Source organism: Pseudaestuariivita atlantica (assembly GCF_001205715.1).
GTDB lineage: Bacteria > Pseudomonadota > Alphaproteobacteria > Rhodobacterales > Rhodobacteraceae > Pseudaestuariivita > Pseudaestuariivita atlantica.
The window spans coordinates 284,720-339,499 of the sequence record NZ_AQQZ01000002.1 but is presented as its reverse complement, the minus strand read 5'-3'; the positions used below and the strand labels follow the sequence as shown (position 1 = coordinate 339,499).

Below are 54,780 nucleotides of genomic sequence, written 5' to 3'. Positions count from 1 at the left end.
CTGCGCCCCGCGGGCGTCGGCCCGATCTGGTCGAACAGGCCGTCAAGCGGCTCCCCCGACCAGAAGGCGCGGTCGAACCGGCCTGCTTCGCGCCGTGCCGCCCGGAACACGATCAGTTTCTGGATGATGATCGACCACGACCAGAACGAGGCCACGATCAGCATCAGCATCACGATCTTCACCGTGATCGTCGCGCGCGCGAAGAGCGCCCACATCGAGAAGTCCTGCCCTCCCGCCGCGTTGAGGAGTTCTGTTTCCATGAACCTGCCGCCTGCTCCCAATTTTACCCTTTGGGTTTTCGCGCAAGACTACCGCAGGCGCGGCGAAAATGCCAACACAAGCGCGTGTGGCTCGGCTGAAAGCCGCACGTTTGTCGGGGCGCCGGGGCGGGGCGGCAACGTCATTTTACCAAGTTGGCACCCCGTCCACGCGTTTCCCGCGCGGAATCAAGCCCGCAGGGCGCCGCGCGATCGCCGACGCGCCCCTACGCGGCGGCGATTTGGTGACCACCTGCGCGTCGCTTGGACCTCTTTCGGAACGGAACGATAAAGCGCGCCGTGCAGCCGTTGGATCGCCACCGCGCGCGTCGGCAATCGCGCGGCTCGGCGCTATCCTACCGCATTCCGCACCCCCTCGGGCAAGCGCACCGGTGCCCCCGCCTCAGACAGGCAGACCAGCGTGACAACCGAAGCGAACAGAACCTCGTCCCCCCGGCTCACATCCTGCTCCAGCTCGATCCGCGCCGCGGTAACCTTCCGAACACGCGTTGCCACCTCAAGCACGTCGTCGAACCGCGCGGGTGACAGGTAGTCCGCCTCCACCCGCCGGACGGCGAACACCACGCCCTCGGCCTTCAGCGCCGTCTGGTCGACGCCCAATTCCCGCACCCACTCGCTGCGGGCGCGTTCGATGAACTTCAGGTAGTTGGCGTAATAGACGATCCCAGCGAGGTCGGTGTCCTCGTAATAGACACGGCATTGAAAGCTGTGGGCCATGGTCAGGCGTCCTTCATCGCCTCGATCCGGGCCGCCAGCCGTAAGGCATGGCTTGGATCCTGCGCGACCGACGGCAGGACCGGATCATAGGCCACCCGGATCAGCATCGCGATATCGGGGCGCAACAGCACCGTGCCATCCTCGGCCCGCGCCAGCGCCGCGCGGTCTGTGAACGCGGTGTCGGACCACAACAGCACCGACTGCACCACCTGCGTCAGCGCCAGCGTGTCCGCGGGCACCGCGCCCAGATGCGCATCCATCCGCAGGAACACGAAACAGGCCCGGATCGCACCCGCCTCGTCAAAACGGAAAATGCGGTACTGGTTCGCCCCCGCCTTGGTCAGCCGCGCCACCAGCGGGTGCAGGTCCGGCACGAGGCGGTCAAGGTCCGGCACCTCCAGCAACTCGGCCCAGTCGCTGAAGAAGAACCACATCGTGTTCGAGCCAAGCTCGGGATCCGTCTGCGCGACGCCCATGCCGGTCAGAGCGCCCACGGCCTCGATCGCGCCTTTCACGACGTCCAGCGTTTGCGGCGCGACGCCGAACACCACGGGCGCCATGGGCCGCCCCCAACGGGCGAACAGGTAAGTGCCGTCGCTGCGGGTGAACAGCGCGGCGATGTCGTCATGGGTAAAGAGCGTATCGGCCATGCCGCCCCTTACCAGCGCCCGACGGCGCCCGCCAGAGACGCCTGGTATGTTTGCTTGCGCGCGGTTGACCAGAATCGGAGGGCGAAAGTACGCTGGGAGAACTTTTAGCGATTTGTTTCTGATCCATTTGGAGAACTGTCATGTTTCGATTTGTAAGCAGTATTTCCGATCAACCATCGCGCAGCATCGCGCTGTCCCCCTTCCGGCCCGGCGATACACTGGGCACGCAGGGTTCTGATTTCCTCGTCGGCACGTCCAACGCTGACCGCGCGTTCGGGCTGGGCGGCAATGACAGGATGATCGGCATCGACGGCAACGACACGCTCTACGGCGGCGCGAATGACGACCTGATAATCGGCGGATCCGGCGACGATGAGCTGTACGGCGGCTCAGACGATGCCGCCGATACCTTGATTGGCGGGATGGGCCACGACCGATTGTCCGCCGGCGCCGGCCAAGACATTCTGCACGGAGGGGCGGGCGACGACACGCTGGAGGCAGGCCCCGGCGACGATAGGCTGCGCGGCGGAGGGGGCGATGACCATCTCCTGGGCCGGGGCGGGAATGACGAATTGTGGGGCGGGGAAGGGAACGACACGCATTTCGTCGGGGCTGGCAACGCGACAATCCGCGACGGAGCGGGCGACAACTTGGTCATTGTCCGGAACGCGCTCGCAGAAGTCACAACCGGTTCAGGCGACGATGTAATATCCTTGAGTGGGGCTACTGGCTCCAGCCGGATCTCCTCAGGTGCCGGAGACGACTGGATCTCTGCAACCTACGGCAATACGGTCATCGAGGCCGGAGCCGGCAACGACGTGATCCAGACCTACTTTGGAGGCTGGCTCGGGAACGGCCGCAGCGGATACAGCTCGTCCACGGTTTTTGCTGGACCGGGCAACGATGTGATCGAAACCGGCAGGGGCCAGCATGTACTTCATGGAGGGCCGGGAAATGATACCCTGCACTCCTATATTGGTAGCGATCTGTTGCAAGGCGGCCCCGACGATGACGTTCTGCGTGGCCAGACCGAGGACACGGTACACGGCGGCCCGGGAAACGACCGGCTTGTCGGCGGATTGTTGCATGGCGGGGAAGGCGACGATCTCCTGCAGGTCCGCTATTTTGACGGCGATCCCGGTCAAAGGCTGTTAGGCAATGGCGGGTCGGGCGACGACACGCTGATCGCGCTCTTCGATGACAGGCATTTGCGTGCCGGGGAAGGGGCCGACACGCATTTGCGTGGTGGCGAAGGGGCCGACACGTTTCTTTTCAGACCATTGACTTTTGCCGCACAAGGTTCCGGCTTCAATCATACCATTCTCGATTTCGAAATCGGGACCGACAGGCTCGACTTGCGCAACTACGGCTTCGCCGACATCGACGCGCTGCGCGCGCTCGTTGTCTCGGAGGGCCGCAATGGCGTCGTGCTCGATTTGCAGGACGGAACAACCGTCAGCCTGCGCGGCGTGTCCTTCGACATGCTGGCGGACGACGTGCTGCTGTAGCGCGTCAGCTGTCGAACAGGTCGCCCCCCGCCTTGGGCGCGTCCAGCCCAAGGTGCCGCCAGCCCTTGTGCGCCAGCATCCGCCCGCGCGGGGTGCGCTGGATCAGGCCCTGCTGCAGCAGGTAGGGCTCGATCACGTCCTCCAGCGCGTCGCGGCTTTCGCTCAGCGCCGCGCCGATCGTCTCAATCCCCACCGGGCCGCCCGCGTAATTCTCGGCGATCAGCCGCAGGTAGCGCCGGTCGGCGCCATCAAGGCCCAGCTGGTCCACACCCAGCCGCGTCAACGCGTGATCGGCGAGGGTGCGCGTGACCTGCCCGTCGCCCTCGACCACGGCGAAATCCACAACCCGCCGCAACAGCCGCCCGGCGATCCGGGGCGTGCCCCGCGCCCGGCGCGCGATCTCTTCCGCGCCGCCCTCGTCGGCGGGGACACCCAGAAGCTGGGCGTTGCGGGTGACGATCTGGTGCAATTCGCCCACCGTGTAGAACTGCAACCGTGTCGGAATGCCGAACCGGTCCCGCAGGGGCGTCGTCAAAAGCCCCAGCCGCGTCGTCGCGCCCACCAGCGTGAAGGGCTGCAATTCGATCCGCACGGTCCGCGCCGCCGGTCCCTCCCCGATCACGAGGTCCAGCTCGTGGTCTTCCATCGCGGGGTACAGCACCTCTTCGACCGCCGGGTTCAGCCGGTGGATTTCGTCAATAAACAGCACGTCCCGCGCTTCGAGGTTCGTGAGGATCGCCGCCAGATCACCCGCCTTGGCCAGAACCGGCCCCGAGGTCATGCGAAACCCGACCCCAAGCTCCCGCGCGATGATCTGCGCCAGCGTCGTCTTGCCCAGACCGGGCGGCCCGTGGAACAGCGTATGATCCATCGCCTCGCCCCGCGTGCGGGCGGACTGGATGAAGACGCGCAGGTTCGCCCGCGCCTCCGCCTGACCGATGAACTGGTCCAGCGCCTGCGGCCTCAGCGCCCGGTCCTGGTCTTCGGGCTGCGCGTCCGGGCGGAGGGTGGGATCGGGCTCAGCCACCGCGCTACCCCTTCGGCGCCAGAAGCTTCAGCGCGGCGCGGATCAAATCCTCGGCACTCGCGTCACCTGCACCCGCCGCCTCGGCAACCGCTGCCGCGGCGTCGCTGGGCCCATAGCCGAGGTTCTGCAGCGCCGACAACGCATCCGCCTGCGCGGCCCCGCTTGCCCCTTGCGCCGGGGTGGACGCGGTTGGGCGGGCGGTCACGCCGGTGCCGCCTTGCGCATCGGCGGGGTCTATCACGTCGTCCGCCGCGGCTGCCGTGCCGTCCGCCCGGCCCGCCATCGCCATCACGGCGGGGGCCTTGTCCTTCAACTCGACCAGCACGCGCTGCGCGGTCTTGGGTCCGATTCCCTTGGCGGCGCGGATCGCGGCCTGATCGCCCAGCGCAATCGCACGGCCCACGCCCTCGGCCCCGAGCGCACCAAGGATCGACAGCGACGCCTTCGCGCCGATCCCCTGCACGCTCATCAAAAGGCGGTGCCACTCCTTCTCGACCAGTGACAGGAAGCCGTAAAGCTGCAGCAGGTCCTCGCGCACCAGCAGATCGGTATACAGCGCAACCGCCTCGCCGTCGGGCGGCAGCGCGGCCAGCGTCGTTTGCGAGCAATGTACGAGGTAGCCCACCCCGCGCACATCGATCAGCACGTGTTCGTCGGTGCGATACAGCACCCGCCCCGCGATCCGCCCAATCACGCGCTTGCCCTCGCCTGCGCGGCGCGGGAGCCCGCGTGGAAGGCATGGCACAGCGCGATGGCCAGCGCATCCGCCGCGTCCGGCCCCGCGATGACCACGCCGGGCAATTGCAGACGCACCATGTGGTCGATCTGGCGTTTGTCGGCATGGCCGACGCCGACGACGGACTTCTTGACGGCATTGGGCGCGTATTCCCCGACCCGCAGGCCCGACCGCGCCGCGACCAGCATCGCGATGCCACGCGCCTGGCCCAGCTTCAGCGTGCCCGCGCCGTCCTTGTTCACGAAGGTCTGCTCGACCGCGACCGCTTCGGGTGCATGGGCGGCCATCACGGCCTCCAACTGGTCGAACAGCGACACGAGCCGCGTCCCCAGGTCATCGGCCGCCGGTGTCTTGCAAACCCCGTTCGCCACGTGACTGACGCGATTCCCGACACAGGCGATCACGCCCCAACCGGTCTGTCGCAACCCCGGATCGATCCCCAGTACCCGCATCATCCCTGCCCGTCTGCCCGGCTTTGTTGCCGTTGCGCGACAGATAGCACGAAACGCGAACACCCGCCAAGGGGGCGCGCGCCTGTTCCGTTCGCGACAGAACCTGCCCACGGGCGACACGCCGGCACCACGCGGCGTTCGTTTGCGGCAGAAACCGTCCGAAAGCGACATCTCGCGACGCCCGATTATCGACACATTCTCAATGGGTTAACCAAGGCCAAAGCCATGCGGAAATTGCATGTCACCCATGCAGGAATTGCTCTTGTGGCAGGGTCGCCCGGCTTCTAGGTGAGCACGGACTTTGAACAGCTTCTCTCAGGAAAGGACGAAGGACATGGCTGCTCTTGATTTTCACCGTGGCACGACTGCCGGCTCGCTTGGCCAGGTCTTCGCCAATGCAATCGCAACCCTGAAGGCATGGAACGACGACCGCGCAACCCGTCGCGCGCTGTCGAAACTGTCGGACCACGAACTGGAAGACATCGGCCTGATCCGTGGCGATATCGACCAGCTGCGGTATTCCGGCCTGATCCGCTAACCCTCCCTCCCATGGGCCTGTCGGAGCGGCTCCCTCCCCGCCGCATCCGTGCCCATCAAAAAGCCCCGCGCGCCATCAGGCCGCGGGGCTTTTTCGTGCACCCTGCAATGATGAAGGATCGGGTTAACCAACCACGCCCATGAACCGGGCGATATAGGCCGTGACCGGATCCACCTGCATCATCCACGCGCCGCCCTGCTCGACAGCCGTGCCTTCACCCAGAACCGCGAGGCGGTCTTCGTAGGTTACCGGACCGACCGAGGCGAGCATGAAGGCCTTGAAAATGAAAAAACCTGCCACCAGCAGCAGGAAACCTTTCAGCGGGAAATGGAAACGGCGGACCGCCTTGGGCTGGATCAATCCGTTCGGCATGATCTTGTTGCGATAGCCGCGCGCCAGTTTGCGGTTCTTGCGATCGATCTGGCGCAGGCGCTTATCGAAAGAGGCAAAGGTATTTGCCATTGTTGGCTCCACATCTGGCCCCCACCGGATGTCTCCTAAAAGATGACAAAAGATTGTGGCGAAATGTTGGCAATTGGGGCGAAATTGCAGAAAAAGCCGTGAGAATTCAGGTGGTTTTGCGCAACGTTAGTGTCGTCCAGTCACCAATCTCCAGCGTCGAGACGGGATTGTATCCGACCCGTTGATAATGGCTGCGCACCTCGTCCGCCTGCTCGTTCAGAAGGCCCGACAGAATCACGTGGCCTTCCGGGGCCGTGTGGCCAAACATGGGCGCCGCGAGGTCAATCAGCGGGCCTTTCAGGATATTTGCAAAGATCAGGTCATAGGGCGCGCCGGCCGCAAGGTCGGGGTGATCGAACCCCGCCGCCTCCACGCACCGCACCCGGCCTTCCAGCCCGTTGGCGCGCACGTTGGTCTCTGCCACCTCGACCGCGACCTCGTCGATATCGCTGGCGATCACCGGGTCGGGCCAGATGCGCGCGGCGGCCATGCCCAGCACGGCGGTGCCGCAACCGATATCCGCCACCCGCCGCTTGACCTCTCCCGCCGTGACCAGCGCGTCGAGCGCCTGAAGGCAGCCCTGCGTCGTCCCGTGATGGCCGGTGCCAAAGGCCATCGCGGCCTCCACCAGCAGGGGCTCCACCCCGTCGGGCACGGAATCGGCGTCGTGACTGCCATAGACATAGAACCGCCCGGCCCGTACCGGCACCAGTTCGCGGCGCACATGCGCGACCCAGTCGACATCCGGAACCTCGGACACCGCGAAATCGCGGGCGCCATGCACGGCGGCGAGTAGCGCCAGCGCGATCTCGTCGGGCCGGTCGATGAAATAGGCACCGACTTCCCACAGGCCGCTGCCATCCTCGACCTCGAAGACGCCCACGCCGGTCGGTGCCGGGTCGAGCGCTTCGAGCGCCGCGCCCAGCGCCTCGGCAGAGGGCTTCTCGGGCAGGGTCGTCAGCGCGGTAAAGGTCGTCATCGTCAGCGTCTCCGGTAGCGGTTCACGTCCCGGTATCCGCGGCGCGGGCGGGCGTCAATCTGGGCCGCGTCGGCAGGCGTCAGGCGCGACACGAAAACCCAGCCCCAAAGCGCCGCGCCGATGCCCGCGATCACGGTCACCGCCGCCTGCGCGTAGATGACGCCGACAGCACCGAACGCCCCGGCCAGCGCGATGCCCGCGGGCCATGTCAGCGCCCCGTCCCGCGCCCATGCCACGGCGGTGGCGCGCGTGGGGCGGCCCATCGTGTTGAAGGCGGCATTGGCCACGAACAGTGCGCCCGCGAAGACGAAGGACCCCGCGCCGACGGTGACGAAGGCCCACAGGATGTCCCGCCCCGCCTCGTCAAGCGCGAAGGCGCGGGCCACCGGCCCGAAGGCACCTGTCAGCACCGCCCAGACCAGCAGGGTATAGCCGATGCAGAACAGGACCGCGTCGCGGTAGGTCTGGCGCACGCGGTCAAGCCGGACCGCGCCGAAATTCTGCCCGAAGATGCCGCCGATCGCCCCGGCCAGCGCGAAGATGCCGCCAAAGGCCACGACGGTCAGGCGGTTCACCACCGCCCATGCCGCCACCGCCGCGTCGCCGAACCCCGCCATGATCGTGGTCAGCAGGTAATTCGCCACCGGCGGCGACATCTGGGTCAGGATCGCCGGGCCCGAGATCGCGGCATAAGGCGCGGCAACGGCCAGCAACTGCGCGCGGCTGGGCCGGGCCAGCGCGTCATGCACGCGCACCGCGAACCACAGGCCGGTCAGGCACATCACCAGCCGGAACACCGTCAGGCCCATCGCGGCACCGTCCAGCCCAAGCCCGAGGCCATAGATCAGGACCGGATCCAGCACCATTGCGACCACGCCGCCCGACAGCGTCACGTACATAGCGCGCTTGCCGTCTCCGGCCGCGCGCAGCACGGCGGCCCCGATCAGCCCCACCGCCATCAGGCCGAGCGAGGGTACGGTCAAGGCGAGGTATCGCGCCGCCAGCGCGGCGGCCTCACCTTCGGCACCCGACAGCGCGACAAGGTCATGGCGGAAGGCCACGACCATCGCGGCCATGCCGGACTGGACGGCCACCGCCCAGATCATCGTTGCCGTCGCCTGCTCCCGCGCCAGGGCCGCCTGCCCCTGCCCGATCGCGCGCGATACCAGCGCCGTCGCCCCCACCATCAACCCGATTCCGGACGAGACAGAGAAGAACTGGATCGCGAAGGCATAGCCGATGGCGGCGACGAGGGCCGGGTCTCCAAGCCGGGCAATCCAGAAGAGGTTCGCCGCGTCGACCACGAAGACGAAGGTGATGCCCGCCGCTCCGGTCAACGTCATGCGCACGACATGGCCCATGGTCGAGCCGGACAGGAACCGCCCCTCGGCCACGGCTTATTCCGCCGGGGCGGGCACGGGCCGGGCCAATCGTGTTTCAGCCCCCCGCGCCGGGTGGCGCGGGATCAGCAGCGCCGCAAGGAACGAGGCGACCGCCAGCCCCGTCGCAAGCACGAACACGCCGGCCGGCGAATAAAGCCAGAGATAGCCCAGCGCCGCGGGCAGAAAGACCGCCGCGATGTGATTGATCGTGAACGCCACCGCCGCGGTGGGCGCGATATCCTCGGGGTCGGCGATCTTCTGGAAATAGGTCTTCTTGGCAAAGGCCAATGAGAATAGCAGGTGATCGATGACATAAAGCGACGCCGCCACGACCACGCCCCACCCGAACCAGTAGATACCGCCGTAAGCAAGGAACACGATCGCAAGGCCCGCATATTCGAACAACAGCGTCCGCTGCTCGCCGAACCGCGCAACCGCGTGACCCATCACGGGCGCAATGGCCATGTTGGCGACGAGGTTGATGAGGAACAGCGCCGTCACCTGGTGCACCTCGAACCCGAACCGTTCGACCATCATGAACCCGGCGAATACGATGAAGATCTGCCGCCGCGCGCCCGCGAGGAATTCAAGCACGTAATACAGCCAGTACCGCCGGCGCAGGACCATCTCCTTGCGCTGCGGATTGGGGGCCTCGAATTGCGGAAAGGCCAGCATGCAATAAAGCGCGATCAGCAGGCAGGCACCGCCCGACACCATGAAGACGATGTTGTAGCTGAGGTCGAGCGTCTCCCACAGCGCGACGATCAGCATGTAGGCCACGAGCGTCGCGCCCGACGCGACGGCCACGAGATAGCCCAGAACCTTGGGCGCGCGCTCCTTCGGCAGCCATTGCAGCTGTAGCGACTGGTTGACCGTCTCGTAATAGTGGAAGCCGATCGAGGACAGCATGGTGATCGTCAGGATCCCGCCAAGCGACGGGAACCACGCCGTGACCGCCGACGCGGCCCCCAGCAGCGCGAGTGACACAAGGCCGAGCGTCTGTTCGCGGAACAGCATCAGCAGCGCAATCACCGCGATGGCGAAGAACCCCGGTATCTCGCGCACCGTGTGCAGCCAGCCGATGTCCGACCCGTCGAAATTGGCGACCTCGATGACGAAGTTGTTGAGCAGCGCCGACCACGTCGCGAAGGCCAGCGGCATGGCGCAGGCGGTCAGAACCAGAAGGGCAACGGGGCGACGCCAGACCGGCAGGCGGCCCGCATCCGCAAGGGAAACGTTTCGAGGCATGATCCCCGCCTACGCCTGTTGCACAGGATTGGAAAGGTCGCGTGTCAGGCCACGGACCGGGCGGGTACGTCGTCCACGGCTTCGAAACAGCGGTGGATCCAGTCGGCGGTCAACCGCACCACCGGGTCCATCTTGCGCGTCTCGTGGTAGATCACCCAGATTTCCCGCATCACCGACGGCTGGTCGGGCATCATGCGCGTGAGGCCCAGGTCGGGCGTCGCCATGCTGTCGGGGATCACGCATGCCAGCCCCGATGTGGACGCACCCCGGCGCATCGCGTCGAAACTCTGCACGCGCAGGATCGGCGGCCGTCCGAACAGGTCGCGTGCCATGCGCATCTCGGGCGTCCAGTCCAGCTCTTCTCCCAGCCCGATCCAGTCGCCGGAATGATCGCCCGCACCCTTGTAGGGGGACAGGCTGATCTCCGCCGTCTTGCGGCCCACCAGCCGTCCTTCCTGCGGACGCGACAGGCGCACCGACACATCGGCCTCGCCATAGGCAAGGCTGACGCGGGTGTCGCTGCACACGAATTCGACGCCGAGGCCGGGATTGTCGGCCACGAATTCACCAAGGTGAGGCATCATGTGCGTCACGCACAGGAAATCCACCGTCGCGATCTTCACGGTGCGGCCCGAAGTCAGCGCAAGGCCGTTGTTGCGGTCGAGATCGTGAAGGCCCTTTTCGAACGCCTCGATCACGCGCACCAGCGCCTCACCTTCCTTGGTCAATTCCCATCGCGTCTTCTTCTTGACGAAAAGAACCGTCCCGTAAATTTCCGTCATCCTGTGAATGTGGCGCGACACCGTGGCGGTATTCGTATCGAGGCTCTTGGCAGCGGCTGTCATGGACCCGCAGCGCGCCAAGGCGATCACGTAACGATACCCGTCCCATTTTTGCACGGCATTTCCCCCTAAATATACCGGACAGTACACCTGCTCGCCTTGGTCCCTACGAGCTTAGCCCACCATTGAAAAAGTTCAAACCTAACGTCCGGATCCGCTCCCAACAACGAATATTCACCATGTACGCGACTGCCCGCCATTCGAAAAACTGAACGCGCAGTCAATAAATGCCCACTTACGGCTACTACAGAAAGCTTTGGGGATCAACATCGACCGCCACGCGCAAACTGCCGCGCAGGCGTAATTGCGCGACCCATTGCGCAAGCGCCGGTTGCAGGGGCGCGCGTTTCTCGGCCTTCACTAGCAACCTGATGCGGTGCCGTCCCCGCACGCGGGCAATGGGCGCCGGGGCCGGCCCGAACACCTGCGCACCGATCCGGCGCAGCGGCATGTCGTTGCGCGCAAGGAATGCGCCGGCATCATGCGCCTCGGCCAGTTCGGTCGAGGACAGGATGATCCCGGCAAGGCGGCCATAGGGCGGCACCGCCGCCGCGCGCCGCTCATCCGCCTCGGCCGCCCAGAACGCCTCCTGGTCACCGCCAAGGATCGCGCGGATCACCGCGTGTTCGGGCTGGTAGGTCTGCAGCATCGCGACACCGGGCGCCTCGCTGCGACCGGCGCGTCCCGCGACCTGCTGCATCAGCTGGAAGGTCCGCTCGGCGGCGCGCGGATCGGAGCCGTGCAGGCTCAGATCCGCGTCGATCACGCCCACAAGCGTCAGCTTGGGAAAGTTGTGCCCCTTGGCGACAAGCTGGGTACCCACGATAATGTCGGCGCCGCCATCCGCGATCATCTCGATCTCGGCCTTCAGCGCGCGCGCCGATCCGAAAAGGTCCGATGACAGTGTCGCGATCCGCGCCTCGGGAAACAGCGCCGCCGCCTCCTCGGTCAACCGCTCCACCCCCGGCCCGACCGCCGAAAGGCGCCCCTCCGCCTCGCAATGCGGGCAGGCATCGGGCATCGGGCGGCTTTCGCCGCACTGGTGGCACATCAGGCGCTTGAGGAACCTGTGTTCGACCATGCGCGCGTCGCAATGGTCGCACCCGATCTGCTGTCCGCAGGCCCGGCACAGGGTCACCGGCGCGTAGCCGCGCCTGTTGATGAACAAAAGCGCCTGTTCACCCCGCTCCAGCCGCTCGGCGACCGCCGCCTTCAGCGCGGGAGACACCCAGCGCCCGGCCTCCATCCGCTCGCCCCGCATGTCGATGGCGCGCATCTCGGGCAGGACCGCGTCGCCGAACCGCGAGGTGAGTTTCAGATGCGCATACTTGCCGTCCTGCGCATTGGCCCAGCTTTCAAGGCTGGGCGTGGCCGAGGCCAGCACGACCCGCGCCCCGCAGATCGACGCCCGCAGGACGGCCATGTCCCGCGCGTTGTAAAGCACCCCGTCTTCCTGCTTGTACGAGGTGTCATGCTCCTCATCGACCACGATCAGCCCCAGCCGCTGGTAGGGCAGGAACAGCGCCGAACGCGCGCCCACCACGACCTGCGCCTGCCCCTCGGCCACCATGCGCCAGACGCGGCGGCGTTCGGTCATGGTCACGCCGGAATGCCACTCGGCGGGCTTCGCGCCGAACCTCTCGTCAATCCGCGTCAGGAACTGCTCGGTCAGGGCGATCTCGGGCAAAAGCACCAGCGCCTGACCGCCCGCGCGCACCGCCGCCGCGACCGCTTCGAGGTAGACCTCGGTCTTGCCCGACCCGGTCACGCCCTGCAACAGCGTGGTGCCATAGCCCCCGGCCCCGATCCCGTCGGCCAGCGCCTGCGCCGCCGCTGCCTGGTCCTCGGTCAGGGTGTGGCCCGCGCGGTCAAGGTCGAGCGGGGCAAAGGGCGTGTCCCGCGGGCTGTCCTCCTCGGCCACGACGCCCTGCGCCACCAGCCCCTTCACGACCGAGGTCGACACGCCCGCCATCTCGGCCACTTCCTTGAGCGTGAAGGCCAGCCCGCCATATTCGGTCAGCGTCTCGACCACGCGGGTCCGGGCCGCCGTGACCCGGTCGGGCGTGCCGTGGCCCAGCCGGTAGACCTTGCGCATCGACGGCGGATCGCCCAGCCCCGGAGACCGCGTCGCCAGCCGCAGCATCGCGGGCAAAGGCGTCAGCGTGTAATCGGCCGCCCGCGAAAGGAAGGCCTGCATCTCTTCCCGCATGGCCGGCGCGTCCAGCACCCGGATCACGCTGCGCACCTTGGACGCGTCGTAATCGCCCGCGCCCGGCCCCCAGACCACGCCCAGCACCTTGCGCGGCCCCAGCGGCACCTCGACGAAGGCGCCCGCGAAACAGCCACCCTCCGGCGCGCGGTAATCCAGCGTCCGGTCCAGCGGCTGGGTGGTCAGCACCGCCACCAGCGTTCCTTCGTCGAAGAATTCGGTCACCCGCGCGATCGCTCCAGGAATGTTAGCGCCAACATTTTCAACCCTTCGGGGTTCACGCGCCGCGCCCAATCCGTTAGGTCTGCGCGTGAACAGGGCCACCAGATGGGAGGAATGCCTGACATGAAATTCTTTGTCGATACCGCCGAAATCGATGCCATCGCCGAACTGAACGACCTTGGCATGGTCGACGGGGTCACCACCAACCCCTCGCTGATCCTGAAATCGGGCCGCGACATCATCGAAGTGACCAAGGAAATCTGCGCCCTTGTCGACGGCCCCGTCTCGGCCGAGGTTGTGGCGACCGATGCCGACACCATGCTGGAAGAAGGCAAGAAGCTGGCCGGTCTGGCGGAAAACATTGCCGTGAAAGTACCGCTGACATGGGCGGGCCTGAAAACCTGCAAGGCGCTCAGCGATCAGGGCACGATGGTCAACGTCACGCTCTGCTTTTCGGCCAATCAGGCACTGCTGGCGGCCAAGGCGGGCGCGACGTTCATCTCCCCCTTCATCGGGCGTCTCGATGACCTGAACCTCGACGGGCTGGACCTGATCGCGGACATCCGCACGATCTATGACAACTACGGGTTCGACACCAACATCCTCGCCGCCTCGATCCGGTCGGCGAACCACATGTCGGAATGTGCCAAGATCGGCGCCGACGTGGCGACCGCGCCGCCCAAGGTGATCCACGCGATGGCAAACCACGTGCTGACGGACAAGGGGCTGGACCAGTTCGTCAAGGACGCCAAGGAAGCCGGTATCAAGATCGTCTGATCCCGCCATGCCCCACGCCCGCCCGCATGTCATCCGGGCCCTGCCAGACGATGTGCGGCGGGGTCCGACGGGTCGGCGCGGGTGAGCTATTGCCGCCATGATACCATCGCGGGGCTGATGAGCCTGTGCGCCGACCACGCGCAAAATGCCCGCGTCTTTTTCTCGCATGATGCCGGCAGCGATTGGGTCATCGACGACGACCGGCTGATCCACCGGCAGACGCAGTTCTTTTCCATCGCGGGCTATGCCGCACCGGACGGGCGGCACGTTCTGTTGTTGGAACAGCCTGAAACCGCCCTTGTCATGCTGCTTCTGACCCGAGACCCGGACGGCACGCGCTCCTTCGTTCTGATCACCCGGAACGAGCCCGGTCTTATCGGCGGAACGAACCTGTCGACCACGATCCAAAGCACCCCGGCCAATTACCAGCAGAGGCACGGGGGCGGAGCGACCCCTTTCATCGACCTCGCACTCGCCCCGACCGATGGCTGTCATGTTCTCTATGATGCGCTGCAACCGGATTGGGGCGAATTCTATCGCGGCAAGACCAAGCGCTTCATGATCGTTGAAACGGACGCGCCACTTGCCTTGCCCGACGGCCTGATCTCCGTCCCCGTCAGCCTCAGTCCCCAGATCCTCATGCAGGACCATCTTGGCACGAACGACCTGCGCTCCGCACTCGTCCTTCTTCACTCGCTCAAGCCCGGTGAACCCGTCATCACGGACATAGCACCCCCGCCAGCGCCCGATCTGGGCAAGCGCATCCCGCTTGGCTCCTTCGCCGAACGCGCGGCGCGCGACGGACGCGGGTTGGCATTTCTGGACGAACGCGGCGTCGGCGTTCGCCATTTCGAGACCACCAGCCCCTCGCGCGAGGTCCACCGCTGGCAACAACCGCTTCTTTGTCCGGGCACGGAAACGCACATTTCCCTGGTCATGCGCATGCGCGGCGGCACCCCGGAATACGCGATCCGGCAAATGGCACAGACCGGAACCGGCGGCATCCGTCACTGGCATCCCGCCGCGCCCCTCTCGCCGCCTGCCAACATACAGGCACAGGTGCGCACTTCGTCCGAAGGCGGGCGTTTCTGGCAGCACCAGATCACGCTGACCCTTGCCATGTCAGACGGCGCGAGCCTGCCGGAGGATGTGACTTGGGTCTCGCAGGACGCCTTGAAGACCTACATCCGCACCCCGAATGCAACCTCGGTCGACCTGCGCATGGTGGCCAGCCTCGCATTGACCCATGAGTGACGGCGCCACGCCCGACCGCATCTGTTTTTCCCGGCAGGACGGTCATCTTGCGCCCGTTCCAAGGGACGATCCGAAACCCTTCAAGGGGTCGGTGCACCATTACTTTCACTTCCTGCTCGGCTACCTGCTGCCCGTCGTGCACCGCGCCTCGGCGCGGAGCGCGCCCTTCGACGTGATCGATTGCGGGCCGGTCATGACGCCGATGCTGACCCGGACGCTCGACGCGATGGGCCGTGATTACCGCGTCGTCCCCCCGGACGCGGCGACCAACATGCGCTTCGTCCAGATGTGGGACCAGGCACCCGACCGCCGCCTGATGACCCCCGCGATCCGCACGATGCGCGAGATCTGGGACACCGCGCCGTGCCACGGCACCGGCTGCGATACCGGCGAGACGCTGATCCTCCGCCGCTCGCCCCCGCCCGCGTTCTACGCAAGCGGGCAGGCGCATGGAGAGGGATACGGCACGACCCGCCGCGCTATCCTCAACATCGACGCGATCTCAGATCACCTGTCCCGCCTTGGCGACGATCACAGCATCTATGAGCCCGGCCAGCATGCGCTTGGCTGCCAGATGCGCGCCTTCCGCCGGGCGCGCCGGGTGTTCGGGATCCGCGGCGCGGAATGGGCCAACGCGGTCTGGTGCGATCCCGGAACGCTGCGCGCCCGCGTGCTGTTTCCGGGCCGCAACAACCACACGATCGAACGGGTGATGACGGCGTTCGCGCGCGATTTCACGCTGTGGATGACGGATGACACGCATCCCGAAATCTCTCCCGGCCTCGTCCGCCGCCTCCTTTATCAACCCGGCACCGGCCCCACCCCGGCTGCGTAGGGTGCGTGATTTCACGCACCTTTGCCCTGCGCCCATTGCCATTGACGGGCTCACCCCGGCACCCCACCCTTCCCGGTGTAGGGCGCGTGATCTCACGCGCCGCCCCTGCGAGGCCCCATGACCGACACCGCCACCGAAGAAGACCAGTCAGACGCGCAATCCCGCCGTGCGAAGGGAGAGTTCGTGCGCGGCGTCAGCGGCTTCCGCCATGCCATCGGCGACGCCGACTTCGCTCCCGAACCGGGCCGCTACCACCTGTTCGTCGCGCTCAACTGCCCGTGGTGCCACCGCGCGACGCTGGCCCGCGCGGTCCTTGGCCTCGACGACGCGATCACGATGGACGTGGCCTTCCCGAACCGCACGTCCGAGGACGACCCGGCGGGCCCGAACCTGTGGGAATTCGCCCCCGACCGCATCGCCACCCTGACCGGCGCGACCCTGCCCGAATGCACGCCAGAAACCGGCACCGGCGCGGGTCACCGGCTTGCCCGCGACATCTACCGTGCCGAGGGATCGGACGAACAATCGCTCCCCGTTCTCTACGACAAACGCACGCACCGCATCGTCAACAACGAAAGCGCCGAGATCCTGCGCATGTTCGACACCAATGCCGAGGCCCTGCGCGGTGGCTCCGCTCCCCACCGCCTGTACCCCGACGACGTCGCCTTGCAGGCGGATATCGACGCGCTGAACGCGCGGATCTACACCACGATCAACAACGGCGCGTACAAGGCGGGCTTTTCTTCGGACCAGTCCGTCTATGCCGCCGCCTTCACCGCCTATTTCGACACGCTCGCCGACCTCGACACCCTCCTGTCCGACGGCCGCCCCTTCCTGACCGGCGACCGCTTTACCGAGGCCGACCTGCGGCTCTTCCCGACTCTCTACCGCCACGACCCGGTCTATTATCTGCGGATGAAGCTGAACGGCGCGCGCATCCTGGACCACCCGCATCTCTGGCGCTGGCTCTGCCGCGTGCACGCGCTGCCCGGCGTGGCCGGTGCCGGGTCACTCGTGCATTGCAGGCAGGGATATTTCGGGCGTTCGTGGAACGGCACCGTGCCGCTCGGCCCGTTCCGCCCCATGCTCTACCCCGACGCCTACGATCACCCGGACCTCGCCAGCCCCATCGGCAAGAACCGGCCCGACACTTGACCGCGACCCGCGCCGCGCCACCTCCTCCGTCAGGCAACCACCGGAGGCACCCATGCGCTGGCTCGCACTTCTTCCCTTCCTCGCAACGCCCGTGGCGGCAGAGATCGAGCTGACATTCCGCGACGGCGCGCCGAAAGACCGCTTCACGGTCACGAATACCAGTGCCTGCGCCCTTGATGCCGCGACCATCGGCATTGACTTCGCCGGGTCCTCGGGGCAGCTGATCTTTGACACCACCGCCTCCGGCGCGGGGGTGGAGGTGTTCCAGCCCCTCGAAATCGTCGAAGGCGCGCCTGCGCTTGCCTCTATCCCGAAGGTCGCGGATGGCGACACGGCACTAGCCCTGCCCGTGTCCCGCCTTGCCCCCGGCGCGACCATCGCCTTCACCATCGACGTCGACGACACGCTTGGCGGGCGCGAAATCACCGTGTCGGGGTCGGAAATCGCGGGCGCGGCGGCCACGCTTTCGACCGACGGTTTTGCCGCCACCGCGCGCTTCTCGGCGAGCGGAGTTGCGGCCGTCAGCGGCCCTCCCTGCGCCTGACAACCCCACCGCCGCGCATTTGTCACAGATTCACTGCCCTTTGAATTTGGGGCGGACCTGTGGATAATTCCGTGCTAAAGCACAGCCGAATGCGCAAGAGGCCCGAATGAGCAGCCCGAACATCGACGACGACATGCGCGAGAAGATCATCGCGCGCCCCGACGTTATTCTCGACGATCAGGACGTGATGCGTGCGCTGATCGACGCCAATGAAAAGAGCATGGGCAACAACATCGTGGACCTGCGCGGGATCGCGATGGAACGGCTCGAAGCGCGGCTGGACCGGCTGGAAGACACGCACCGTTCGGTCATCGCGGCGGCCTATGAAAACCTCGCCGGCACCAACCAGGTGCACCGCGCTATCCTGCGGATGCTCGACCCCATGGCGTTCGAGGTGTTCCTGCGCGACCTTGGCGGTGAAGTGGCCGACATCCTGCGCGTCGATTGCGTCAAGCTGGTGCTCGAGACGAAACAGGACGGCGATGCCGCCGTCGAACGGCTGGGCGACGTGCTGACCACCGCAGCGCCGGGCTTCATCGACCAGTACCTGACGGCGGGGCGCAACGTGCCCGTGCGGCAGGTCACCCTGCGCCAGATCCAGGTCGGCGCCGATCACGTCTATGGCGAGGCCGCCTCGTGGATCCGGTCCGAAGCCTGCCTCAAGCTCGATTTCGGCCCCGGCCGCCTGCCCGGCCTTCTGGTCATGGGCGCCGAGGACCCGCACCAGTTTTCGCCCCAGCAGGGCACCGACCTTCTGGCGTTTTTCGGGGGCGTCTTCGAACGCGCGATGCGCCGCTGGCTGTCTTGACGGCGGGCAGCCTCGCGCTGTCGCCACAGGCGCGCGATGCGCTCGCGGACTGGCTTGATGCACAGGCCGCCCTGAACGGAGCCGCCGCCAACACGATTTCGGCCTACCGTGCCGACGTCACCGACTTCCTCGCCTTCATGACGCAGCACCACGGCGACCGGCAGGGGCTTGGCCCCCTGTCGCGCATCACCGTGTCCGACATGCGCGCATGGATGGCCGCGACGCGCGGACAAGGCGTGTCGCCCCGGTCGCTGGCGCGCAAGCTGTCGGCGGTCAAAAGCTTCTATCGCTGGCTGGCCGAACGCCACGGGTTCGAACCCACCGCCGTGCTTGCCACCCGCAGCCCCCGCTTCCGCAAGAAACTGCCCCGCCCGCTGGATGAGGACGCCGCGCGCGCGATGATCGACACGGTGCAGCTTCAGTCAGCGAAGGACTGGGTCAACACCCGCGACATGGCCGTGCTCACCCTGCTTTACGGCTGCGGCCTGCGCATATCCGAGGCGCTGGGCCTCAAGGGCCGCGATGCGCCCCTGGGCGACGTGATCCGCATCGTCGGCAAAGGCGGGAAGGAACGCCTTGTCCCGATCCTGCCCGCCGCCCGCAGCGCTGTGAACGCCTACCTCGCCGCCTGCCCGCATCCGCAAGAGGATGACGGCCCACTGTTTCGCGCGGTGCGTGGCGGGGCGCTGGCGCCCCGCGCCGTGCAACAGGCGATGGCGCGCGCGCGGATGCAGCTTGGCTTGCCCGCAACCGCCACGCCCCACGCCCTGCGCCACTCGTTCGCCACGCACCTGCTGAACGCGGGCGGCGACCTGCGGGCGATCCAGGAACTGCTGGGCCACGCTTCGCTGTCGACCACGCAGGCCTATACCGCCGTCGACACCGCCCGGTTGATGGAGGTTTATGCCAACGCCCATCCCAAGGGCGGCGGCTGAACCACGGGCGGCGCGCTGTCACACGCCTCACGCCAACGTGAGACATGGTTTACCCCGCACCTGCGACATTCTGTGCCAAACTGCCGCGCGAACGACGTCGCTTTCACAGGAATACCCGACCATGCGCATCCTTCTGTCCGCCACGCTGGCCCTCGCCGCTTCCGCATCCGCTACCCTCGCCGACGGCCATTCCGACAAGTGTTTCGTCGACGCGACCGATCCCTTCGATCTTTCCGCCGAACAGGTGGTCGAGCTTTACGCCTGCATGGAAGGCAAGATGCTCGCCGGGTACACCAAGGGCGACAATCCCGTCGCCGCCGCCTATCGCGGCTGGGCCGTCACCTCGACCCGGCCTGCCGTGGCCGGCCCGCATGGCGACCGCTTCCTGCAGACCTTCGCCAACGACGTCGCGGCCGAGCAGTACCTGAAGTTCGAGGATGAAGGCGTCGTGATGCCCGCCGGATCGGTTCTGGCCAAGGAAAGCTTCAAGCTGGGCAAGGAGGGCAAACCCGTCCGCGTCGGGCCGCTCTTCATCATGACCAAGGGCGAGGCAGGCGTCGCGCCCGACACCGCCGACTGGATCTATTCCGCCGTCCAGCCCAACGGCAAACCGATGAAGATCAAGCAGAGCTTCTGCCACAACTGCCATGTCGGCTGGGAAGACAGCGACATGCTGGCCTATCCGCTGGAAGAGGTCCGCGTCAGCAACTGACGCCACCTTCCGGGCGGTGCCGCGTGCGCCGCCCATTGCAATCGCGGCGTCATTCCCGCATGACGCGTACATGACACCGCACCTGCGCGCCCTCGCCGTTCACTGGTTCACCGCCACGGGTGCGGTGTTTGCCATGCTGGCCATGCTGGCCGCGACGCAGGCGAAATGGGACGTGATGTTCCTGTGGCTCGTGGTGGCCTTCATCGTCGACGGCATCGACGGCCCGCTTGCCCGCAAGACCGACATCAAGGTCAACGCGCCGCGCTTTGACGGCGTGCTGCTCGACATGATCATCGACTACCTGACCTACGTCTTCATCCCCGCCTACGCGCTGTTTGCTTCGGGGCTTCTGCCGGGATGGACGGGATGGACCGCGATCATCATCATCACCTTCGCCTCGGCGCTCTATTTCGCCGATACCGGCATGAAAACACGCGACAATTCGTTCTCGGGCTTTCCGGGGTGCTGGAACATGCTGGTGATCGTGCTATTCGCGACCGAGCCGAATTTCTGGGTCACGCTGGCCATCGTCACGGCGCTGGCCATCGCGATGTTCCTGCCGCTCAAATTCATCCACCCCGTCCGCACCGAACGCTGGCGGGCGGTTTCGCTGCCGATGGCGCTCGCCTGGACGTTTTTCGCGGGCTGGGCGGCGTGGGTCGGGTTCGCCCCTGACAGCTGGGCGCATTGGGGCCTCGTCGTCACCTCGGTCTATCTCGGCCTTGCCGGCATCGCGCAGCAACTCATCCCGTCGCGGTCATGACGCGCGTCTTGTAACTTCGGTGCGAGTGACTAGAATATTGCCGTGCAACAGACATGAGCGGTCCGCGAGGCGGGGCCGCTCTTTCGCTTGGAGACCTTCCCATGTCGTGGACAGATGAACGCGTCGAGCTCTTGAAGAAGATGTGGGGCGAGGGGCAGTCCGCCAGCCAGATCGCCAAGGAACTTGGCGGTGTGACGCGCAATGCCGTGATCGGAAAGGTTCATCGCCTCGGCCTGTCGAACCGCGCAGGCCCGGGCGCGGCCCCGGCCAAGCCCGAACCGAAGCCCGAGCCCAAACCAAAGGCCGCCGCGAAACCGGCAGAGGCCGAAGCGGCCCCCGCGCCCGAGCCGAAACCCGCCTCGACACCCGCACGCAAGCAGATCATCCCGGCAGGCCAGCCCCTGCCGCCGCAACCGTCTGCGAACGAGATCAGCCCCGAGGCGCTCGCCAAGGTGAGCGAGGTCGAAAAGAAGGCCAAGAAGCTGTCGCTGATGGAGTTGACCGAACGCACCTGCAAATGGCCCGTCGGTGACCCCGCAACCGACGATTTCTGGTTCTGCGGCCTGCCCGTCAAGGCCGGCAAACCCTATTGCGAGGCGCATGTGGGCGTAGCGTTCCAGCCCCTTTCGGCCCGCCGCGACCGTCGCCGGTAATTGTCGGTCGGCCCGCCACGGGCACCGGGATAAAGCAAAGGCCGCCCTCGGGCGGCCTTTTCCGTTTGGTCACTCCTGCTTCGCGCCCTAGCGGCCCAGCAGGTTGCGCAGGCCTCTCGCAGCCTCTTCCTCCAGCTTGCGGCGCAGCGCATCCTCGACGGATTCGCCCTCCTGCCGGTTCACACCAAGCTCCTGCTGCAGCTTCTCGTCGACCTTCTTGCGCGCCTCGGCCTCGATCCGGGCCTTTTCCGCCTCGACCTGCTTGCGCAGCTTTTCCTTCTCGGCGGCGATCTCGGCATCGAAGGTCGACTTGATCGCGGATTCGACGTCCACCCCGATCCGCGGATCGGCCCAAGGCCCCTTGATCGTGACCGGGAACACCACGTCGCGCACGCCCTCCACCTTCGGCAGAACCGGCGTCACCCGGTAATCGATGCTCTGCCCGCCAAGGTCGATCCGCCCCGCGCCCTTCACGCCGAACTTCTGCAACTGCGCGGTCAGGTCGTCGTTGCGCAGCACACCCTTGTTGATCGTGAAGGTCCCGGTCAGGTCGTTGAAGATCGTCGACCCGCCCTGCTGCCCCTCGTTCAGGAACAGCTTGCCAAGCGTCAGGCCGAAGATCTCGCCCTGCCGGATGGCGAGCGACCCGTCGCCGCCCAGCGATCGCATGATCGCGTCGACCGACCCGCCGGATCCCAGCACCGAAATCCGCGCCTCGCCCGTGCCCGCCAGCCGCTCATACCCCATCAGCGCGGACAGCAGGGCTTGCATCTTCACGCCCGAGGCCGCCGCCGTTGCCCGCACCGACAGCCCGTCGCGGTTGTTGGCCACGAATTCGCCCGACAGGCTGCCGCCGTATCCCGCCGCCCGCGCCAGCGTCAGCACGGCGCGCGACTTCTCGACCGCGACCTTCGCGGCCACGTCCGTCAGGCGAATGTCGCCAAAGGTGATCGCGGGCGTCGTCAGGCCAAGGTCGGCATCCACCGCCGAAAGCGCCGAAGCGTCGATCCGCTCCTTCGACCAGCCCGACTGCGCGCTGTTGCCGCCCGTCCCGCCGAAAGCCGACAGGTCCAGTGCCGAGGCCGCGATCTGGCCCGTCACGCGCGGCGTCCCAGCGAAGGCCACGGTCAGGTCACCCCGGAACCGGTTGCCCTCCAGATCGGCGTCGAGCCCCTTCAGCGAGACGACGTTGTTCGACCCGTAACTCAGGTCCGCGCTCACCTTGCCCGACCGCCCGAAGCCCTTGGGCAGATCCGCCCCCGGCAGGCCAAGCGCGGCGAGGAATTCCGCCGTGCGCGCGATATCGGCATCGACCCGCCCGCTGGCGCTGCCGTCCAGCGCCGCGCGCCCGTTGAACGCCACCCGGCTGCCCGCCGCCGACAAGGTCGCCTGAACGCCCGTCGCCGTGCCGTCCAGGAAACCTTGCGTCTCGGCTATCTTGCCTTTGAGGGAGATCGGCTGTCCCGCCCGGCGATAGGTGATGTCGAACACCGCCGGCCCGTCGAGGTCGGGCGCCCGCACGTCCACGTCTAGGTTCGACACGGCCACATTTTCTCCGCTCCGCCGGTCGACAAACCGGATCGCCGCACCTGTCAGCGACAGGTGCTCCAGCGAGATCCGCCGCGCGGGGGCGTCGCCGGTCGGCGCGGGCACCTCTTCGGACACACCACCGAACATGTCCCAGTTCACCTCGCCATCCGAGTTCGTCTCCAGCAACAGGCGCGGGCCAATGGCCGTGATATCCCCGATCAACAGGTCACCGCCCAGCAGCCCCCGCAGATCCAGCGCCACGTTCAGCCCTTCCGCTTCAAGGATCGGCCCGCCATCCGACCAGGCCGCGTTGGCGACCCGCACCGGGCCGGTGCGCAGCCCGATATCGGGATAGAAGGACGGGCGCACCGATCCCTCGAACGTGACCTCGCGGCCCGTTGCCGCCTCGATCTGGCTTTCGAGGATACGCGTCACCTGTTCGTTCGGCACAAGGAACATCCCCGCCACCACGATGGCCACCGCCACCAACAGGATCCCGAAGATCCGAAAGATCCAACGCATTGTCGCTGCTCCCGCCTGACTGCGCCTGATGTGCGCCCTGTCCGTCAAGATTGCAACGCGCCGCCTTCACACAGCGTTCCGCATCGGCTAAGCGCCGCGCATGGCCCAGAACCCGCCCGACCTCCGCCCCGACCTTGCCCGCGCCCGCGTCACCGACGCGCCGCGCCACGGCCAGCCCACCATCGGCATGGTGTCACTCGGCTGCCCCAAGGCGCTGGTCGACAGCGAACGCATCCTCACGCGTCTCCGCGCCGAAGGCTACGGCATCTCGCCCGACTATTCCGGCGCCGACGCCGTGATCGTGAACACCTGCGGGTTTCTCGACAGCGCCAAGGCCGAAAGCCTCGACGCGATTGGCGAGGCCTTGGCCGAGAATGGCCGCGTGATCGTCACCGGCTGTCTGGGGGCCGAGCCCGACTACATCACCGGCGCGCACCCCAAGGTCCTCGCCGTCACCGGCCCGCATCAATACGAACAGGTGCTTGACGCCGTGCACGGTGCCGTCCCGCCCGCGCCCGACCCGTTCATCGACCTGCTTCCTGCCACGGGCGTGTCCCTGACCCCGCGCCACTACAGCTATCTGAAGATTTCCGAAGGCTGTAACCACAAGTGCAAGTTCTGCATCATCCCCGACATGCGCGGCCGCCTCGCCTCCCGCCCCCACCGCGCCGTGATGCGCGAGGCGGAAAAGCTGGTCGAGGCAGGCGTGAAGGAGTTGCTGGTCATCAGCCAGGACACCTCGGCCTACGGCACCGACTGGAAGGATCGGGAGGCCAAGGCCCCCATCCTCGACCTCGCCCGTGACCTCGGCACGCTGGGGGCGTGGGTGCGGCTCCACTACGTCTACCCCTACCCCCATGTGCGCGACCTGATCCCGCTGATGGAGACGGGCGGCGTCCTGCCCTACCTCGACATCCCGTTCCAGCACGCGCATCCCGATACCTTGAGGCGCATGGCCCGCCCCGCCGCCGCCGCCCGCACGCTGGACGAAATCGCCGCATGGCGCGCCGCCTGCCCCTCCATCACCCTGCGGTCGACCTTCATCGTCGGCTATCCGGGAGAGACCGAGGCCGAGTTCCAGACGCTCCTCGACTGGCTGGACGAGGCGCAACTCGACCGCGTCGGCTGCTTCCAGTACGAAAATGTCGACGGCGCCCGGTCGAACGCGCTGCCCGATCACGTCCCAGCCGAGGTCAAGCAGGACCGCTGGGACCGCTTCATGGCCAAGTCGCAGGCCATCTCCGAAGCCAAGCTCGCCGCCAAGGTCGGGACGCGGATCGAGGTGATCGTCGACAGCATCGAAGAGGACGCCGCGACCTGCCGCACCAAGGGCGATGCGCCGGAAATCGACGGCAACCTCTTCATCGACGAGCGGTTCGACACGCTCTCCCCCGGTGACATCGTGACCGTCACCGTGGACGAGGCCAGCGAATACGACCTCTGGGGCCAAATCGAAAAGCCCCGGACCTGATCCGGGGCTTTCCTTCATTCATGGGTGCCAGGGCCAGGGCCCCGGCAAGGCATCATGCGGCGGCTTCGACCGCCCGTGCCGTCAGTACCTTGATCAGGTGCGCGCGATAGGCGCTCGACCCGTGCAGGTCGGCGATCATGCCATCGGCGGCCGGGGCATCCGGCACGGCGGAAGCGTCGAAATTCGCCGACAGCGCCGCCTCGGCCTCGGTCCAGCGGAACACGCCGTTCTCGGACGCACCCGTCACCGCGACCCGCACCCCGTCGGCGTATTTCGCGACGAACACGCCCACCAGCGCAAAGCGTGACGCGGGCTGCACGAATTTCTGGTAATTGGCCTTCTCCGGCACCGGGAAGCGCACCTCGGTGATGATCTCGCCTTCGTCCAGCGCGGTGTCGAACATCCCCTGGAAGTAATCGTCCGCCGCGATCGACCGCGCATTCGTCACGATGGTCGCACCCGACCCTAGCGCCGCCGCCGGGTAACAGGCCGACGGGTCGTTGTTGGCCAGCGACCCGCCGATGGTGCCGCGATTGCGCACCGCCGGATCCCCGATATGCGCCGCCGTGTCGGCCAGCGCCGGATAGGCTCCCGCGCCTGCCGCGACCTCGGCATGGGTCGTCGCCCCGCCGATGCACAGCGCACCGTCATCACCTGTGCAGATGCCCTTAATCTCGGAAATGCCCGACAGGCTTACCAGCGTGGCCGGGCTGGCCAGCCGCTGCTTCATCGTCGGCAGCAGGGTCTGCCCGCCGCCCAGCGCCTGCGCCTCGTCGCCCTGCAGCGCCGCAACCGCATCCGCGATGGTCGAGGGCTTCTCGAATTCGAAATTGTACATCTTCTGTCCTTTCGTCTGAAACCAGGACCGGGTCGCCCCTTCTCTGGTTCAAAATACCTCGGGGAGCGCGAGGGGCTGGCCCCTCGCACCTGCCCTTAAGATCATTGCATCGCGGCCCAGACGCGATCCGGCGACAGCGGCATGTCGATATGCAGCACACCGGTCTTGCCGCCCGAATGCAGCGCGTCGATCACCGCGTTCACCACCGCCGGCGGCGACCCGATGGCACCGGCCTCGCCACAGCCCTTCACACCCAGCGGGTTGTGCGTGCAGGGCGTCTGGCAGGAATGGTCCACGCTGTAGAACGGCAGGTCATCGGCCCGCGGCATGGCGTAATCCATGTAGGATGCCGACAGAAGCTGCCCGGTCTCGTCATAGGCGCAGTTCTCAAGCAGCGCCTGCCCGATCCCCTGCGCCAGCCCGCCATGCACTTGGCCCTCGACGATCATCGGGTTGATGACGTTGCCGAAATCGTCCGCCGCCGCGAAGCGCTCGATGGTGACCTTGCCGGTTTCGGGATCGACCTCCACCTCGCAGGAATAGGCCCCGGCCGGGTAGGTGAAGTTCGCCGGGTCATAGAACGCCGTCTCCTCCAGCCCCGGCTCGATATCCTCCAGCGGGTAGTTGTGCGGGACATAAGCCGCCAGGCAGACCGACCCCCAATCCACCGACTTGTCGGTCCCGGCCACGGTGAAGTTGCCGTCCTTCAACTCGATATCCGCTTCCGAGGCTTCCAGCAGGTGCGCCGCGATCTTCTTGGTCTTGTTGATGATCTTCTCGGCCGCCCGCACCATGGCGCTGCCGCCCACCGCGATGGAGCGCGAGCCATAGGTGCCCATGCCCATCGGCGTGTTGGCGGTGTCGCCATGCACGATCTCGACCATGCTCTCGTCGATACCGATCATCTCGGCGATGACCTGCGGGAAGGTCGTCTCGTGCCCCTGACCGTGGCTGTGCGACCCGGTCATGACCACAAGGCCACCCGTGGCGTTCACGCGCACCGTGGCAGACTCGTACAGACCCGCACGCGCGCCCAGCTGACCGACAAGGTTCGACGGCGCGATGCCGCAGGCCTCGATGTAGCAGTTGACGCCAAGCCCGCGCCACTTGCCCTTCGCCTCGCTCGCGGCACGCCGCGCGGCAAAGCCCGACAGGTCCGCGATCTCTTCCAGCTTGTTCATCGTGGCGTCGTAATCGCCCGTGTCGTATTCCACCGCCACCGGCGTGGCATAGGGGAACTGGTCCGGCTGGATAAAGTTCTGACGGCGCAGCGCGATCGGGTCCACGCCCAACTCCCGCGCCGCCTTGTCGATCACCCGCTCCAGCTGGAACGTCGCCTCGGGGCGACCCGCCCCGCGATAGGCATCGACCGGCACGGTGTTGGTGAAGACCGCCTTCACGTTCACGTAGATCAGCGGCGTGCGGTAATTCCCCGCCATCAGCGTCCCGTGCAGCCATGTCGGCACCGACGGCGCGAAGGTGGACAGGTAAGCCCCCATGTTCGCATGCGTCTCGGTCCGCACGGCGGTGAAGTTGTTGTCCGCATCCAGCGCCAGCTCGATCTTCGTCACGTGGTCGCGGCCATGCGCGTCCGACATGAACGCCTCGGTCCGGCTCGCCGTCCACTTCACCGGGCGGTTGCAGGCCTTGGCGGCAAAGGTGCAGAACGCCTCCTCGGCATAGTGGAAGATCTTGGTGCCGAACCCGCCACCCACGTCGGGCGCGACGACCCGCAGCTTGTGCTCGGGGATGCCCAGGACGAAGGCGCCCATCAACAGGCGGATCACGTGCGGGTTCTGGCTGGTGGTGTAGAGCGTCGAATCGTCCGTGCCGCGGTTGTAGTCGCCCACCGCCACGCGCGGCTCCATCGGGTTGGCGACGAGGCGGTTGTTCACCAGTTCCAGCGTGGTGACATGCGCGGCGTCCTTGATCGCCTGGTCCACGGCGTCGCGGTTTTCCTCCACGAAACCCCAGTCATAGCACAGGTTCGACGTCAGATCGTCATGCACCTTGGTCGACCCGTCCGCCAGCGCCGCCTTCATGTCGATCACGGCGGGCAACTCCTCCATGTCGACCTCGATCGCCTCGGCGGCGTCGCGCGCCTGCTCCAGCGTGTCGGCCACGATGGCCGCGATCGGGTCGCCCACGTGCCGCACCTTGCCCTGCGCGAGGATCGGGTGCGCGGGTTCCTGCATCACCTCTCCGTGGCGGTCGGTGACCTGCCAGCCGCAGGGCATGCCGCCCACGCCCTCGAAATCCGCCCCAGTAAAGATCCGCACGACCCCCGGCATGGCAGCCGCCGCGCCGGTATCGATCCCGTTGATCCGCCCATGCGCCACGTCCGAGCGCAGGAAATACACGTAAGCCTGACCGCGCACGTTGATGTCGTCGGTATAATTCCCCGCCCCGGTCAGAAAGCGGACGTCTTCACGGCGCTTCGGAGCTGCGCCAATTCCATGATCCTTCGGCATTCGTCGTTCCTCCCAATATCGACCGGCCCGGCCTCATCCCGCCCGTCCCCCCTTCTTCGGTTTTCAAATACCTCGGGGGTCCGGGGGCTGGCCCCCGGTCGGTCAGATTTATTCGGCTGCGATTGCGCTGACGTCGTGGCCGGCTGCGGCCATGATCGCCTTGACGATATTGTGGTACCCGGTGCAGCGGCAGATGTTGCCCTCCAGGTATTCCCGGATCTCCTGCTCGCTGGGGCTGGCGTTCTCGGCCAGCAGGGCCGCCGCCGACATCACCATGCCCGGCGTGCAGAACCCGCATTGAAGGCCGTGGTGGTCCTGGAACGCCTGCTGGATCGTCGACAGCGTGCCATCCGGCGCCGCCATCCCCTCGATCGTCTTGACGTCCGCGCCGTCAGCCTCGGCCGCCAGCATCGTGCAGGCCTTCACCGCCTTGCCGTCCACGTGCACCACGCAGGCGCCACATTGCGAGGTGTCGCAACCCACATGCGTGCCTGTCAGCCCCAGCTGGTCGCGCAGGAATCCCACCAGCAGCGTGCGGCCCTCGACCTCGCCGCTTGCGGCCTTTCCGTTCACCGTCATCGATACGTTCGGCATTCGATCCTCCCTATGAAATGCGATTGTCTCGGGTCAGCCTGACACGATGCGTCCCAGCCATCCCTTCTTTTTCTCGTCACTCGTCTCGCCCTGGCCTTCGTCGCCATCCGGCCCCGCATCGGGTGCCTCCGGCGCCACAGCGTCCTGGAACCTGTCAAAGAACTGGTCGGCCATCTTGCGGGCGAACCCGTCCACGATGCGGCTGCCAAGCTGTGCCAGCTTGCCGCCCACCTTGGCCTCGACCTCGTAATCCAGCTGCGTGCCCTCGGGCACCTCGGTCAGCCGCACATCGGCGCCGCCCTTGGCGAAGCCCGCGGCACCGCCCTTGCCCTCGCCCGACAGCGTCAGGCGTTCGGGCGGGGTCATGTCGCTCAGCGTCACGGTTCCCTTGAAGGTCGCCTTCACCGGCCCGACCTTCTGCACCACCGTCGCCGTGAACCCCTCCTCGGCGGAACCCGCCATCTCCTGGCACCCCGGCACGCAGGCCTTCAGCACCTCGGGATCCAGCAGCGCCGCCCAGACCGTCGCGCGATCCGCCGCCAAGATACGAGTGCCCGTCATGTCCATGCGATGATGCCTTGTCCCTAGGTGCAACCGCTACGGTAGCAACGGAAATCGCATCTGCATAGCGCGGAATTGACGCGGCGGGAGCGGCTCACTTCCGCCGGCGGTCGCGCGTCTCCCGGCCACCCCGCCAATGGGTCGGCACGATGATGAGAGCGCCAATCGAGGCGACGATGGCCTGCACGCCCGGCGGGCCGAACCGCAGCCCGAACATCAGCGACACGAAATAGAACAGGAACGCCCCGCCCACGCAGATGATGATCGACGGCAGGTAGCCGTTGCGCGTGAACCCGGATTTTTCCGATACATAGCCGACGATGCCCGCGATCACGACGGTGCCGATAAGGGTCGGAAACATCTCACTCTCCCAGTTGCGTGCCCGGCGCGACAGGCCAGCCGCGCAGCATCTCGCCCGTCGTCGCCGCCGACTTACCCGCGCGCTGCGCCCGCGTGATCCGCACCGCGCCGCTGCCACAGGCCACCGTCAGCGCCGCGTCCAGCGTGACGCCCGCCCCACCTTCCCCGTCCGCCAGTTCCGAGGCAAGGCATTTCACCCGCTCGCCCCGGATCAGCGTCCACGCGCCCGGAAAGGGTGACAGGCCCCGGATCTGCCGATCGACCTCGACCGCCGGACGGGTCCAGTCGATGGCCGCCTCCGCCTTGTCGATCTTCGCGGCATAGGTCACGCCGTCCCCGGATTGTGGCTCGGGCGTCAGCGTATCGAGCCGTGCCAGCGCCTCCACGATCGCCTCCGCGCCCAGCGCCGACAGGCGGTCATGCAAGGCGCCCGTCGTCTCGGTCTCGCCGATCTGCACCGCGCGCCGCAACAGGACCGGGCCGGTATCAAGGCCCGCCTCCATCTGCATGATGCACACGCCGGTCTCGGCATCGCCCGCGAGGATCGCGCGGTGGATCGGGGCGGCGCCCCGCCAGCGCGGCAGCAGCGAGGCATGGATGTTCAGGCATCCCCTCTCGGGCGCATCAAGGATCGCCTGCGGCAGGATCAGCCCGTAGGCCACCACCACCGCAACCTCGGCACCAAGCGCCGCGAACGCCTCCTGCGCTTCTTGCGATTTCAGCGACACGGGATGCCGCACCGGCAGGCCCAGCGCCTCCGCCCGCGCCTGCACGGGCGTCGCGCGATCCTTCTTGCCGCGGCCCGCGGGGCGCGGCGGCTGGCAATAGACGCAGGCAATCTCGTGCCCCGCCGCGACCAGCGCATCCAGCACCGGCACTGAAAAGTCCGGGGATCCCATGAAGATCACGCGCATGGCCGGTTCCTCCTGCCTGTAGGTCGGCTGCTTGCCAGCCGACCTACCTGACCGATTTCCGGACCTTGCGCAGGAACATGTCGCGCTTCACCCGGCTCAGGTTGTCGAAATACATCCGCCCGTTCAGGTGGTCGATCTGGTGCTGCACGCTGGTCGCCCACAGCCCCTCGAACTCCCTCCGGTCAAGCATGCCATAGGGGTTCAGGAACCGCACGATCACCTTCGCGGGACGTTTCAGTTTGGCCGACGCGCCCGGCAGGTTGGGGGAGGCTTCCTCGTGCGCGCGCAGGTCCGCGCCCGCGTCGATCACCTCGGGGTTGGCCATGCGCACCGCCTGCCCGCGCGTGTCCGACGCATCGACCACCGCCAGCCGCAGCATCACCCCGATCTGCGGCGCGGCAAGGCCCACGCCCGGCATCGCCTCCATCGTGTCGATCATGTCGTCCCAGATCGCCCGGATTTCGTCCGTCACGTCCGCGACCGGCTCGCAGACGGTCGACAGGCGCGGATCGGGCCAGGGCACGAAGGGGCGGATCATGTGGCGTCGACCTCGCGCAGTCCCGGATGCTCCTCCGCCCGGTCGGTGATCAGGATCCCGTCGAGGTGATCGATTTCATGCTGGGCGCACACCGCCTCGAACCCCGTCAACCACGCGTCATGCGCCACGCCCTCGCCGTCCCGCCATGTCAGCCGCACGCGGGGATGGCGCGGGACAGACAGGCTAAGACCGGGGATGGACAGGCAGGCTTCCAGCCCCTCCTGCGGCTCACCCGCGCGCTCGACGATGCGCGGGTTCACGAAGACGCGCGGATTGCGCGGCCCGTCCTTCCACGTCGCATCCATGATGAACAGACGCTCCAGCACGCCGACCTGCGGCGCCGCCAGCCCGCGCCCCTGCGCGTCGTAAAGCGTGTCGAACATGTCCGCGATCAGGCCCCGGCGATCCGCGTCCTCCGGCACCGCGACACAAGGCGTGGACAGCCTCGAATCGGGGCGCATCACGACCGGAAGGACGCTCATGCCCGCGCCATTTCACGCTTCATCTTCTGCATCTTGCGCGTGATCAGCTGGCGTTTGAGCGGCTTGAGGTAGTCGATGAAAAGCTTGCCATCGAGGTGATCGATCTCGTGCTGCACGCAGGTCGCCCACAGCCCGTCGAACTCCTCCTCCTGCGGATTGCCATCGAGGTCCAGCCAGCCGACCTTCACCACCTTGGGCCTTGTCACGTCGGCGAACTGTTCCGGGATCGACAGGCAGCCCTCTTCATAGGTGTTCTGCTCGTCCGACGACGCCAGCACCTGCGGGTTGACCAGCACCATCGGGCGCGCGGGTGCGTCGTCGTCCTTGACGCAATCCATCACGATCATCCGGTCGGTCACACCCACCTGCGGCGCGGCCAACCCGATGCCCGGCGCGGCATACATCGTTTCCAGCATGTCATCCGCCAGCGCGCGCAGCCGGTCAGAGATGTCATCGACCGGCGTGCACACCTTTTTCAGGCGCGGATCGGGGTGGAGCAGGATGGGCCGTTTCATGCCTCCCCAGATAATCGGACACCGCCCCCGGCGCAACTGCTGCCCGGAGCAGCACAATAGGTAACCATGGCATTGCCATTTCCGCGACGACCGATGACACCCACGAACCGCTCTTGCGTGTCAGGTCGGCGTGCCGCGCAAGACGATCAACACGAGCGGGAACGCGGTCTTCATCCTCTCCACAACTCTCGCCTTGCGCATCGCGGCAGAGCTTGGCACCACCGTCGGAACCCTGTTCCAGCTCGCAGACGACCCATCCTGAAAGGCCTTCCATGAGTTTCGACGACATCATCGACCGCCGCGGCACCCATTCGGTGAAATGGGATATGATGGAGGCGATCTACGGCGTCTCCCCCGATGACGGTCTGGCCATGTGGGTGGCCGACATGGATTTCCGCCCGCCCGCCTGCGTGACCGATGCGGTCCGCAACATGGCCGATCACGGGATCTACGGCTATTTCGGCAACGAAACACCCTACCGCGAGGCGATCTGCTGGTGGATGGCCGAACGCCATGGCTGGACGGTCGATCCGGCGTCGATCTTCACCACCCACGGGCTGGTCAACGGCACCGGCATGTGCGTCGACACCTGGACCGAACCGGGCGACGGCGTCATCCTCACGACGCCCGTCTACCACGCCTTCGCCCGCGTCATCAAAGCCGCCGGGCGCGAGGTGGTGGAACTGGAACTGGCCCTGACCGATAACCGGTACGCGATGGATTTCGCCGCGTGGGACGCGGCCATGACGGGGCGTGAGAAGATGTTCATCCTCTGCTCTCCGCACAATCCCGGTGGGCGCGTCTGGACGCGGGAGGAATTGCAGGGCGTCGCCGATTTCTGCAAGCGGCACGACCTGATCCTCGTGTCCGACGAGATCCACAACGACCTCGTCTATCCCGGCCAGACGCATATCCCCATGACGCTCGTGGATGACAGCATCATGGACCGGCTGGTGATGATGACCGCCACGACCAAGACCTTCAACATCGCGGGCGCGCATATCGGCAACGTGATCGTGCCGGACCCGGACCTGCGTGCGCAATTCGCGCAGAAGATGGGCGCGCTGGGGATCTCTCCCAACTCGTTCGGCCTGCACATGGCGACCGCCGCGCTCAGCCCCGAAGGGGCGGCGTGGGTGGATGACCTGATGGCCTATATCGGTGAGAACCAGCGCGTCTTCAACGACGGGATCGCGGCCATCCCCGGCCTGACGCCCATGCCGTTGGAGGCGACCTACCTGTCATGGGTCGATTTCTCCGGCACCGGCATGGAGGTCGCCGAGTTCACCCGCCGCACCGAGAGGGAGGCCCGGATCTGCGTCAACCACGGCCCGACATTCGGCAAGGGCGGCGACAGCTTCCTGCGGTTCAACATCGCCACGCCGCGCGCCCGCGTCGTCGATGCGGTCGGGCGCATGCAACGCGCGTTCGGCGACCTGCAGTAGCAATGCGCGTAGGGTGGGTGATTTCACCCACCACCTGTCAGCAGTGGAAAAACTTTCGACGGATCACCCGGCGTAGGGCGGGTGAGTCACCCGCCTGACTTGCCCAGAAGCGCGATGGGCGCGTCGGGCGCGCGGTAGAAATCCAGCGGCGCCTTGTCCGCCGCGGCGGTGTTGCGCTTGAAGTCGAACCGCCATTCCGATCCGTCGCTTTCCGAGGTCACGATCAGGCACTGGTACAGGTGCCGCCCGCCATCGTAGATGTCGACAAGGCCGCGCAGTTGCGGCGCGGTCTCCACGTCTAGCGTGAACCCGGACTCCCACAGCCGCAGGATGCGGAATGTCGTGGCGCCCTGAACCACCCGGTAGCGGCTCTTGCGCTTCTCGGCCAGCTTGCGCGCGGCGTCGATCCCCGCCTGAACTTCCTTGGACAAATATGTCGACATCGGCCCTCTCCTCCCGAGGGTTTAACTATGGCGAATCTGAAAAAAGAAACCGTGAACCGGTGAAAATGTGTGCATGCGGCCACGCCGTCGCAACGATGCTGTGCACATGCGCAGGCATGCTGCGCGCGACCGTGACCTTTCGGCATCGGTCAAAACCGCTATGTCAGGGGCAACACGGAAATTGAAGGAGCACGCAGATGGGAATGCTGGTGGACGGCACGTGGCAGGACACGTGGTACGACACGACATCGACCGGCGGCGCTTTTAAACGGACCGAGGCCGCCTTTCGGAACTGGATCACCGCCGATGGCAGCGCCGGTCCTTCCGGCGAGGATGGGTTCAAGGCGGAAAGCGGCCGCTACCACCTCTATGTCAGCTATGCCTGCCCCTGGGCGCACCGCACGCTGATCTTCCGGGCGCTGAAAGGGCTGGAGGATCACATCGACGTCTCGGTCGTGCATCCCGACATGCTGGACGACGGCTGGACGTTCGAGACGGACGCCCACGGCGCCACCGGCGACCGGCTTTACGGCCTGCCCTTTGCCCGCGACATCTACCTCAAGGCCAAGCCCGCCATGACCGGGCGCGTGACCGTGCCGATCCTCTGGGACAAGAGCCGTGAAACAATCGTGTCGAACGAAAGCTCGGAAATCATCCGCATGTTCAACGCGGCCTTTGACGGCATCACCGGCAACACCGCCGATTTCTGGCCCGCGGACCTGCGCGACGCGATCGAGCCCGTGAACGCGCGCATCTACGACACGCTCAACAACGGCGTCTACAAGTCCGGCTTCGCCACCACGCAAGAGGCCTACGACGCCGCCGTGCATCCCCTGTTCGACACGCTCGACTGGATCGAGGACAGGCTCGCCTCCACCCGCTACCTCATGGGCGACCGCGTGACAGAGGCCGACTGGCGGCTCTTCACCACGCTCGTCCGGTTCGACCCGGTCTATCACCTGCATTTCAAGTGCAACCGCCGCCGGATCGTCGACTATCCAAACCTCTGGGCCTACACGCGGGAGCTTTACCAGTGGCCGGGCGTGTCAGGGACGGTGAATTTCGACCACATCGTGCGCCACTACCATTACAGCCACGACAGCATCAATCCGCACCGGATCGTACCGATCAACCCTGTGCTCGACTGGGAAGCTCCGCACGGGCGCGGCTGACATCCGCGCCGTGATGTTCGACCAGCGCGGCAAGGTCCTCGGGCTTGAAGCCGCGCGGCAGGTAGGCGCAGGCGTTCGAACAATGCTGGAAGATCGACCCGTCGGAAAAGAAGGTCGTGTTGGTGACGAAGATCACCCGCGCCTCGGGATGCCGGTAATTGGCGAAATCCGCCACCGCCAGCGCGCTGCCCTCCTGCAGCATCAGGTCGGTCACGATGATGTCGAAGGTCCGGGTGGTCAGGGCCGAAATCGCGCCGCTCTGCCCACCAACCTGCGTGACCTTCATGCCAACCCGCTCCAGATGGCGCGCCCAGACGCGCCCAATCTCGGGAACAGGTTCCACAATCAAGACTGACGTTTCGCTTGACGCCAACGGCTCCGTCCTTGCTGGGCCCCGGGGTTCATAAAAAAGCAACAAAGCTTGCGAGAAGGTTTACATTTTCGTCAGTGAGAGTCATTCGCATATTTGTGGCAGGTCCTCGCGCATTCGTGTCAGCACCGCGCCCGGACAGGCATGGTTGAACCCTGCATGCCCCTCCCCTACGGTCGGCCCGTAACGGTATTTTCTCAACGTGGTGAACCCGATGCGCCTGTTTCCGATCCTGTCGACCCTCGCGGCGCTGGCCCTTGCCGGGCCGGCGCTTGCCCAATCCTGCGGCGGCGACTTTCCGCGCTTCGTGCAGGAATTGAAGGCGGAAGCCGTCGCGCGCGGCCATGCGCGGGACCGTGTGGACGTGTTTCTCGCCTCCGCGCGGCTCGACCCCGCCGTGATCCGGGCCGACCGGGCGCAAGGCGTGTTCCAGAAACCGTTCATCGAGTTTTCCCGCCGCCTGATCTCGCAGAACCGGATCAACGCGGGCCGCGCGAACGAGAAACGGCATGCCGCCACCTTCCGCGAGATGGAGCGGCGCTATGGCGTGCCGCGCGGCGTGCTTCTGGCCTTCTGGGCATTCGAGACCGACTACGGCGGCTACCAGGGCGATTTCAACACGCTGAACGCGCTGGTCACGCTGGCCCACGATTGCCGCCGCCCCGAGCTGTTCCGCCCGCAGGTCTTCGCCGCGCTGGAACTGTTCGAACGCGGTGCCTTCGATCCCCGCACCACGACCGGCGCCTGGGCGGGCGAGATCGGGATGGTGCAGATGCTGCCCGAAGACATCCTGCGCAACGGCGTCGATGCCGATGGCGACGGGCGCGTCTCGCTGAAGACCTCCGCCCCCGACGCGCTCCTGTCCGGCGCGAACCTGCTGCGCTCGCTCGGCTGGCGCCCGAACGAGCCGTGGCTGCAAGAGGTCACCGTGCCCGCGCAGATGGACTGGTCGAAATCGGGGCTGGGCACGCGCATGACGGCGCGCGACTGGCAGAAGATGGGCGTTGCCCCCCGGTCGGGCCGGTGGGAGGCGCGGTCGCTGCCCGCCGCGCTGATCCTGCCGCAGGGGCGCAAGGGACCGGCCTTCCTCGCCTACCCGAACTTCTCGGTCCTGTTCGAATGGAACCAGAGCTTCGTCTACGTCCTGACGGCGGCCTATTTCGCGACCCGTTTGGAAGGCGCACCGGTCTACAACGCTGGCAACCCCGATCCCGGCCTCGACGGCCCGCAGATGCAGGCGCTTCAACGCAAGCTGCAACAGGCCGGGTACGACGTGGGCAAGGTCGATGGTATCCTCGGGGCCAACACCCGCAACGCAGTGCAGGACGTCCAGCGCCGCCTTGGTCTGCCCGCAGACGCCTGGCCGACGCCCGACCTGCTCGACCGGCTTTAGGCGACCAGCTGCTCGGCCTTCTTCAGATCGACCGAGACAAGCTGCGACACGCCCTGCTCCTGCATCGTGACGCCGAACAGGCGGTCCATCCGGGCCATCGTGACGGCGTGGTGGGTGATGATCAGGAACCGCGTGTCGGTGCGGCGCGTCATCTCGTCCAGCAGATCACAGAACCGCGTCACGTTGGCATCGTCCAGCGGTGCGTCGACCTCGTCCAGCACACAGATCGGCGCCGGGTTCGCAAGGAACACGGCAAAGATCAGCGCCAGCGCCGTCAGCGTCTGCTCCCCCCCTGACAAAAGCGACAGCGTCGACAGCTTCTTGCCCGGCGGCTGGCACATGATCTCAAGTCCCGCATCCAGCGGATCGTCGGATTCCACCAGCGTCAGGCTCGCCTCGCCCCCGCCGAACAGGTGCTTGAAGAGCATCCCGAAATTGTCGTTCACCTGCTCGAACGCGGTCAGCAGGCGCTCCCGGCCCTCGCGGTTCAGGCTGGCGATCCCGTTGCGCAACTCGCGCACCGCGTTTTCAAGGTCCGCCTTCTCGGCGACCAGCGCGTCATGCTCGGTCTGGACCTCCTTGGCGTCTTCCTCGGCGCGCAGGTTCACCGCGCCCAGCGCATCGCGCTGGCGTTTGAGACGTGCAACGTCGCCTTCCAGCCGCTCCGCCGGCGGCATCTGCTCCGGCACCATGTCGAGCGAGGCCAGAAGCTGATCGGGCGTCACCAGAAGCGCCTCGTCGATCCGCTGCGCGGCCAGCGCCACCGTGTCCCGCGCCGCTTCTGCGCGCGCCTCGGCAGCCGCGCGCGCCTCCCGCGCCTCGCCCGCCGCCCGCTCGGCCTCCCGCGCCGCGCGATCCGCTTCCCGCAAGGCGCCCTCGGCGGTCGACAACGCATCCGCCGCTTCGGCCTTGCGCGCCTCTGCCACGGAAATGCTGTCCGCCAGTTCGTCACGTTTCGAGGCAAGCGTCGTCGGCGCATCCCGCGCCGCGTCCAGATCGGCCTTTGCCTCGGCCTCGCGCGTATCGATCTCGGCAATCCGGGTGCCCGCCGATTCAAGCCGCGCTTGCCAGCGGGTCAGGTCCTGCGCCACGCTCTGCGCCCGGCGCAACCGCGCGGCGCCCTCGCGGCGCAACTCGTCAAAGGCCGACCGGCGGGTCATCATCGTCACCCGCGCGGCCTCGACCGTCAGGCGCAGGTCCTCGACCTGCGCGCGCTCCGCCCCGATATCCGGCAGCGCCTTCAGCGCGCCGCGCGCCTCCGCCGCCTGTCCTTCGGCTTCGGTCGCGGCATCGCGGTGGCGATCCAGCGCCAGCGCCAGCGTCTCGCACTTGCCATCGGCCACGTCGCGGTCGGCCTCTGCCCGTGACAGCGCGCGCGCGGCCTCGGACGCCTGCGTATCGGCATCGCGCCGCGCCTGCCGCGCCGCCGCATCCGCCGCCGTCAGTTCCGCCACCCGCGCAGTCAGTGCCTCGTGCGCCTGCCGCGCCGCGTCCAGCCGCGCCTCCGCCTGCGAGGCCTGCTGTTTCAGCGCTTCGAGCCGGTTGAGCTGTTCCAGCCGCAAGGCCGCCGCCGACGGCGCATCCTCACCATCGACATGGAACCCGTCCCAGCGCCACAGATCCCCCTCGGCGGACACCAGCCGCTGGCCGGGGCCAAGCGCCGCGTGCAGCCGCTGGCCCGTCGCCTCGTCCGGCACCACGCCGATCATCCGCATCCGCCGTTGCAGGACGTCCGGCCCCGCCACGTGATAACTCAGCGGGACGACACCCTCGGGCAACTCCGCCGAGCCGTCGAAATCCTGCAATTCGTGCCAGCCGGTGCCCGTCTCGCCCGCGCCCAGCACCGGCGCGCGCAGGTCGTCGGCAAGCGCCGCGCCCAGCGCCTTTTCATAACCGGGCGCCACCTGCAGCAGGTCAAGCAACTGGCCCGTATCCGCCTCGTCCCGCCGCAGCAACTTGTCGAGAGCGGCCATCTCCGCCAGCAGCGCCTTGGTCTCACCTTCAGCCGAAGACCGCTCGGCCCGTGCATCGGCCTCCCGCGACTGCGCCGCCGCGCGCGCCTCTTCGGCAGCGACCAGCGTCGCCTCCGCCTCGGTCTGCATCCGCTGCGCCGCGACCTGCGCCTCGGCCAGCTGGGCCACCCGCGCTTCCGCCTCGGACCGGGCCGTGCGCGCCGCTTGTTGCGCGGTTTCCGCCGCTTCCGCATCCGCGCGATGCTTGGCGACCGTCTTTTCCAGGTCGGCCAGCAACCGCTCCGCCGACTGGTGCCGGGCCGCCAGCCGCGCCACATCCTCGGTCTTCTGCGACAGGTCCGCCTCGCGCGCCTGCAACACGCTCGCCGCCTCGTGGGCCGCCGCTTCGGCCTCGGCCAGCGCGGCCTCGTGGCCCTCGCCGTCCGCTTCCAGCTTGGCCGCTTCCTCGTTCAGGCGCACCACGCTCTGCTCGGCATCGCGGTTCAGATCCGCCTCGCGCGCGCGGTCCGTCGTCAGCTGCGCGATCCGCGCCTCCAGCGCCGCGATCCGCTCCTGCGCCTGCGTCTCCGCCGCAGTCAGCGTGTCGCGCTCGACCAGCAGGCGCTGCAACACCGCCGCCGCGATCGCGTCTTCCTCCCGCAAGGGCGGCAACGCGGCCTCTGCCTCTTCCCGCGCGACAGCGGCCTTGCGGGCCGCGCCTTCGGACTGCGCCGCTTCGGTCGTGCGGGCGCGTAACGCGTCATCGGTCTCGGCCCGCGCTGCGTCCGCCTCTTTCCAGCGGCGGTACAGCAACTGGCCCTCGGCGGCGCGCAATTCCTCCCCGATTGCGCGATACCGCGCCGCCTGCCGCGCCTGCCGGGCCAGTTGCGCAAGCTGTGCGGCCAACTGCTCGATCACGTCGTCGACGCGCGTCAGGTTCGTCTCGGTCCCCTTCAGCTTCAGCTCGGCCTCGTGCCGCCGCTGGTAGAGCCCCGAAATCCCCGCCGCTTCCTCAAGAATGCGCCGCCGCGCCTTGGGTTTGGCGTTGATCAACTCGCTGATCTGCCCCTGCCGCACCAGCGACGGCGAATGCGCCCCGGTCGAGGCATCGGCGAACAGCATCTGTACGTCCCGCGCGCGCACGTCCTTGGCATTGGCCTTGTAGGCCGATCCCACGTCCCGCGTGATCCGCCGCACCACTTCGAGGATGTCACTGTCATTGAAGGCGGCGGGTGCCAGCCGGTCGCTGTTGTCCAGCAGCAGGCTCACCTCGGCAAAGTTGCGGGCGGGGCGGGTCGCGGCGCCGGCAAAGATCACGTCCTCCATCCCGCCGCCGCGCATCGCGGTGGGGCGGTTTTCGCCCATCACCCAGCGCAGCGCTTCCAAGAGGTTCGACTTGCCGCAGCCGTTCGGACCGACCACGCCGGTCAGCCCGTCCGCGATCATCAGATCGGTCGGGTCCACGAAGGACTTGAAGCCCGTCAATCTCAACCGGGAAAACTGCACCTTGGCCTGTTCCGATTCTTGCCCTGACCCTCACCGTGCCAGCCGAAACGCCGCCCTGTCAACGCGGGCGCGCAGCATGTGGCCCGCCACCCCGGCTTATCCACAAGATATTGCGTTGCCCGCACAGAGCATGCCGCAGGGGAAACCGGCCAGCCCTTGACCCGCCCCGCGCAACCCGCTTTTCTGCGGTGCAGCACCGGAGACCCAGACGTGGCCCTTCAGATCACCCAGTCAGACCCCCGCGACGCCGACGCCCGTGCGCTGCTTGCGCAAAGCCATGCGCTGATGGAGGCGTTGTACCAACCGGAGGAAAATCATTTCCTGTCGGTCGACGCGCTTGCGGGCCCCGACGTGCGGTTCTTCACCGCCCGCGATGAAGGCGGCGCGGCCCTGGGATGCGGCGCGCTGGCGCTGCGAGACGGGTATGGCGAGGTCAAGTCCATGTACGTGGCCGAAGACGCCCGCGGCCGGGGCGTCGCCGCCGCCATCCTGTCCCGGATCGAGGACGAGGCATCCTCCCTCGGCCTGCCGCTTCTGCGTCTCGAAACCGGCGACCTGCTTGATGCCGCGCACCGCCTGTACGGGCGGCACGGGTTCGAGGTGCGCGGACCCTTCGCCGACTATTCCGACTCGCCCGCCTCTATCTTCATGGAAAAGGCGCTGCCCGCGCGCTGACCTACAGCCGCGTGCAGTCGAGCGTGACCGGCCCCGGAACCGTCGACACCGCGCAATCGTAGATGTCCGGCCCGCGCTGCGCCGGGCGCTTGGGCGGTTTTTCCCCGTCGCAGGACAACCCGCCCACCATCACCGCCACGTCCCCCGTCAGCCAGGCGACGTCGCACCCGCTCACCTGTTCCATCGCGGCCTCGGCCCCCGCCGCAATCTCGGAAATCCGTGGCAGGCCGCGCAGGTTGCGCCGGATCGCCTGCATGTAGGGACCGTTGCGGCGCACATCATAGGTATCGCCGTTCACGGTGACCTGCTGCGCCGGCATGCCGCGCATCAGGGGGCCGGGCGCGTTGCACGCCGCCAGCATCAGGACAAGGGCACAGAAAAGCAGTCGCATGGGTCAACCCTGCCGGCACCATGCTTAACAAATCGTGAATCGCTGCGGTTGACCGGGCGCTGCGCTACTGGTCATATCTTTTGACCAAATCGCCGGAGCATCCATGCCCTTCCAGAAGGTCCAGCCCGAAAAGCTCGCCTCTGCCGTGATCCGGCAGATCGAACTGCTGATCCTGCGTGGCATCCTGCGCCCCGGCGAACGCCTGCCCGCCGAACGGGAACTGGCAGACCGGCTGGGCGTCTCCCGCCCCTCGCTGCGCGACGCGATCTCGGCCCTGCAGGACAAGGGCCTCCTGACCTCCCGCGCGGGTGCGGGCGTGTTCGTGGCGGAAGTGCTGGGGTCGGCCTTCTCCCCCGCCCTCGTCAAGCTCTTCTCAGACCATGACGAGGCGGTGTTCGACTACATCTCCTTCCGCCGCGACATGGAAGGCCTCGCCGCCGAACGCGCGGCGACCTACGGCTCGGACACCGACCTCCAGGTCATCAACGCCGCGTTCGAGCGCATGGCCGCCGCCCATGCCAAGCGCGACCCCCGGATCGAGGCGCGACTGGACGCCGAGTTCCACCTGTCGATCATCGAGGCGAGCCACAACGTCGTCATGCTGCACATGCTGCGGTCGATGTACGACCTGTTGCGCGAAGGCGTGTTCTACAATCGGCAGGTCATGTTCCGGCAAAGGCGCACCCGCGACGTGCTGCTTGACCAGCATGCCGCGATCAACGCGGCGCTTCAGGCGCGGGACGCCGCCGCCGCCCGCGCGGCAGTCGAGGCACATCTCGATTTCGTGGAAACCGCGCTGCGCGACCAGCAGCGCGCTGACCGGAACGAGGAAATCGCGCGCCAGCGGTTCGACCACGAAAAATCGCGCTGAGGGCGCCCCCCGAAAACGCAAAAGCCCGGCCGCAGGGGCCGGGCCTTGATCGGACGGGTCCGAATGTCAGTGCAGGCGGGTGTCGACCTCGGCGATCGCGTCTTCGATCATCTTGTCGGCATCCTCGGCCGTCAACTGCTTGGCCACCACGTCACGGGCGGCAGCGGTGGCTACGCCGATGGCAGTATCGCGGACTTCCTTGACGGCGGACGCCTCGGCGCTCGCGATCTGGTCTTCCGCCGCGGCCAGCCGACGCTCGATCGACACTTGCAGGTCGGCCTTGGCCTTCTCGGCCGCCTCCGCCGCTTCACGCTTCGACGTGTCGATGATGCGCTGCGCCTGTTCCTGCACCTCGGCCTGCTTGCGCTCGTACGAAGCAAGGATCGCCTGCGCGTCCTCGCGCAGCTTGCGGGCCTCGTCCAGTTCGTCGCGGATGCCCGCGGCGCGCTTGTCGAGGAGACCACCCAGCAGGTTGAACACCTTGAGATACAGCAGCACGCCCACGAAGATGAGGAACGCGATCAGCACCACGAAGTCGGTGTTGCGGAGCGAGAAGAACGGGCCCGGCGCGGCCAGCGCCGGGGAGGACACGACCGCAAGCGATGCGGTGACGGCCCAAAGGGTCAGACGGTTCTGCATGGCCTTACCCCTTCATCCGTTCCGCGACAGCCGCGTCGATCGCGGCCTTGTCCGGTTTGCCACCCAGCACCGCAACCAGTTCGGCAGCGGTCTCGCGGGCCACTTCGGCCACCGCATCCATCGCGCCGGCACGAATTTCGGCGATCGCCTTTTCCGACTCCGCGGACCGCGCGGCGATCTCGGCATCGGCCTTGGCCAGCGCGTCGTCAAGGTCGGCCTGGATGTCGGCCTTGGCCTTTGCGACGATCTCCTGCGCTTCGGCGCGGGCGTCGGCAAGGGCCTTCTTGTAATTCTCTTCGGCGGTGACGGCCGCCTGCTTCAGCTCTTCGGCCTTGGCGATGTCGTTCGTGACCGTCCCCTTCCGCTCGGCCAGGACCGAGGCGATGCGCGGCAGCGCGATCCGGTTGAGGATCAGGTAGATCGCGACAAGCGCGATGACCAACCAGAAGATCTGGTTATCGAAGGTCGAGAAATCGAGCTGCGGCATGCCCGGCGCTTCGGCCGTCTTGTCCATGCCGTCTGTCGCGTGGGTGTCTTCAGCCATTGCGGCCTCCTCGCTGGGTGTCCGACATCGGGCGGGACCGGATCAGGGTCCCGCCCAAGCGTAAGGATGAACCAGCGTGTCTTAGACGGCGAACATCAGCAGAAGCGCGACGAGGAACGAGAAGATCCCCAGCGCTTCGGCGAACGCGATACCGATGAACATGGTGGCAGTCTGGCCACCGGCAGCCGACGGGTTGCGCAGCGCGCCCGACAGGAAGTTACCCACAACGTGGCCCACGCCGACCGCGGCGCCGCCCATGCCGGTACATGCCAGGCCTGCACCGATGTAGGCACCCATTTGTACGATATCGCCTTCCATGATCTTTTCTCCTTACGATGGAATTTGCGTTTGTCGTGGCGGTCGCCCGCCGAACTCCGGTTGGGGCGCGCAGGTCGCGCGCATCCCGTTATCAGTGATGCGGATGCAGCGCGTCGCGCAGGTACACGCAGGTCAGGATCGCGAACACGTAGGCCTGGATGAAGGACACCAGCACCTCCAGCGCGTAGATCGCCGTGATCGCCAGCACCGCGAAGGGCGAGATCGCCAGCACCGCCGCGAAGGCCGCGAACACCTTGATCACCGCGTGGCCCGCCATCATGTTGCCCGCCAGACGAATGGAGTGGCTGAGCGGCCGCACGAAGTACGAGATGACCTCGATCAGGGCGAGGATCGGGCGCAGCGCCAGCGGCGCGGACGAGATCCAGAAGAGCTTGAGGAAGCTGATCCCGTGCAGCACGAAGCCGAGGATCGTCACCGTCAGGAACACCGCCATGGCCAGAACCGCCGTCACCGCGATGTGCGAGGTGGTGGTAAAGGCCATCGGGATCAGGCCAAGGAAGTTGGCGAAGACGATGAACAGGAACAGCGTGATGATGTAGGGGAAGTATTTCACGCCATCCTTGCCGGCGACGTCTTCCACCATCTGGTAGACAAAACCGTAAGCCAGTTCGGCGATCGACTGGCTGCGCGACGGCACGATGGCGCGGCGCGAGGTGCCGATGACCATCAGGCCGTAGACGCACAGAACCGCCAGGGCCAGCCACAACGTCACGTTGGTGATGGTGAACATGCCCACCGGGCCGTCGCCAAACAGCGGTTTGACGATGAACTGGTCCATCGGGTGAAACTCGAGCCCACCTTCTGCGCCCTTTGCTTCTTCTGCCATGGCCGTCCGCCCTTTCTCAACTCTCGTCCGGCCCTTGGGTGCCGGTGTCGTCCTGACTTTGGAGTTCCTTTGCCGACCGCAGCATCACGTTGATGCCCGCCGCGAACCCCAGCAATGTGAACAGGATCAGGAAGATGGGTATTGTCCCAAACAGGCTGTCCAGCCCGTATCCGATCCCGACGCCGATCAAGAGACCGGACACCAATTCGATGACCATGCGCCAGCCCGCTTCGGTCTGGCGGTGGTGGTCCTTTCGCTCCTCTCGCGGCGCATCCTGCGCCTTGAGCGCCCTGATCTTGTCGTCAAGCTCTAGCAGCTTCTGGCGGTCATCAGGGTCGATCACGGGGCGGAAAGGTCCTCCACTGGTCCTGCGCAGGTGCTAAGGGGCGGGGCGCTCCGAGTCAAGGCGACCCGGAAACGCGCCAAGTAACTGCTTTAAAATGATTTTTCTGAATATTTCCAGCCATGCTGCCCACCAGACAGCCAAACCCTCATTCAACCGTTCAGTTGACCTTTCCATCGCGGAGCGTGCCGCTTTCCTCCAGCAGCCACCGGCGGAACGCCATCGCGGCGCGGTTGTGGCGCGCGGTTTCGCCCTGCACAAGGTGGTAGGCCCCGCGCCTGAGCCCGATGTCGGACAGGCGCACCAGCCGTCCCGCCTCCACAAGATCGAGAACCACCTCCTCACCCACGAGGAACACCCCCTGCCCGGCCAGCGCCGCCTCGCAGGACAGCGCCGCGCGCATGCGCCAGGCCGGTTCGGTCCGGTGCCCGGCCGTGTCGACCCCCGCCATCGCGAACCAGTCGCCCCACATGTCCCCGTACCGGTCCTGCAGGCGCGGCAGGTGCAACAGGTCCTCGGGGCGGGTGACGCGTTCGGCGATGTCGGGCGTGGCGAACGGATAGATCGGCAGGTCGCTCAGAAGGTCCGTGGGACGATCCGGCTCGGCCGACTTGTAGAACCGGATGGCGAGGTCGGCGGCATGGCGGCGCACGTCCACCACCTCCTCGGTCGCGTCCAGCCGCACCTCGACCTCGGGCGCAAGCGACTGGAACCGGTGCAGCCGCGCGATCAGCCAGCGCGTGGCGAACAGAGGCTCGCAACTGATCGTCAGGACGCCCGCACCACGGTCCGCCAGCATCGCCGTCGCATCGGCCACGCGGTCCAGCGCCGGCGTCACCTCGTCAAGATAGGCCGCGCCCAGCCGCGTCAGGCGCACCCCTCGCGGCAGATCGGCAAACAGCGCCACGCCCAACCGGTCCTCCAACCCCCGCACATGCCGGCTGATCGACGAATGGGTGACCCCCAGCTCATCCGCCGCCGCCGCGAAGGATTGGTGCCGGCCCGCGGCCTCGAACGCGCGCAGGGCATTGAGGGGAGGAAGTTGGCGCATGAGATATCCGTGCGTTTTTTGCACATATCACGCTCAAGAACGGCATTTGTCAATTCGCCGCCCGTTGCCCATCTTGAACGTATCACCGAAGAAATCGGAGGACACAATGTCCGATATCAGCCTGCACCGCGCATCGCGCGGCATCTCTATTCATGTGCCTTTCGCACGCTTCTGGAACTGGATAAAGCCGCATCCCAAGGTCTGCCTGTCCGCCCACCTCGCACGGGACGTGGGCCTCGAACCGGGCCGCGGCCCCATCGGGCGCGTGGAACTGCCCAGCGAGGTCTGGGCCCATCCGCGGCTCTGACCCTTTCGCCCGGCGGCGCGGGGCGGTAAGCCAAGGCCATGAGCGACGATCTCGACACCGTGTTTGCCGCGCTGGCCGATCCGACCCGCCGGGCGATCCTGACGCTGCTGCTGGAGGACGACATGGCGGTGACCGACGTGGCCGACCCGTTCGACATGTCGCTCGCCGCGATCTCGAAGCACCTCACCGTGCTCACCCGCGCGGGCCTCATCAGCCAGGAAAAGCGCGGCCGCGTGAAGTGGTGCAAGCTCGAACCGGGCGCCCTGCGCGCCGCCAGCGTCTGGATGCAGGGCTTCGGCCAGTTTGAACCGGTGAACCTCGACGCGTTCGAACGCTTTCTCGCGCAGGAACTGCCCGACGTGCCGAAGGACTGACCGGGCCGGATTCCGGACCCCTGAAAACAAGACGGGCGGGCCCCGTCGCCGGGAACCCGCACCGTGCCGTGCACACAAAAGAAACGCCGCGCGTCAGCTCACCTTTACGATGCGCCGAACCACGCGAACGCGATCCGGACCTCACAAACACACACACCCACCGACGCGCGGCAAACGGTACTCGTCACGCCACCGCACTCACTTACGTACGGCGAAACACATACCTTGGGGTGAACCCCGATTACTGCGGGTGATGTTCGGCTAAACGGGTAAAATTTCCGTTGATTTCCCCCTACCCCGCACCGGGACCCGAAAGATCAGGAGAACAGGCGGTAATAGGCCCAGTCCGGCAGGAAGCGCGACAGCCGGAAAACCCATGAAAAGACCATGGGAAAGTGCTTTTCGAACCGGTCCGACTCCATCAGCGCGAACATGTGGTCCGCCGCCTCTTCGGGCGTCATCAGGAACGGCATCTTGAAATCGTTCTTGTCGGTCAGGCGCGTCTTGATGAAGCCGGGATTGCCCAGCTGCACTGTCACGCCGGTCTTGCGCAGATCGGCATAAAGCGATTCGGCGAACGCCATGACGCCCGCCTTCGACGCGGCATAGCCCTGCGCGCCGGGCAGGCCCCGAAATCCCGACAACGACCCGGTGATCACGATATGGCCCCGGTCGCGTTCGATCATCGCGGGCATGACGGCGCCCACGCAGCGCAGCGCGCCGACGAAATTCACGTCCGCCATGGCAAGGATCTCGTCCTGCGTCCATTCCTGCGCGGGCTGGGGCCAGTAAAGACCGGCGAGGTAGACGATCCCGTCGATCTCCCCGATCGCCTCGACCGCCTGCTTCACGCTGTCGGGATCGCTGACGTCGCATTCCTGCACGGTGGCGGGGCCCGGCAGGGCGTCGGCGACCTCGCGCAGCTTCTCCTCGCGCCGGGCCGACAGGATGACATGCGCGCCCGCGCGGCTCATCACGTGGGCCAGCGCCGCGCCCAGGCCGTCGCTGGCACCCACCAGCCAGTACCTTTTGCCCTGCCAGTCACGGCTCACGCGGCAATCTCCTGCTGCGCCGTCTCGGTCGCGGGCCGCATCGTCGCGACCAGCTCGGCCACCTTGAAGCCGAACTTGTAGAACTGGCTGCGGTTCACGATGGTGCCGTTGGGCGTCAGGTACATCCAGTCGACGGTGTTCAGCACGTGACCTCCGGACTTTTCGGGGAGCTTGTATTTGTACCGCAGCAACACCGCCGACCCGGCCTGGGTTCCCTGCGCCTCGCCCACCACGTCCTCGGCCGTGGCGCGCACCGCGCCGTCATTGCCCAGCACCAAATTCCACTGCCGGTCCTGGCGCTCGCCACTGTCATAGGTGAACGCCTCGCGCATGGTGCCGCGATTGCCGATCCAGTCGATCTGGAAATCCGCCACGAACCGCGACGCCACCCGCCCCGTAGGGCCATAGATCACGCCTTCGCAGATCATCGGCCCGTTCAGGTGCCGGCGCAGGTCCAGCGGCTCACCGCCCTGCACGTAATCGTCCGGCGTCTGCGCGACAAAGCTCAGATACCGCGCCCGCGCCCATACCGCAGCCAGCGTCACGCCAGCCCCGATCAAGAGCCACAAGAGGATTTCCATCGTCAAAGCTCCTTCAAATCTGTTGCGGCCAGCAGGCCGATAGCGACAAGTTTCAAAAGGCACGGCAGCCCGGCATAGAACCAGGTCAGCACCCACAGCGCCTCTTCGGAATTGACCGTGCCCGCCTTGAACCCGGCGGCTTCAAGCGCGGGCAACAGGATCACCGCCGCGACGGCCAGCGCGGCTTTCGATACGAAACTCCACAGGCCGAACCCCTGCGCGGCGTCCGGCGCGATGCGCCCCATGCGGGTGGCAAACAGCGCCGGCAACAGCGTCAGGTCCGCCCCCACCGTCGCGCCCGAGGCAAGGCAGATCAGCGCGAACAGCCACACGTCGCCCGTCCCGAGCGTCAGCGCGCCGCCGAAAGAGATGATGGCCAGCACCATCGCCGACAGCAGCACGGGCTTCGGCCCATACCTCTCGGCCAGCCGGCTCCAGACCGGCGCGCTGGCCGCCGCGGCGGCGAAGAACAGCAACAGAAGCGGCCCCTCCGCCCCCGGCGCACCAAGGCGGCTTTCGACGAAGAACAGGAACACGGTCGAACTGACCGCCACGGGCGCGGCGTTCAGCAGCGCGATCAGCAACAGCCGTCGCGCCAGCGGATCGCCCAGCACGGTGAGAAAGCCCGGCCCCTGCCCGACGCCCACGCGCCCCGTCCATTCGCCCTGCATGGCAAGCCCGGCGAGCAGCGCGCAGGCGGCGAACAGCACCGCGAAGGCCGCGAAGGGCGCCCCGGTAAAGGCCAGCGCCACCGGCGCCACGGCGGCAATGCACACGCCAACCAACGCCCCCGCCTCGCGCCAGCGCGCAAGCAGCAGGTGCCCCGATCCCGGCAACCGCGCGGCCGTGGTGACGCCCTGCGCGTAGAAGGTGATGGTCAGGAAGCTGAAGGCCGAGAAGACCAGCGTCAGCATGGCCGCGAACCACCAGATCGGCGCGATGGGCGGCGTGACGGCAAACAGCCCCACCATCGCCCCGCCGATCGCGACCAGCGCCAGCGCAACCGCCGCACCCCGCCGGTCCGACACCGCGTCGCTCAACCGGCCCAGCAGCGGGTCCTGCACGAAATCCAGCAGCCGCAGGCCGAACAGCACCGCGCCCAGCGCGCCCAGCGACACGCCATAGGCATCGACGTAGAACTTGGGCGCATGGATGTACAAGGGCAGCCCCGCCGCCGACAGCAGCCCGCCAAAGAGGGCGAAGGCCCACAGCCGGGGCTGCGGGCGCGACATGGCCTCTGCGCGTGTCACGAAGAGACCTCGGTCGCCGGTGCCTCGGGCCGTGCCCGGTACCGCGCTCCCTTCCACCACAGCTTCAGCGCCTGCCAGTGGATCAGCCCCATTACGCGCCGCGCGCCCAGCGGGCGGCGCAGCATCGCGCGCAGCATCGCCGCCGTGCCCAAGGGCCGCCGCTTGCCGGTCAGCGTCGCATAGACCCCACCCTTGCCGTGGGAATAGTCGATCCAGACGCCGATCCGTTCATCGGTGATGTCGAAGCGGAAGACGTATCCGCCCTCGATCGGCTGGAAGGGCGAGACATGCATCAGCTTGACCGCGCTCAGCCGGTCGGTGGGCCGGATCGGGGACAGGTCGGCATGGCGGCACAGGTAGGAATGGCGGTCGCCGAAGGTGTTCGTCACCTCGGCAATCACCGCGATCAGCGCACCGCCCACGTCCCGCGCCAGCCAGAAGCTCACCGGGTTGAACACGTATCCCAGCACCCTCGGCTGGGCGAGCAGGTCGATCCGCTCGACGCCCGTGACCTGGTGCTCTGCCAGCACCTCCCGCGCCCAGACCGCGCCGCGCCCGTCACCGGGCGCGCCGCCGTGATCGCGGTCGTGCAGCGATACCAGCCCCCGCCCGTTGCGCCGGAAGGGCCACGGCGCGCGCGCGGGCGCCTCGGCATCCAGCAGCACGTAGTCGATGGAATACCGGAACCCGTTCCCGGTTGCGCCCTTGCGCCCGTGCCATGTCTGGCCCGCGATATGATCGACGGGGCGTGTCACTCGGCGGCCACCGCCAGCGGTGCTTCGATGCCGATGCGCTCGACCACGTCGATGGCGCTCGACAACCCGTCCTCGTGAAAGCCGTTCTTCATCCATGCGCCGCAATACCACGTGTTGTTGGCGCCGTTCGTCGCCCGCATCACGTCCTGCGCCGCCAGCGCGTTCAGGTCATAGACCGGGTGCCGCAGCGTGACCTGGTCGTGGATCAGGTCCTCGCGGATCGGCCGCGTCGTGTTGAGCGTGACGAAGAAGGGCGATGCCTCGGGGATCGGTTGCAGAGAGTTCATCCAGTAGGTCAGATCGATCCGGTCCAGCGACTTGTCCGCCGCCTCGGTATAGTTCCACGACGACCAGACCGCGCGCCGCTTGGGCATGATCGAGGCGTCGGAATGCAGGACAACGTCGTTCGGCTGGTACTTCATCGCGCCCAGCGCGGCGCGTTCGATGCCCGTGGGCGTCTCAAGCATACGCAGGCTGTCGTCGGAATGGGTGGCAAGGATCACGTCGTCGAACCGGTCCCACTGGCCCTCGGCCCGGATCGCCACGCCCGCCGCGTCACGGCGGATCGCCTCCACCGGATGGCCCAGCCGCAACTCGGCCCCGAACCCCTGCAGCGCCGCCTCAAGCCGCGAGACATAGGCGACCGACCCGCCCTGCACCGTGTACCACTGGTGCTGCCCGGTCACGCCCAGGAGCGCGTGGTTTTCAAAGAACTGCACCAGCGCGTAGGCCGGGAAGTCCATGATCTTGTCCGTCGGCGTCGACCAGATCGCGCCCGACAGCGGCAGAAGGTACTTGTCGCGGAACCACGGGCCCAGCTTCATCGCGTCAAGGAAATCGCCCAGCGACTGCTCGCGGTTGCGGGCCGAGGCGACGGCGTTGCGGTTGAACCGCAGGATGTCGCGGACCATGCGCAGGAAGCGGGGATTGGCCGCGTTCCTCGGCTGCGCGAACAGCGCGCCCAGCGACCGCAGCCCGTATTCCAGCCGCCCGCCGTTCAGCGACGCGCCGAAACTCATGTTCGACTTGACCACCGGCACGTCCAGATCGGCGAACAGCCGCGCGAGGTGCGGATAGTTGGCATAGTTGAACACGATGAACCCGGTATCGACCGGCTGCCCACCCACCTTGATCGTGCGCGCATGCCCGCCCAGCCGCGGCTCGGCCTCGTACAGCACCACCTCGTGCTGCTGTGACAGGAAATAGGCCGCGCCCATCCCGGAAATCCCGCCACCCACAATGGCAATGCGGCGTCGGGGGGTCGTTACGGGGTCGAATGGCATACTTGGCGCTCCGAAGTGTCAATTTGGGTTTACTACGCGGCGCTGCGGCATTTGGATGAATTTGCACTGTGAAAATTTTTCCGCGATTCTGATGATCCAAAGCCGGGGCCTGCGCGTAAAGGAGGTATGTTACGGGATGTGTCCACCCTGGACAGTCAGTTACCAACCGAGGAACGCGCGGTCCGCCGCGTGGCCCCGGTGCAGGTGCGGGCGCCGGAAAGGCACGTCATGACACCCCCGACAGGCGATGCCGCGGACTGGGTGGCACTGGTGCAGAAACTGCGCGACACGCGGGACGAAGCCGCGTTCCGCGCGCTGTTCGACCACTTTGCCCCCCGCGTCAAAGCCTACCTGATGAAATCGGGCGCGGACGCGTCCATGGCAGAGGAATGCGCGCAGGACGTGATGGCGACCCTGTGGCACAAGGCGCACCAGTTCGATCCCACGCGGGCCTCGGTCGCGACCTGGGTCTACACCATCGCGCGAAACCGCCGCATCGACATGCTGCGCAAACAAAGACGGCCAGAACCCGAAGAACTGGCCTGGGGCCCCGAAGCCGAACCGGAACCGGACGAGGTGGTGGGTCTCCAACAGGAGAGCTTGAAATTGGGGCGCGCCATGGCCGCCCTGCCCGAAAAACAGCGTGAGCTGATCCAGAAAGCCTATTTCGGCGAATTGTCGCATAGCGAGATTGCCGCCGAAACCGGACTACCTTTGGGGACGATAAAATCACGCATACGGCTGGCGCTGGAACGTCTGCGCCACGCGATGACCTGAGTTGAACGATGACACGCAACACGACCACGATAGAACACCACCTGACGCCGGCCCTCCTGATGGCCTACTCCGCGGGCGCCCTGCCCGAGGCGTTCTCGCTGGTGGCGGCAACCCACATCTCGATGTGCGACCACTGCCGCGCGGAACTTGAAACCTACGATACCGTGGGTGGCGCGATCCTCGACACCGTTGAATCGGACACCGAAACGCCCGACTTCGCCAAGACGATGGCGCGGATCGCGCGGGCCGATGCCGCGCGGAACGCTCCGCCCACGCGCCTTGCCGATGACGTGCTGCCCGCGCCACTTGCATCCTACGTGGGCGGGTCGCTGGACAACGTGAAATGGCGCAAGGTGGGCGGCGGCGTGAAACAGGCGATCCTGTCGACCGACCGCGACGCCTCGGCCCGCCTGCTCTACATCCCCGCGGGCACCGCCGTGCCGGATCACGGCCACCGCGGGATCGAACTGACGCTGGTGTTGCAGGGCGCCTTCCGGGACGAAGACGGGCGGTTCGCGCGCGGCGACCTCGAAGTGGCCGATGAAAGCGTCGACCACACGCCGGTCGCCGACGAGGGCGAGGATTGCATCTGCCTCGCCGCGACGGATGCTCCGCTGAGGTTCTCGGGCATGCTGCCGCGCCTCGCCCAGCCCTTCTTCCAGATCTGAGCGCGCAGAACCGCTCAAGACCTCGTGAAAGCGCCCGGTTTCCGGGCGCTTTTCGTTTCCCTTCCGCGCGCCGCAGCCTAATCTCGGGCCCACGCCAAGGGAGGAAACCATGCGCACCCTGTTGACCCGCCTCGCCGCCGTCGCGCTGCTCGCCGCACCGGCCAGCGCGCACGAATTGTGGATCGAACCCCGCGACTACCAGGTCGCTCCCGGAGAGCAGGTCATGGCCGATATCCATGTCGGTGAACTGATGGACGGCCCCAGCTATGCCTACCTGCCGCGCGATTTTCGCCGGTTCGACCTGGTGCAGAACGGCACCGTGACACCGGTGCAGGGCCGCATGGGCGACCGGCCCGCGCTGCAGAAAACGGTCGACACGCCCGGCCTCGTCAGCGTGGTCTACGTCACCCGCGACCTGTCGCTGACCTACACCAAGTTCGAGAAATTCCTCAAATTCGCCCGCCACAAGGATTTCGGTGACGCCGAAGGCGCCCACAAGGCGCGTGGCCTGAGCACGGAAAAATTCCGTGAACAATACGTGCGCTACGCCAAATCCCTCGTCGCCGTGGGCGACGGCGCGGGCGCCGATGGCGAGGCCGGGATGGAGACCGAGATCGTGGCGCTCGCCAATCCCTATACCGATGATCTGACGGACGGCATGCCTGTCAAGGTCCTCTACCAGGGCGCGCCGCGCGGCGATGCGCAGGTCGAGCTGTTCACCAAGTTCGCCGACGACACCGTCGTGGTCACCCTGCACCGCACCGATGCCGATGGCGTCGCCATCCTGCCCGTCGCACCGGGGCAGTCTTACCTGGCCGACGCGGTGGTCCTGCGCCCGCTCGACCCCGCCGACGACAAGGCACCCGTGTGGGAGACACTCTGGGCGTCCCTGACCTTCGCGGTGCCCGCCCGCTGACTTGCGCCCCGGCGGGCGGTCGGTCAAGACTGCGCGCCGGGAGGATGCGGGCATGATCGGGACATTGAAGGACGCCATCGGTGCGCGCTACGTGCTGACAGGCGACGATGCCGCGCCTTGGGGCCGCGACTGGCCGGGCACCTACACCTCCACGCCACTTTGCGTCGCGCGGCCCGGCTCCACCGCCGAAGTCGCGGCAGTGGTGCGCGCCTGCGCCGAGGCGGGCGTGCCGGTGGTGCCGATGTCGGGCAATACCGGGCTGACCGGTGCGGGCAAGGCCGAGGGCGCGGTGGTGCTGTCCGTCGACCGCCTGAACACCATCACCGCGATCAAGCCCGACGCCCGCATCGCCATCGTCGGCGCGGGCGTGATCCT

62 protein-coding genes (2 of these 62 only partly in view) are annotated in these 54,780 nt (G+C 66.9%); 25 read left to right on the top strand and 37 right to left on the bottom strand.

Features of this window, described 5'->3' with window-relative positions; genetic code table 11:
- The 3 genes from tolQ to ATO11_RS05160 all read right to left on the bottom strand — a co-directional run.
- Positions 1–260, bottom strand: partial view of a protein TolQ gene (gene tolQ / locus ATO11_RS05170; RefSeq protein WP_050529770.1) — the 5' end (the start) only. 436 nt of this gene lie to the left of the window's left edge; the window shows 260 of its 696 coding nt (coding positions 1–260); its start codon is at positions 258–260; its stop codon lies beyond the left edge, outside the window.
- Between the two features lie 348 nt (positions 261–608).
- Positions 609–995 carry a tol-pal system-associated acyl-CoA thioesterase gene (gene ybgC / locus ATO11_RS05165; protein ID WP_050529769.1) on the bottom strand — a complete coding sequence of 129 codons (387 nt, stop codon included), beginning with the start codon at positions 993–995 and terminating at the stop codon, positions 609–611.
- Positions 996–997: 2 nt separating this feature from the next.
- Positions 998–1,645, bottom strand: a complete 648-nt coding sequence (locus ATO11_RS05160) for a hypothetical protein (RefSeq protein WP_050529768.1) — start codon at positions 1,643–1,645, stop codon at positions 998–1,000.
- Positions 1,646–1,785: 140 nt separating this feature from the next.
- Between ATO11_RS05160 and ATO11_RS05155 the strand changes: the two genes are divergently transcribed.
- Positions 1,786–3,153 (top strand): calcium-binding protein, encoded by a 1,368-nt coding sequence (locus ATO11_RS05155; protein WP_050529767.1) that lies wholly within the window; start codon positions 1,786–1,788, stop codon positions 3,151–3,153.
- 4 nt (positions 3,154–3,157) lie between these two features.
- On the opposite strand, the gene ruvB is transcribed toward ATO11_RS05155, so the two are convergent.
- From ruvB to ruvC, 3 genes are read right to left on the bottom strand one after another with little or no spacing between them, the layout of a single operon-like run.
- On the bottom strand, positions 3,158–4,180 hold the full coding sequence (gene ruvB, locus ATO11_RS05150) for a Holliday junction branch migration DNA helicase RuvB (RefSeq protein WP_050529766.1): 1,023 nt from the start codon (positions 4,178–4,180) through the stop codon (positions 3,158–3,160).
- A gap of 4 nt (positions 4,181–4,184) precedes the next feature.
- Entirely contained in the window at positions 4,185–4,874 is a 690-nt protein-coding gene (ruvA, locus tag ATO11_RS05145) for a Holliday junction branch migration protein RuvA (RefSeq protein ID WP_050529765.1), read from the bottom strand.
- Positions 4,871–5,368 carry a crossover junction endodeoxyribonuclease RuvC gene (ruvC, locus tag ATO11_RS05140; RefSeq protein ID WP_082176187.1) on the bottom strand — a complete coding sequence of 166 codons (498 nt, stop codon included), beginning with the start codon at positions 5,366–5,368 and terminating at the stop codon, positions 4,871–4,873. Before ruvC ends, ruvA begins: the two co-directional genes overlap by 4 nt.
- Before the next feature lie 334 nt (positions 5,369–5,702).
- Here ruvC and ATO11_RS05135 point away from each other — a divergent pair, with 334 nt between their 5' ends.
- The gene (locus ATO11_RS05135) at positions 5,703–5,906 is read left to right on the top strand and encodes a DUF1127 domain-containing protein (protein WP_050529763.1); all 204 of its coding nucleotides are present in this window, start codon (positions 5,703–5,705) and stop codon (positions 5,904–5,906) included.
- A 123-nt stretch (positions 5,907–6,029) separates the two neighbouring features.
- Here ATO11_RS05135 and ATO11_RS05130 read toward each other — a convergent pair whose 3' ends face one another.
- From ATO11_RS05130 to ATO11_RS05105, 6 genes are all read right to left on the bottom strand, one after another.
- Positions 6,030–6,368, bottom strand: a complete 339-nt coding sequence (locus tag ATO11_RS05130) for a hypothetical protein (RefSeq protein WP_050529762.1) — start codon at positions 6,366–6,368, stop codon at positions 6,030–6,032.
- Positions 6,369–6,474: 106 nt separating this feature from the next.
- Complete coding sequence (locus ATO11_RS05125; protein WP_050529761.1) at positions 6,475–7,347, bottom strand: 50S ribosomal protein L11 methyltransferase; 873 nt, start codon at positions 7,345–7,347, stop codon at positions 6,475–6,477.
- A 2-nt stretch (positions 7,348–7,349) separates the two neighbouring features.
- Positions 7,350–8,741 (bottom strand): MATE family efflux transporter, encoded by a 1,392-nt coding sequence (locus tag ATO11_RS05120; RefSeq protein WP_242601357.1) that lies wholly within the window; start codon positions 8,739–8,741, stop codon positions 7,350–7,352.
- A 3-nt stretch (positions 8,742–8,744) separates the two neighbouring features.
- On the bottom strand, positions 8,745–9,977 hold the full coding sequence (locus tag ATO11_RS05115) for an MFS transporter (protein ID WP_050529760.1): 1,233 nt from the start codon (positions 9,975–9,977) through the stop codon (positions 8,745–8,747).
- A gap of 44 nt (positions 9,978–10,021) precedes the next feature.
- Entirely contained in the window at positions 10,022–10,849 is an 828-nt protein-coding gene (locus ATO11_RS05110) for a LysR family transcriptional regulator (RefSeq protein WP_278044286.1), read from the bottom strand.
- Between the two features lie 214 nt (positions 10,850–11,063).
- The gene (locus tag ATO11_RS05105; RefSeq protein WP_050529758.1) at positions 11,064–13,253 is read right to left on the bottom strand and encodes a primosomal protein N'; all 2,190 of its coding nucleotides are present in this window, start codon (positions 13,251–13,253) and stop codon (positions 11,064–11,066) included.
- A 120-nt stretch (positions 13,254–13,373) separates the two neighbouring features.
- Here ATO11_RS05105 and fsa point away from each other — a divergent pair, with 120 nt between their 5' ends.
- The 10 genes from fsa (at position 13,374) to ATO11_RS05055 (ending at position 21,686) form a co-directional block, all read left to right on the top strand.
- Positions 13,374–14,027, top strand: coding sequence for a fructose-6-phosphate aldolase (fsa, locus tag ATO11_RS05100; protein ID WP_050529757.1), 654 nt, complete (start codon positions 13,374–13,376; stop codon positions 14,025–14,027).
- An 81-nt stretch (positions 14,028–14,108) separates the two neighbouring features.
- A complete protein-coding gene (locus ATO11_RS05095) occupies positions 14,109–15,281 on the top strand; it encodes an NDP-hexose 2,3-dehydratase family protein (RefSeq protein WP_050529756.1) in 1,173 nt (390 codons plus the stop codon).
- Entirely contained in the window at positions 15,274–16,116 is an 843-nt protein-coding gene (locus tag ATO11_RS05090) for a glycosyltransferase 61 family protein (protein WP_050529755.1), read from the top strand. The genes ATO11_RS05095 and ATO11_RS05090 overlap by 8 nt, the downstream gene beginning before the upstream one ends.
- Positions 16,117–16,233: 117 nt before the next feature.
- On the top strand, positions 16,234–17,271 hold the full coding sequence (locus ATO11_RS05085) for a glutathione S-transferase C-terminal domain-containing protein (RefSeq protein WP_050529754.1): 1,038 nt from the start codon (positions 16,234–16,236) through the stop codon (positions 17,269–17,271).
- Positions 17,272–17,323: 52 nt separating this feature from the next.
- A complete protein-coding gene (locus tag ATO11_RS05080; protein ID WP_050529753.1) occupies positions 17,324–17,815 on the top strand; it encodes a hypothetical protein in 492 nt (163 codons plus the stop codon).
- A 106-nt stretch (positions 17,816–17,921) separates the two neighbouring features.
- Positions 17,922–18,623, top strand: a complete 702-nt coding sequence (locus tag ATO11_RS05075; RefSeq protein ID WP_050529752.1) for a DUF484 family protein — start codon at positions 17,922–17,924, stop codon at positions 18,621–18,623.
- On the top strand, positions 18,620–19,558 hold the full coding sequence (locus tag ATO11_RS05070) for a tyrosine recombinase XerC (RefSeq protein ID WP_082176162.1): 939 nt from the start codon (positions 18,620–18,622) through the stop codon (positions 19,556–19,558). The genes ATO11_RS05075 and ATO11_RS05070 overlap by 4 nt, the downstream gene beginning before the upstream one ends.
- 121 nt (positions 19,559–19,679) lie before the next feature.
- Positions 19,680–20,270, top strand: coding sequence for a cytochrome P460 family protein (locus tag ATO11_RS05065; RefSeq protein WP_050529751.1), 591 nt, complete (start codon positions 19,680–19,682; stop codon positions 20,268–20,270).
- A 70-nt stretch (positions 20,271–20,340) separates the two neighbouring features.
- Entirely contained in the window at positions 20,341–21,033 is a 693-nt protein-coding gene (locus tag ATO11_RS05060) for a CDP-alcohol phosphatidyltransferase family protein (RefSeq protein WP_050529750.1), read from the top strand.
- 101 nt (positions 21,034–21,134) lie between these two features.
- Complete coding sequence (locus ATO11_RS05055) at positions 21,135–21,686, top strand: GcrA family cell cycle regulator (protein WP_050529749.1); 552 nt, start codon at positions 21,135–21,137, stop codon at positions 21,684–21,686.
- 87 nt (positions 21,687–21,773) lie between these two features.
- Here ATO11_RS05055 and ATO11_RS05050 read toward each other — a convergent pair whose 3' ends face one another.
- Positions 21,774–23,738: an AsmA family protein gene (locus tag ATO11_RS05050; RefSeq protein WP_050529748.1), complete on the bottom strand. Its 1,965-nt coding sequence runs from the start codon at positions 23,736–23,738 to the stop codon at positions 21,774–21,776.
- Between the two features lie 100 nt (positions 23,739–23,838).
- Between ATO11_RS05050 and rimO the strand changes: the two genes are divergently transcribed.
- On the top strand, positions 23,839–25,209 hold the full coding sequence (rimO, locus tag ATO11_RS05045) for a 30S ribosomal protein S12 methylthiotransferase RimO (protein WP_050529747.1): 1,371 nt from the start codon (positions 23,839–23,841) through the stop codon (positions 25,207–25,209).
- A gap of 52 nt (positions 25,210–25,261) precedes the next feature.
- Here rimO and ATO11_RS05040 read toward each other — a convergent pair whose 3' ends face one another.
- The 9 genes from ATO11_RS05040 to def (ATO11_RS05000) form a co-directional block, all read right to left on the bottom strand.
- Entirely contained in the window at positions 25,262–26,047 is a 786-nt protein-coding gene (locus tag ATO11_RS05040; protein WP_050529746.1) for an FAD binding domain-containing protein, read from the bottom strand.
- A 101-nt stretch (positions 26,048–26,148) separates the two neighbouring features.
- Positions 26,149–28,518 (bottom strand): xanthine dehydrogenase family protein molybdopterin-binding subunit, encoded by a 2,370-nt coding sequence (locus ATO11_RS05035; protein ID WP_050529745.1) that lies wholly within the window; start codon positions 28,516–28,518, stop codon positions 26,149–26,151.
- Between the two features lie 108 nt (positions 28,519–28,626).
- Positions 28,627–29,112, bottom strand: coding sequence for a (2Fe-2S)-binding protein (locus tag ATO11_RS05030; protein ID WP_050529744.1), 486 nt, complete (start codon positions 29,110–29,112; stop codon positions 28,627–28,629).
- 33 nt (positions 29,113–29,145) lie between these two features.
- Positions 29,146–29,679 (bottom strand): SRPBCC family protein, encoded by a 534-nt coding sequence (locus ATO11_RS05025; RefSeq protein WP_050529743.1) that lies wholly within the window; start codon positions 29,677–29,679, stop codon positions 29,146–29,148.
- An 88-nt stretch (positions 29,680–29,767) separates the two neighbouring features.
- On the bottom strand, positions 29,768–30,034 hold the full coding sequence (locus tag ATO11_RS05020; protein WP_050529742.1) for a hypothetical protein: 267 nt from the start codon (positions 30,032–30,034) through the stop codon (positions 29,768–29,770).
- Position 30,035: 1 nt separating this feature from the next.
- The gene (gene fmt, locus ATO11_RS05015) at positions 30,036–30,947 is read right to left on the bottom strand and encodes a methionyl-tRNA formyltransferase (protein WP_050529741.1); all 912 of its coding nucleotides are present in this window, start codon (positions 30,945–30,947) and stop codon (positions 30,036–30,038) included.
- Positions 30,948–30,990: 43 nt separating this feature from the next.
- A complete protein-coding gene (gene def / locus ATO11_RS05010) occupies positions 30,991–31,485 on the bottom strand; it encodes a peptide deformylase (RefSeq protein ID WP_050529740.1) in 495 nt (164 codons plus the stop codon).
- Positions 31,482–31,967: a peptide deformylase gene (gene def, locus ATO11_RS05005; RefSeq protein WP_050529739.1), complete on the bottom strand. Its 486-nt coding sequence runs from the start codon at positions 31,965–31,967 to the stop codon at positions 31,482–31,484. Before def (ATO11_RS05005) ends, def (ATO11_RS05010) begins: the two co-directional genes overlap by 4 nt.
- Entirely contained in the window at positions 31,964–32,482 is a 519-nt protein-coding gene (gene def, locus ATO11_RS05000) for a peptide deformylase (RefSeq protein ID WP_050529738.1), read from the bottom strand. Before def (ATO11_RS05000) ends, def (ATO11_RS05005) begins: the two co-directional genes overlap by 4 nt.
- Positions 32,483–32,612: 130 nt before the next feature.
- Between def (ATO11_RS05000) and ATO11_RS22475 the strand changes: the two genes are divergently transcribed.
- Both ATO11_RS22475 and ATO11_RS04995 read left to right on the top strand, forming a co-directional pair.
- On the top strand, positions 32,613–32,744 hold the full coding sequence (locus ATO11_RS22475) for a hypothetical protein (RefSeq protein WP_278044282.1): 132 nt from the start codon (positions 32,613–32,615) through the stop codon (positions 32,742–32,744).
- A gap of 10 nt (positions 32,745–32,754) precedes the next feature.
- On the top strand, positions 32,755–33,927 hold the full coding sequence (locus tag ATO11_RS04995) for a MalY/PatB family protein (RefSeq protein ID WP_050529737.1): 1,173 nt from the start codon (positions 32,755–32,757) through the stop codon (positions 33,925–33,927).
- A gap of 86 nt (positions 33,928–34,013) precedes the next feature.
- Here ATO11_RS04995 and ATO11_RS04990 read toward each other — a convergent pair whose 3' ends face one another.
- Positions 34,014–34,370, bottom strand: coding sequence for a hypothetical protein (locus ATO11_RS04990; RefSeq protein WP_050529736.1), 357 nt, complete (start codon positions 34,368–34,370; stop codon positions 34,014–34,016).
- Between the two features lie 197 nt (positions 34,371–34,567).
- On the opposite strand from ATO11_RS04990, the gene ATO11_RS04985 reads away from it, so the two are divergent.
- Complete coding sequence (locus tag ATO11_RS04985; RefSeq protein ID WP_050529735.1) at positions 34,568–35,542, top strand: glutathione S-transferase family protein; 975 nt, start codon at positions 34,568–34,570, stop codon at positions 35,540–35,542.
- Here the strand turns inward: ATO11_RS04985 and ATO11_RS04980 are convergent.
- On the bottom strand, positions 35,499–35,915 hold the full coding sequence (locus ATO11_RS04980; RefSeq protein WP_050529734.1) for a response regulator transcription factor: 417 nt from the start codon (positions 35,913–35,915) through the stop codon (positions 35,499–35,501). The genes ATO11_RS04985 and ATO11_RS04980 overlap by 44 nt on opposite strands.
- Before the next feature lie 211 nt (positions 35,916–36,126).
- On the opposite strand from ATO11_RS04980, the gene ATO11_RS04975 reads away from it, so the two are divergent.
- Complete coding sequence (locus ATO11_RS04975) at positions 36,127–37,305, top strand: lytic murein transglycosylase (protein ID WP_050529733.1); 1,179 nt, start codon at positions 36,127–36,129, stop codon at positions 37,303–37,305.
- Here the strand turns inward: ATO11_RS04975 and smc are convergent.
- Positions 37,302–40,763, bottom strand: coding sequence for a chromosome segregation protein SMC (gene smc, locus ATO11_RS04970; RefSeq protein ID WP_050529732.1), 3,462 nt, complete (start codon positions 40,761–40,763; stop codon positions 37,302–37,304). The two genes, ATO11_RS04975 and smc, sit on opposite strands and share 4 nt — an antisense overlap.
- A gap of 210 nt (positions 40,764–40,973) precedes the next feature.
- Between smc and ATO11_RS04965 the strand changes: the two genes are divergently transcribed.
- Positions 40,974–41,438, top strand: a complete 465-nt coding sequence (locus ATO11_RS04965; RefSeq protein WP_050529731.1) for a GNAT family N-acetyltransferase — start codon at positions 40,974–40,976, stop codon at positions 41,436–41,438.
- A 1-nt stretch (position 41,439) separates the two neighbouring features.
- Here the strand turns inward: ATO11_RS04965 and ATO11_RS04960 are convergent, their stop codons facing one another.
- The gene (locus ATO11_RS04960; protein ID WP_050529730.1) at positions 41,440–41,829 is read right to left on the bottom strand and encodes a hypothetical protein; all 390 of its coding nucleotides are present in this window, start codon (positions 41,827–41,829) and stop codon (positions 41,440–41,442) included.
- Between the two features lie 103 nt (positions 41,830–41,932).
- Between ATO11_RS04960 and ATO11_RS04955 the strand changes: the two genes are divergently transcribed.
- A complete protein-coding gene (locus ATO11_RS04955; RefSeq protein WP_050529729.1) occupies positions 41,933–42,700 on the top strand; it encodes an FCD domain-containing protein in 768 nt (255 codons plus the stop codon).
- Positions 42,701–42,766: 66 nt separating this feature from the next.
- On the opposite strand, the gene ATO11_RS04950 is transcribed toward ATO11_RS04955, so the two are convergent.
- The 6 genes from ATO11_RS04950 to ATO11_RS04925 form a co-directional block, all read right to left on the bottom strand.
- Positions 42,767–43,339, bottom strand: a complete 573-nt coding sequence (locus ATO11_RS04950; RefSeq protein ID WP_050529728.1) for a F0F1 ATP synthase subunit B — start codon at positions 43,337–43,339, stop codon at positions 42,767–42,769.
- A 4-nt stretch (positions 43,340–43,343) separates the two neighbouring features.
- Positions 43,344–43,883, bottom strand: coding sequence for a F0F1 ATP synthase subunit B' (locus ATO11_RS04945; protein ID WP_050529727.1), 540 nt, complete (start codon positions 43,881–43,883; stop codon positions 43,344–43,346).
- An 81-nt stretch (positions 43,884–43,964) separates the two neighbouring features.
- Positions 43,965–44,201 carry a F0F1 ATP synthase subunit C gene (locus tag ATO11_RS04940; RefSeq protein ID WP_050529726.1) on the bottom strand — a complete coding sequence of 79 codons (237 nt, stop codon included), beginning with the start codon at positions 44,199–44,201 and terminating at the stop codon, positions 43,965–43,967.
- Between the two features lie 91 nt (positions 44,202–44,292).
- On the bottom strand, positions 44,293–45,048 hold the full coding sequence (locus ATO11_RS04935) for a F0F1 ATP synthase subunit A (protein WP_050529725.1): 756 nt from the start codon (positions 45,046–45,048) through the stop codon (positions 44,293–44,295).
- A gap of 16 nt (positions 45,049–45,064) precedes the next feature.
- On the bottom strand, positions 45,065–45,391 hold the full coding sequence (locus ATO11_RS04930; protein ID WP_050529724.1) for an AtpZ/AtpI family protein: 327 nt from the start codon (positions 45,389–45,391) through the stop codon (positions 45,065–45,067).
- A 160-nt stretch (positions 45,392–45,551) separates the two neighbouring features.
- Positions 45,552–46,442 (bottom strand): LysR substrate-binding domain-containing protein, encoded by an 891-nt coding sequence (locus tag ATO11_RS04925; RefSeq protein WP_050529723.1) that lies wholly within the window; start codon positions 46,440–46,442, stop codon positions 45,552–45,554.
- A gap of 106 nt (positions 46,443–46,548) precedes the next feature.
- Here ATO11_RS04925 and ATO11_RS04920 point away from each other — a divergent pair, with 106 nt between their 5' ends.
- Together ATO11_RS04920 and ATO11_RS04915 are read left to right on the top strand one after the other, a co-directional pair.
- The gene (locus tag ATO11_RS04920; RefSeq protein WP_050529722.1) at positions 46,549–46,749 is read left to right on the top strand and encodes a hypothetical protein; all 201 of its coding nucleotides are present in this window, start codon (positions 46,549–46,551) and stop codon (positions 46,747–46,749) included.
- 38 nt (positions 46,750–46,787) lie between these two features.
- On the top strand, positions 46,788–47,123 hold the full coding sequence (locus ATO11_RS04915; RefSeq protein WP_050529721.1) for an ArsR/SmtB family transcription factor: 336 nt from the start codon (positions 46,788–46,790) through the stop codon (positions 47,121–47,123).
- 317 nt (positions 47,124–47,440) lie between these two features.
- Here the strand turns inward: ATO11_RS04915 and ATO11_RS04910 are convergent, their stop codons facing one another.
- From ATO11_RS04910 to ATO11_RS04890, 5 genes are read right to left on the bottom strand one after another with little or no spacing between them, the layout of a single operon-like run.
- The gene (locus ATO11_RS04910; protein ID WP_050529720.1) at positions 47,441–48,175 is read right to left on the bottom strand and encodes an SDR family NAD(P)-dependent oxidoreductase; all 735 of its coding nucleotides are present in this window, start codon (positions 48,173–48,175) and stop codon (positions 47,441–47,443) included.
- On the bottom strand, positions 48,172–48,756 hold the full coding sequence (locus tag ATO11_RS04905; protein WP_050529719.1) for a DUF3833 family protein: 585 nt from the start codon (positions 48,754–48,756) through the stop codon (positions 48,172–48,174). The genes ATO11_RS04910 and ATO11_RS04905 overlap by 4 nt, the downstream gene beginning before the upstream one ends.
- A gap of 2 nt (positions 48,757–48,758) precedes the next feature.
- Entirely contained in the window at positions 48,759–49,988 is a 1,230-nt protein-coding gene (locus ATO11_RS04900) for an MFS transporter (RefSeq protein ID WP_050529718.1), read from the bottom strand.
- Between the two features lie 14 nt (positions 49,989–50,002).
- Positions 50,003–50,761, bottom strand: a complete 759-nt coding sequence (locus ATO11_RS04895; protein WP_050529717.1) for a DUF1365 domain-containing protein — start codon at positions 50,759–50,761, stop codon at positions 50,003–50,005.
- Positions 50,758–52,044: an NAD(P)/FAD-dependent oxidoreductase gene (locus tag ATO11_RS04890; RefSeq protein WP_050529716.1), complete on the bottom strand. Its 1,287-nt coding sequence runs from the start codon at positions 52,042–52,044 to the stop codon at positions 50,758–50,760. The genes ATO11_RS04895 and ATO11_RS04890 overlap by 4 nt, the downstream gene beginning before the upstream one ends.
- Positions 52,045–52,272: 228 nt before the next feature.
- Between ATO11_RS04890 and ATO11_RS04885 the strand changes: the two genes are divergently transcribed.
- The 4 genes from ATO11_RS04885 to ATO11_RS04870 all read left to right on the top strand — a co-directional run.
- Positions 52,273–52,821, top strand: coding sequence for a sigma-70 family RNA polymerase sigma factor (locus ATO11_RS04885; RefSeq protein ID WP_050529715.1), 549 nt, complete (start codon positions 52,273–52,275; stop codon positions 52,819–52,821).
- 8 nt (positions 52,822–52,829) lie between these two features.
- Entirely contained in the window at positions 52,830–53,489 is a 660-nt protein-coding gene (locus ATO11_RS04880; RefSeq protein ID WP_050529714.1) for a ChrR family anti-sigma-E factor, read from the top strand.
- Between the two features lie 109 nt (positions 53,490–53,598).
- Positions 53,599–54,405 carry a DUF4198 domain-containing protein gene (locus ATO11_RS04875; RefSeq protein ID WP_050529713.1) on the top strand — a complete coding sequence of 269 codons (807 nt, stop codon included), beginning with the start codon at positions 53,599–53,601 and terminating at the stop codon, positions 54,403–54,405.
- Between the two features lie 52 nt (positions 54,406–54,457).
- On the top strand, positions 54,458–54,780 hold the 5' end (the start) of the coding sequence (locus ATO11_RS04870) for an FAD-binding oxidoreductase (protein ID WP_050530035.1). It continues 1,078 nt past the right edge of the window; the window shows 323 of its 1,401 coding nt (coding positions 1–323); the start codon lies at positions 54,458–54,460; its stop codon lies beyond the right edge, outside the window.

Excerpts from the sequence above, each read along its gene's own strand:
- ybgC (WP_050529769.1), bottom strand. The coding sequence starts at position 995 with ATGGCCCACAGCTTTCAATGCCGTGTCTATTACGAGGACACCGACCTC.
- ATO11_RS05160 (WP_050529768.1), bottom strand. The coding sequence starts at position 1,645 with ATGGCCGATACGCTCTTTACCCATGACGACATCGCCGCGCTGTTCACC.
- ATO11_RS05155 (WP_050529767.1), top strand. The coding sequence starts at position 1,786 with ATGTTTCGATTTGTAAGCAGTATTTCCGATCAACCATCGCGCAGCATC.
- ruvC (WP_082176187.1), bottom strand. The coding sequence starts at position 5,368 with ATGCGGGTACTGGGGATCGATCCGGGGTTGCGACAGACCGGTTGGGGC.
- ATO11_RS05135 (WP_050529763.1), top strand. The coding sequence starts at position 5,703 with ATGGCTGCTCTTGATTTTCACCGTGGCACGACTGCCGGCTCGCTTGGC.
- ATO11_RS05130 (WP_050529762.1), bottom strand. The coding sequence starts at position 6,368 with ATGGCAAATACCTTTGCCTCTTTCGATAAGCGCCTGCGCCAGATCGAT.
- ATO11_RS05125 (WP_050529761.1), bottom strand. The coding sequence starts at position 7,347 with ATGACGACCTTTACCGCGCTGACGACCCTGCCCGAGAAGCCCTCTGCC.
- ATO11_RS05115 (WP_050529760.1), bottom strand. The coding sequence starts at position 9,977 with ATGCCTCGAAACGTTTCCCTTGCGGATGCGGGCCGCCTGCCGGTCTGG.
- fsa (WP_050529757.1), top strand. The coding sequence starts at position 13,374 with ATGAAATTCTTTGTCGATACCGCCGAAATCGATGCCATCGCCGAACTG.
- ATO11_RS05090 (WP_050529755.1), top strand. The coding sequence starts at position 15,274 with ATGAGTGACGGCGCCACGCCCGACCGCATCTGTTTTTCCCGGCAGGAC.
- ATO11_RS05085 (WP_050529754.1), top strand. The coding sequence starts at position 16,234 with ATGACCGACACCGCCACCGAAGAAGACCAGTCAGACGCGCAATCCCGC.
- ATO11_RS05080 (WP_050529753.1), top strand. The coding sequence starts at position 17,324 with ATGCGCTGGCTCGCACTTCTTCCCTTCCTCGCAACGCCCGTGGCGGCA.
- ATO11_RS05075 (WP_050529752.1), top strand. The coding sequence starts at position 17,922 with ATGAGCAGCCCGAACATCGACGACGACATGCGCGAGAAGATCATCGCG.
- ATO11_RS05065 (WP_050529751.1), top strand. The coding sequence starts at position 19,680 with ATGCGCATCCTTCTGTCCGCCACGCTGGCCCTCGCCGCTTCCGCATCC.
- ATO11_RS05060 (WP_050529750.1), top strand. The coding sequence starts at position 20,341 with ATGACACCGCACCTGCGCGCCCTCGCCGTTCACTGGTTCACCGCCACG.
- ATO11_RS05055 (WP_050529749.1), top strand. The coding sequence starts at position 21,135 with ATGTCGTGGACAGATGAACGCGTCGAGCTCTTGAAGAAGATGTGGGGC.
- ATO11_RS05050 (WP_050529748.1), bottom strand. The coding sequence starts at position 23,738 with ATGCGTTGGATCTTTCGGATCTTCGGGATCCTGTTGGTGGCGGTGGCC.
- rimO (WP_050529747.1), top strand. The coding sequence starts at position 23,839 with ATGGCCCAGAACCCGCCCGACCTCCGCCCCGACCTTGCCCGCGCCCGC.
- ATO11_RS05040 (WP_050529746.1), bottom strand. The coding sequence starts at position 26,047 with ATGTACAATTTCGAATTCGAGAAGCCCTCGACCATCGCGGATGCGGTT.
- ATO11_RS05035 (WP_050529745.1), bottom strand. The coding sequence starts at position 28,518 with ATGCCGAAGGATCATGGAATTGGCGCAGCTCCGAAGCGCCGTGAAGAC.
- ATO11_RS05030 (WP_050529744.1), bottom strand. The coding sequence starts at position 29,112 with ATGCCGAACGTATCGATGACGGTGAACGGAAAGGCCGCAAGCGGCGAG.
- ATO11_RS05025 (WP_050529743.1), bottom strand. The coding sequence starts at position 29,679 with ATGGACATGACGGGCACTCGTATCTTGGCGGCGGATCGCGCGACGGTC.
- ATO11_RS05020 (WP_050529742.1), bottom strand. The coding sequence starts at position 30,034 with ATGTTTCCGACCCTTATCGGCACCGTCGTGATCGCGGGCATCGTCGGC.
- fmt (WP_050529741.1), bottom strand. The coding sequence starts at position 30,947 with ATGCGCGTGATCTTCATGGGATCCCCGGACTTTTCAGTGCCGGTGCTG.
- def (WP_050529740.1), bottom strand. The coding sequence starts at position 31,485 with ATGATCCGCCCCTTCGTGCCCTGGCCCGATCCGCGCCTGTCGACCGTC.
- def (WP_050529739.1), bottom strand. The coding sequence starts at position 31,967 with ATGAGCGTCCTTCCGGTCGTGATGCGCCCCGATTCGAGGCTGTCCACG.
- def (WP_050529738.1), bottom strand. The coding sequence starts at position 32,482 with ATGAAACGGCCCATCCTGCTCCACCCCGATCCGCGCCTGAAAAAGGTG.
- ATO11_RS04995 (WP_050529737.1), top strand. The coding sequence starts at position 32,755 with ATGAGTTTCGACGACATCATCGACCGCCGCGGCACCCATTCGGTGAAA.
- ATO11_RS04990 (WP_050529736.1), bottom strand. The coding sequence starts at position 34,370 with ATGTCGACATATTTGTCCAAGGAAGTTCAGGCGGGGATCGACGCCGCG.
- ATO11_RS04985 (WP_050529735.1), top strand. The coding sequence starts at position 34,568 with ATGGGAATGCTGGTGGACGGCACGTGGCAGGACACGTGGTACGACACG.
- ATO11_RS04975 (WP_050529733.1), top strand. The coding sequence starts at position 36,127 with ATGCGCCTGTTTCCGATCCTGTCGACCCTCGCGGCGCTGGCCCTTGCC.
- ATO11_RS04960 (WP_050529730.1), bottom strand. The coding sequence starts at position 41,829 with ATGCGACTGCTTTTCTGTGCCCTTGTCCTGATGCTGGCGGCGTGCAAC.
- ATO11_RS04955 (WP_050529729.1), top strand. The coding sequence starts at position 41,933 with ATGCCCTTCCAGAAGGTCCAGCCCGAAAAGCTCGCCTCTGCCGTGATC.
- ATO11_RS04950 (WP_050529728.1), bottom strand. The coding sequence starts at position 43,339 with ATGCAGAACCGTCTGACCCTTTGGGCCGTCACCGCATCGCTTGCGGTC.
- ATO11_RS04945 (WP_050529727.1), bottom strand. The coding sequence starts at position 43,883 with ATGGCTGAAGACACCCACGCGACAGACGGCATGGACAAGACGGCCGAA.
- ATO11_RS04940 (WP_050529726.1), bottom strand. The coding sequence starts at position 44,201 with ATGGAAGGCGATATCGTACAAATGGGTGCCTACATCGGTGCAGGCCTG.
- ATO11_RS04935 (WP_050529725.1), bottom strand. The coding sequence starts at position 45,048 with ATGGCAGAAGAAGCAAAGGGCGCAGAAGGTGGGCTCGAGTTTCACCCG.
- ATO11_RS04925 (WP_050529723.1), bottom strand. The coding sequence starts at position 46,442 with ATGCGCCAACTTCCTCCCCTCAATGCCCTGCGCGCGTTCGAGGCCGCG.
- ATO11_RS04920 (WP_050529722.1), top strand. The coding sequence starts at position 46,549 with ATGTCCGATATCAGCCTGCACCGCGCATCGCGCGGCATCTCTATTCAT.
- ATO11_RS04915 (WP_050529721.1), top strand. The coding sequence starts at position 46,788 with ATGAGCGACGATCTCGACACCGTGTTTGCCGCGCTGGCCGATCCGACC.
- ATO11_RS04905 (WP_050529719.1), bottom strand. The coding sequence starts at position 48,756 with ATGGAAATCCTCTTGTGGCTCTTGATCGGGGCTGGCGTGACGCTGGCT.
- ATO11_RS04900 (WP_050529718.1), bottom strand. The coding sequence starts at position 49,988 with ATGTCGCGCCCGCAGCCCCGGCTGTGGGCCTTCGCCCTCTTTGGCGGG.
- ATO11_RS04890 (WP_050529716.1), bottom strand. The coding sequence starts at position 52,044 with ATGCCATTCGACCCCGTAACGACCCCCCGACGCCGCATTGCCATTGTG.
- ATO11_RS04885 (WP_050529715.1), top strand. The coding sequence starts at position 52,273 with ATGACACCCCCGACAGGCGATGCCGCGGACTGGGTGGCACTGGTGCAG.
- ATO11_RS04880 (WP_050529714.1), top strand. The coding sequence starts at position 52,830 with ATGACACGCAACACGACCACGATAGAACACCACCTGACGCCGGCCCTC.
- ATO11_RS04875 (WP_050529713.1), top strand. The coding sequence starts at position 53,599 with ATGCGCACCCTGTTGACCCGCCTCGCCGCCGTCGCGCTGCTCGCCGCA.